Source organism: Luteimonas panaciterrae, from assembly GCF_020511115.1.
In the GTDB taxonomy this organism is placed as follows: Bacteria; Pseudomonadota; Gammaproteobacteria; order Xanthomonadales; family Xanthomonadaceae; genus Luteimonas; species Luteimonas panaciterrae.
This window is the reverse complement of record NZ_JAJAVH010000021.1, coordinates 1-44,888: the sequence shown is the minus strand read 5'-3', so window position 1 is coordinate 44,888 and position 44,888 is coordinate 1. Positions and strand designations below refer to the sequence as shown.

Below are 44,888 nucleotides of genomic sequence, written 5' to 3'. Positions count from 1 at the left end.
CGGCTTCGAGACGTTCGGCTTCGAGACGTTCGGCTTCGAGACGTTCGGCTTCGAGACGCTCGGCTTCGAGACGGCTTTCCTCTTGCCTCCGCACCTCGTCCAGCAGAATCGCTTCCGCCGCCGCGGTCGCCACCGCGGTTTCGTCCACGGTGACCGCTGATGCGGGACCGCCGTTCAGCAGGCTCTCGCTGTCGTCGAGTTGGACGATTTCGACTTCGTCCTCGAAACTCGCGAACGTGCCGATGGTCGACGTGGTCACTTCCGGCAGGCTGTCGCGCAAGGCCGCGAGGCGTGTCGCCACGGCATCGCAGGTCGGGACGTGCGGCGAGGAAGCATGCAGGCCGGTGACGGTCGCGCGGATCAGCGCGGCCAGTTCGGTCATGGCCTCGACGCCTTCGCCGCTCGCGTCCTGCTTGGCCGCGAGCATGCGCCGTACCCAGGCTTCGGCCGGACCGAGCGCTTCGTTGATCACCGGTACTTCGGCCATCGCGAAAGCGCCGTTCATCGTGTGCACGGCACGCAGCAGCGCATCGCTGGCGGGCGTGGGCGCGCTGCGCGCTTGCGCCAGCCAGGCGTCGACGGTCACCAGATGGCCGGCCACTTCGGCGTCGAGGATTTCGAGCAGCAGGGCATCCACCGATGCGGGGACGCGTTTTTGCTCCACGACCGGAGGCGGGGCCGGAATCGGCGGCGCCGGTTCGTCCGGGACCGGCGACTCCTCTTCGACGAGGCTCGCCGCGGCGGCCGCTGTTGCGACCTCGACTGTTGCCGGGGCGACAGCGGGAGCAACGACGGCGGGCGCGAGAACTTCCTCGCCTTCGGCGACGCGATCGGCGAGCGCTTGCAGACTGGCTAGATCGGCGGTGATGGGACCGTCGCCACGCAGTGCGGCGTGCAACTGCGGCAGCGTCTCGAACGCGCGATCGACGACGGCCACCACGGCCGGCGTCGGGCTGCGCGCGCCATCGAGCACGCGGTTGAGCAGGCTTTCGATCTTCCAGCTGAACTCGCCGAGCGTGCGCGCGCCGACGAGACGTCCGCTGCCCTTGAGCGTGTGGAAGACGCGCCGGATCGGGCGCAGGCGGTCGAGATCTTCCGGTTGCTCGCGCCAGGCGGGCAGCAGGGTTTCGAGATTGGTGGTTTCCTCCGCGAATTCCTCCAGGAAGACTTCGCGGATTTCGTCGTCGATGTCGTCGCCGGCATCCTCGAAACCGCTGGTCGTCGCGGAAACAGCAGGAATGGCAGCGGCGGGAATCTCGACGGGCACCAGCACCGGTGCTTCGGCGACGGCTTCGTGAATCGCGGCGACCGACGTCTTCTCGACTTCGGCGGGAGCTTCGACGAACGCTGCGGAAACGACTTCGCCTTCCGTCGCTTCCACTTCCACGACTTCGGCCACCGGTTCCTCGTCGACCTCGGGAACGGAGACCACGATCGGCTGGATTTCCGGAATCACATCGGGGATCGGCCAATAGCCCAGGGCTTCCAGGCTGTTCTGCGCGACGTCGAGGATCTCGTCGCGATTGGAGCGATTCTCGCGCAGCGCCTCGGCGTAGTACTCCAGGCTGGTCAGCGTATCGGCCACGGTGTCGAGCTGGCGGCCGTTGGGAATGCGCTTGCGTCCGAGCAGTTCGGTCTCGGTGTACACACGCATGCCGTCGAGGTAGGCGGCCGGCTGCGGCAGGTCGAGCATGGTCATCGCGCCGGCCACTTCGGTGAGCAGGCGCGGCACTTCGCTGAGCTGGTGATGATCCCAGCCGGTTTCGACGAAGGCGACGAAGGCCTGGCGCGCATCGGCGAAGTTGACGGCCGCCTCGCGCGAGACGGTTTCGACCACCTTGCGCGATTCGTTGCCGATCCTGCCTTGCTGGCTGATGTCGACATCGCTATCGGACAGCCGCGCGACCTGTTCGTCGAGCGTGGCGTCGACGTAGAGCAAGGCACCGGCGACGTCGAGCAAGGTGCCTTCGTCGGCGGGCTGTTGCCCGTTGGCGATCGCATGCACGGTGTCGCGCTGCTGCTGGACGATGCCGCGCGCGACGCCGAGGCCGAGCATCCCCAGGGTGTCGGCGACGCGATCGAGTGTTTCCGCCTGCGCCTTCAGACCGGAAACGTCGTCGCCGTGGCTGCGCACGTGCAGGTCGAGCACGTCCTTGACCCGCAGCAGTTCTTCCTTCACCGCCGCCGCGACGGTTTCCAGCAGCGTGCGGTTGCGGCCGCGCAGGCTGCCTTCCGCGTGTCCGATTTCGATCTCGCTCGGGACCTGCGTCGGCTCCGAGGCGAACAGGACGGTTTCGCTCAAGCCCGTCTCGCCGCGCGCGGCGCGCAGCTCGTTGAGCAGCGGCAGCAGCACGATCGGGATGTCGCGATGGCCGCTCTGCAGGCGTTCCAGATAGTCCGGCAACAGCAGCGCGCCGCGCATCAGCGCGGTGCTGCCGGCATCGCGATCGGTGACTTCACCGTTCTGCAGCGCCTGCGCCAGGCGCTCCATCTCCTCGGCCACCATCGCCGGCGCGTACAGTTCGAGCATGCGCAGCGTGCCTTGCACCTGATGCATGTGCTCGACGCATTGGCGCATGTGCTCGCTGTCGGCGGGATCTTCCGCGAAGCTCTCGATCTCCGCGCGCGCCTGACGCAGCGTCTCGTCGAGCTCGGGCTTCACCCAACCCAGCGTGGTGTAGTCGATCGCGGAGCGCAACGCGGCCGTCATCGCGTGCCCTCCAGACACGTCGGCGTGTTGCTGCGGCGGGCGGTGGTCCCGGTCATATCGATACGCGTCTCAAATCCACTCGGGTGGTCCGCTCAGGCCGGCAGCTTGAAGTCGGCGACCGAACGGCGCAGGTCGGCGGCGAGCTGCGCCAGGTTGCCGATCGACTCGGCGGTCTGGTTGGCACCCTGCGAGGTTTGCGCGGTGATCGACTGGATCGTGTTCATGGTGGCGGTGATGTTCGACGCTGCCGCGGATTGCTGCTGTGAAGCCGTCGAGATGCCCTCGATGAGCGTGGCCAGATTTGTGGAGACGTTCTCGATTTCGCCCAGCGCGGTACCGGCGTCCTCGGCCAGGCGCGCACCGGCGACCACTTCCGAGGTGGTCTGTTCCATCGAACTCACGGCTTCGTTGGTGTCGGACTGAATCGCCTGCACCAGCGTTTCGATTCGCTTGGTGGCGTTGGAGGCGCGTTCGGCGAGGCGCTGCACTTCGTCGGCCACGACCGCGAAGCCGCGTCCCGCTTCACCCGCCGAGGCGGCCTGGATGGCCGCGTTCAACGCCAGGATGTTGGTCTGTTCGGAGATGTCGTTGATCAGTTCCACGATCTGGCCGATTTCCTGCGACGACTCGCCCAGGCGTTTGATGCGCTTGGAGGTTTCCTGGATCTGGTCGCGGATCGAGTCCATGCCGGCGATGGTTTCGCGCACCACGCCCGCGCCCTTGGTGGCGATCTGCACCGAGCGCTGCGCCACGCTGGCCGACTCGGTGGAGTGCTTCGATACCTGGCTGATACTGGCCGCGATTTCGTTGATGCGGTCGGTGGCGGAGGAGATTTCCTGCGCCTGATGCTCGGCGGCCTCGGCCAGATGCATGGCGGTGGCCTGCGTTTCCTGCGCGCTGGAGGCCACCTGCACCGAGGTGTCGTTGATGGTGGTCACCAGGCCGCGCAGGTTCTCCACGGCGAAGTTGATCGAGTCGGCGATCGCGCCGGTCATGTCCTCGGTCACCGTCGCCTTGACCGTGAGATCGTTCTCGGCGAGCGCGCCGATCTCGTCCAGCAGGCGCATGATCGCCTCCTGGTTGCGGTTGTTGAGTTCCATCGTGGTTTCGTAGCGCTCGCGCTGGGCGGCGCCGAGGCTGATCACCAGCAGCACGATCGATGCCAGCACCACCAGGCCCGAGAGGATGCTGATCCAGATGTTGCCGAGGATGCTGGTGTCGCGCATCGAACCGAAGGCGGTGAAGGCGCGGAACAGGTCGACACTGTCGGAGAGCAGCTTGTCGGAACCACTGGTCAGTGTGGCGGCGGAGGATTGCGCGCTGAACAGGTTCTTGGAGCTGGACAGGATCGAGTCCAGGTCGCGCTTCATCTGCGTCCACTGCGTCGTCGCCTGATCGAGCGCGGCGATGGCGGCGCGGTTGCTGAGCGGCTGCACGTTCATCGCCTGGTCGCCGGACTTCAGGCCGGTGAGCACCTGCTGGAACACGTTCACTTCGTTCGCCAGCGCCTGTCCGGCCACGGCCGCGCCGGGACCGCCGGCACGCACTTCGGTCACGCGCCGCGAGAGGTTGCCCGCCAGCACGTTCTGGCGCAGGGCGATGTAGATCTGCGAGGCCGGCGAGCCGCTGGAGGACATCGCGCGCACCACTTCGTCGAGCTGAGCTTGCAACTGCGGCACCGCCTTGGTGAAGCGGTCGGCATTGCCGGCCAGGGCGAGCACGGCCGATTCGCTGGCGATCACCTGCTGCGCGCTCTTGTCCAGCGGCGCCCAAGTGTCGGTGACGGCGCGGATCGGGCCGCTCAGCCCGGTGGTTTCGCCGTAGCTGCTGTTCAGCTGCTGGATGTCGGTGTCGATCTGCGCCTTGGTGGCCTTGAACGCCTTGAAGGCCTCGGCGTTGCCCTCGACCGCCTCGCGGCCCTGGTTGGCCAGCTTCTGCGAATTCACCTGCAGGTTCGAGGCCGCCGTGCTGGCGCCGCCGAGCCGGGCCGCCTTCCAGAAGGCGTATCCGATGTTGACGCTGAAGATCACCAGCGCGACCACCAGCACGATCAGCCAGAAGTTGCTGTTCAGGAACCGGCGTTTGCCGGTGTCGCGACCCATCATTGTGCTCATGTTGCGATCCCCTAAACCTTCAATTACGTCGCGCCGCTCATACCGCGGCTTGTCTGAATTCCGGCGTGCGGGCCAGCTTTTCCAAGCTGAAAACCCCCCACGCGTGGTCGGCCAGCTGATAAGCCCGGCCAATGAAATTTGCATACCGGCCGACCGCCAGCGGGCTGTCGGACAGCACCTCCGCCGGCATCGTCTGCTCCTCGAGGAAGCTGCGCTGGCCGTATAGCTCGTCGATGGTAACCGCCACGTCGCCACCGGGCTGACGCACCAGCAGGATGCGCTGGTCCTCGTGCAGCACGGTGCGTTCGCCTTCCAGGAACTGTTTCAGGTCGACCACCGGCAGCAGATTGCCGCGCACGTTGGCCACGCCCAGCATCCATCCCTGCGCACCCGGCACGGGCGTGACCTGCGGCATCGGCAGGATCTCGATCACCTCGTCGAACTCCGATGCCAGCCGCCGCTTGCCGACGCGATAGCCGACACCGCGCCACAGGCCGGGCGCGTCGAGCTGTTCGGGAAGACCGACGACGTGCGCGAGGCTCTTGCGCTCGTACTCGGCCAGGATCTCGAACGGATCGCGCGCGTCGGTCATCTCAGGCCCCGAGCACAGCGTTGATGCGGCTGATCATGTCGCTTTCCACCGGCGGCTTGACGATGTAGTCCTTCGCGCCCTGGCGCAGGCCCCAGGCGCGATCGGTCTCCATGCCCTTGGTGCTGACGATCAGCACCGGGATCGCGCGGGTGGCGTCGTCGCGGGCCAGCGCACGGGTGGCCTGGAAGCCGTTCATGCCCGGCAGGACGACATCCATCAGCACCAGATCGGGCCGCTCGCGCCGGCACACCTCGATGCCGGCCTCGGCGGTGGCCGCGGCCAGCACTTGGTGGCCGTTGCGTTCGAGCAGCGACGTGAGCACTGCCGTGTCGGTCGGCGAGTCCTCGATCAACAGGATACGTGCCATTGGGATGCCTGCCCCCCGGTCAGGCGTTGACATGCTTGTGGATCGCGTCGAGGAGCTCCTCGCGCGTGAACGGCTTGGTGACGTACTGCTCGGAGCCGACGATGCGGCCGCGCGCCTTGTCGAACAGCCCGTCCTTGGAGGAGAGCATGATCACGGGCGTCTGCTTGAACAGCTGGTTGTTCTTGATCAGCGCGCAGGTCTGGTAACCGTCCAGCCGCGGCATCATGATGCCGACGAAGATGATCTGGGGGCGTTGGTCGACGATCTTGGCGAGCGCTTCGAAGCCGTCGGTGGCGGTGACCACGTCCGCGCCTTCCCGTCTGAGCAGTGTCTCGGCGGTGCGGCGGATGGTTTTCGAATCGTCGATCACCATCACGCGCAGCCCGTCAAGGCTGCCAGCGCGTGTTTCTTCATGCATCATCGTCATTCCCCTAGCGCGACGCTTCATGCCTGCCGGCGTCGCTGCAAATCGCCTTATATCCCAGTGAAATGGCGCACTGTCAAGCACTCGATCGCAGCCCGGGCTGTGATTGGAACGCAGTCCGCACTTAACGCCGTCAAGCACGCCACCGCATGCCGAGACGCCTGATAACATTTGTCACAATCTGCCGTGGAAGGTATGCATGTCTCTCGACGTCATCGTCGTGATGGACCCGATCGGATCCATCAAAATCGCCAAGGATTCGACCTTCGCCATGCTGCTGGAAGCGCAGCGCCGCGGCCACCGCCTGCACTACGTGCTGCCCGGCGGGCTGTCGATGCGCGGCGGCGAGGCCGTGGCGATGCTGGCGCCGCTCAGCGTGCGTGACGACCCCGCCGGCTGGTACGAACTCGGCGGCGCGGCCGCGCGCGCGTTCGGGCCGGGCGACGTGGTGCTGATGCGCAAGGACCCGCCGGTCGACGCCGACTACATCCACGACACCCAGGTGCTCGGCTTCGCCCAGCGCGCCGGCGCCCAGGTCGTCAACGATCCGCAGGGCCTGCGCGACATCAACGAGAAGCTGGGCGCGCTGGAATTCCCGCAGTGCTGTCCGCCGACCCTGGTCAGCCGCGACAAAGCGGCGCTGAAGGCCTTCGTCGCCGAGCATGGCGATGCCGTGCTGAAGCCGCTCGACGGCATGGGCGGACGCTCGATCTTCCGCGCCCGGGCCGGCGAGTCCAATCTCAACGTCATCCTGGAAACACTCACCGAAGGCGGTCGCCATCTGGCGATGGCGCAGCGCTACCTGCCGGAGATCAAGGACGGCGACAAGCGCATCCTGCTGGTCGACGGCGTGCCGGTCGACTACTGCCTGGCGCGCATCCCGCAGGGCGACGAATTCCGCGGCAACCTCGCCGCCGGCGGGCGCGGCGAAGGCCGGCCGCTGTCCGAGCGCGATCGCTGGATCGCCGCCCAGGTCGGCCCCGAGATGAAACGGCGCGGCATGCGCTTCGTCGGTCTCGACGTGATCGGCGACTACCTCACCGAGGTCAACGTCACCAGCCCGACCTGCATCCGCGAACTGGATGCGCAGTTCGGCATCAACATCGCCGGATTGCTGTTCGACGCGATCGAAGGCTGAGGCGCCTTGCTTTGGACGCCCGGCCAGACCCGGGCGGCATCGCTGCGACACGCCGCGCATGGTCGACGCGACTTGTTGGCGCTCGCCAACGTGCTTGTTAACGCGCTCGTTAAAACGAGACCGCCTGCCAAGGACGACAACATGACACTCACGCATCGGATCACCGGCGCGCGAGGAATGACAGAATGGACGACTCATGGCCACCCCCGCCCCACTCCCCGGCAACATCGGCGACAACCAGCGCCTCAGCGCGACCCTGGTGCTGTCGGTGGCGCTGCATGCATTGCTGATCCTGGGCGTGGGCTTCTCGCTGGAGAAGGCCGCGCCGGTGATGCCGACGCTGGATGTGATCCTCACCCAGACGCAAAGCCCGCTGACCAAGAAGCAGGCCGACTTCCTCGCCCAGGCCAACAACCAGGGCGGCGGCGAGCACGACAAGACCTCGCGCCCGCGCGACGACCAGACCGGCGTGGTGCCGCAGGTCGAGGATGGCGTCGCGCCGAAACCGCTGGAAGCGCAATCGCCCTCGCCGCGGCCGCCGCCCGAAGCGCGCGTGATCAGCAGTATGAGTTCGCAGCAGCGCATGCCGGCACCCGATGCGCGCCAGCAAGCCGACGAATCGGCGTTGCCGCCGGGTCCGGAGAAGATCGAACGCGACCTGGCGATGGCACGGCTCGCCGCGGAGATCCATTTGCGCTCGGAGCGTTACGCCAAGCGTCCGAAGCGCAAGTTCGTCTCCGCCAGCACGCAGGAGTACGCCTGGGCCGCCTACCTGCGGGCCTGGGTGGATCGCGTGGAACGCGTCGGCAATCTCAACTATCCCGACGAGGCGCGGCGACGCAAGTTGTCCGGCACGCTGGTCATCAGCGTGGCGATTCGTCAGGACGGTTCGATCGAACGCGCCGACGTCATCCAGAGCAGCGGCATCAAGCTGCTCGACGCCGCGGCGCTGCGCATCGCCAGGCTGGCCGAGCCCTACCCGCCATTGCCCAAGACCGAGGAAAACGTCGACGTGCTGCACGTCACCCGCACCTGGAACTTCCTGCCGGGCGGGACGTTGCTCGACGACTAGGGCGGCTAGCACGATCGGTCGTCCAGGCCACCTCGCCTGTCCAGGCGAGAAGCCAATGCCGGAAAGCCTAGTACTTGTGGATGATGATCAGCGACACGCGCAAGTTGTACACATCCAGAAGTTTCCGCAGGCGCATCTCGACTTGCGTCAGGTCCCTCAGATGCTGAGCCGCGTACAGCGAATACGTGGGTTTGTCGGTCGGATGCGCGCCTTGCGAGCGCCCGACGCTCACCTCCGACGACTGGCAGGCCTGGGCCCATAACGCCCTGAGCGGTATCGGCCCGATGCTTTGCCCCTGTCCCAGCGTGAACTTGAACATGGGAATCTGATGTTTCATGGCGCCCCCGCCTTGCGGTGCGGGTTGATGGTCGATCGCATCGGCGCCGCGGCGGGATCATCACTGGGTTCCAGCTTCTTCAATACCTGGGTGACGCCAAGTACCTCGATGCGACCGCCCGCATTGCGGAAAGTCTCGAGGTCGCGCTCGATCCGCTCGCTGGTCAGTTGCTTGGGATCGGTTTCCTTGCGCTGGAATGTCTTGGCTGAGGAGCCCTTGCGGATCATGGAGCCTCCGGTTCTATGAAATGGAACATCACGCATGCGGCGGATCGGCGATTGTTTCGTCGGTTCATTGCACGGTATCCGGCGACTGTGTCGCGCCGCGCTCGTATCGCAACAATCGGCCGCGGTATGGCGGCGAATCCTCGTCATCCATCGGGCATTGCTGTTCCTGAAGCGAAAACCCCTGTGCCTGCAACAAACGGGAAAGGCTTCCACTGTTGCCACGCCCGGGATCGGTGAGCATCACGCAGGCATGCTCGTGCGCGTGGCGATCGATGACGCCACTCAGAAGTTCGGCATGACCACGCTCGTAAAGAATGTCGCTGCCGATGATGAGATCGAACTTGCCCAGCGTCGGCAGCGGGACGTTCCAGCGCAGTTGCCGGTAATGCACGGCCGGCAACGCGTTCAACGCGGCGTTGTAGGCGAGGAAGGATTCCGCCAGGGGATGGATGTCGGTCGCGACGACGTTCGCGCCGCGTCCCTGCAACACCAGGCTGGCCAGGCCGATGCCGCAGCCGATTTCGAGAATGCGCTCGTTCGTGATGTCCAGGCGATGCATCGCTTGGGCCAGCAGGCGTCCGGAAGGCCATATCTGCCCGAACAGACTCCATTGCGCATCCGAAATGCCCAGCCGCTCGCCGTGGCCGTCGGGATCCGAGAACTGTTGAAGGTCGCTGAGCACCCTCAGCTGCCAGACATCACCGCCGATCGTCAGTGAGAGCTTGCGGGTCGAGTAGCCTGGCAACGAGTGCTCCCATACAGAGTCCACCCCGATGTGGGGAGGTGACGCGTAAAAGGGAGCGAAGCGGACGACGGGGAAGTCGGGCGGGACGCGCGAATGAAGCTATGGCAGCCATCCTACACCACGCCCGTGATGGCGGCTGAATGGCCTTTTGAAAGCGTCAAACCGCTACAACCGCTTCCAAACCAGCCCTTCGCCACGCCGGTAGTACACGCCGACCGCCCTGGCATACAAAGCATGGCTGGGCACCAGGCCGAAGAAACGGCCATCCGCGCTGTTGCCGCGATGATCGCCGAGCACCAGCACCTGACCTTGCGGAATGCGCAGGGACGCGATGTCGGGCCCGCCGCCGGCATCCAGATTCAATGCGGCCACATGTTCGGGAAAGCGCTCGATGTCCTCGGCCCCCGGTTCGGCCAAGGCCTTGCCGTTGATCCGCAGATGGCCGTCACGCAGCATCACCTCATCGCCGCCCACCGCCACCACGCGCTTGATCAGACGCGTGCCATCCCGAGGCGATTTGAAGATCACTACCTCGCCGCGTCGCGGCTCGGCGCGCGGCACGACCACCACATCGGTGAAAGGCACCCGCACTCCATAGGCGGTCATGTCGACCACGACACGATCGCCGGGCATCAGCGTGTCTTCCATCGATCCGCTCGGCGCCTGGTAGTGGTTCGCGAACGAGGTGCGCGCCACCGTCAGCAGCACCAGCATCACCACCCACGAACGCGCTTCGGTCCTGAGCCAACGGCGCAGCCGCTGACCCTTGCCGGGTTTCTCCATCTGCGTCATGCGAATTCCCCGATCCGTTTGGTCAAGCCTGAGACTGCGGCGACCCGGATTGGTTCCGCTCAGCGCGAGGCGCGCAAGGCCTGCTGCTGTTCCAGCGTGAGCGCGACCTGGTTGCGCAGATAGGCGGGCTCCAGGCGCTCGGGCGGCAGCGCCTCGCCGCGGGCGAAGGCGATCGCACCCAACCGTGCGACATCCGCCGCATGCGGCAGCGCGGCAGCGTCCACGCTCGCGAGTCTGGCGTGCAGGCGTGTTTCCAGCGCACGTTCGGCCGCGGCGAAACCCGTGCCCACGCCCCGCCATTGCATGCCCTGCAATTGCATGCCGTCATCCGGCAGTTCCACAACGCCCGGCGCAGAAACGGTCTCCGCCGACAGGGCCCGCAAGTCCTCGCCCTCGCGCGCGAAAGCGGCCGAATACACCTCGCCCATGCGGGCATCGATCGCGGCGAGGATGTGTGGCGCATCTTCGCCGGCACGCATCGCCAGCGCCGCCAGCGTCGACACGGGCACGACCGGACGATCGAGCGCCAACGCGATCCCCTGCGCCAACGCCACGGCCAGACGCACACCGGTGAACGCCCCCGGCCCGCGACCGACGGCGATGGCATCGAGTTGCGATTTCGCGATGCCGGCCTCGTCGAGCAAGGCTTCCGCCCAGGGCAGCGACAACTCCGCATGCCGGCGTGGCGCGATCTCGAAACGCTCACGCACCGCGCCGTCGATCCAGAGCGCGACGGAGCAGGCTTCGGTGGCGGTTTCGAACGCGAGGAGGTGCATGGAGGGTCGAGAGCAAGGAATCGGAGGAAGATTAACCGCTTTTTCTCGTCATTCCCGCGCGGAGAGAATGACGATGTCCATTGGCGACACGCAACCGGGCGGATTCCCCGCATCACTCATTGACGGGCTCGGCGAAGAACGCTTCGACATCCCGCACGTCCCGCGTCCTCGGAAACGGCGGCAACGAATCCAGGAACAGCTTCCCGTAACTCTTGCCGAGCAGACGCGGATCGCACAACACCAGCACGCCGCGATCGGTTTCGGTGCGGATCAGGCGGCCGACGCCCTGCTTCAGCGCGATCACCGCCTGCGGCAATTGCTCGTCGCGGAACGGATTGCCGCCGCGATTGCGGATCGCGTCCAGGCGCGCCTCGAACACTGGATCGTCCGGCGCGGCGAAGGGCAGTTTGTCGATCACCACCACGCTGAGGGCGGCGCCGGCGACATCCACGCCCTCGCGGAAACTGGCCGCGCCCAGCAGCACGCCATTGCCCGATTCGCGGAAGCGCTGCAGCAGCACGTGACGCGGCGCCTCGCCTTGCACGAACAACGGCCATGGCCCGTCGCGCAGATGTTCGGCGGCCTCGCGCAAGGCGCGATGCGAGGCGAACAGCACGAAGGCGCGGCCTTGCGAGGCGCGCAGCACCGGCAGCAAGGCATCGGCGATCGCGGCGGTGTAGTCGCGGGAATTCGGTTCCGGCAGGCGCGGCGGGAGGTAACACAAGGCTTGGCGCTGCCAATCGAACGGGCTCGGCGCGAGCAATGTCTGCGGTTCGAGCAAACCCAGGCGCGTGGCGACGTGATCGAAATGGCCGTCGACCGCGAGCGTCGCCGAGGTGAACACCCAGGCCGCGCGCGAGCTTTCGCGATGCGCGCGCAACGGCGCGGAGACATCGAGCGGTGTGCGTTGCAGACGGAAACCACGCGGCGACAATTCGTACCAGCGCACGTCGTCGTCGGCGACTTCGAGGTCTTCCTCGAATTCGCGCCGGATGCGCCAGCGCGTCAGGCGTCCGAGCTGGTCCTGCGCTCGCACGTGGCAGGCCTCGAATCCGGGCGCGGCATCGCGCAATGGAGCAATCGCTTCGGCGAAACGGGTCAGCGCCTGCGCCAGTTCGTTCAATCCCTCTTCCACGCCGGGCGCTTCCAGCGCGCGCCATTGCGTGCCGCGCGTCGGCAGCGTGTCCATGGCCGCGCGCAAGGCGCGTGCGGCGTTTTCGAGATCGCGCGCGGGCTGCTGCACGATGGCGAGCGCGCCTTCGACCTCCTTGCATTCGCCCAGAGCATCGCGACCGAGTTCGACCAGCGGCCGCGCCGACAACCCTTCGCCGAAGAATTGCGCGGCCAGATCCGGCAGCTGATGCGCCTCATCGACGACAAAAGCTTCCGCGCCCGGCAGGATTTCGCCGAAGCCTTCCTGCTTGAGCGCCAGATCGGCCAGCAGCAGGTGATGATTGACCACCACCACGTCGGCGCTCTGCGCGCGTGCCCGCGCCTGCACGACGAAGCATTCGCCGTAGAACGGGCATTCGCTGCCGAGGCAGTTCTCGACCGTGGAGGTCACCATCGATTGCAGCGGCGAATCCTCAGGCAGCGCATCGATCTCGGCCAGATCGCCGAGGCGCGTGCGGCCGCTCCAAGCGACGATGCGCTGGAACTGCGCGATTTGTTCGCGTGACGAAAAACGCGGCTCGCCCTTGGCGCGTTCGAGCCGGTATTTGCACAGATAGTTCGCGCGCCCTTTCAGCAGCGCGGTTTTCAATCCGACGCCGAGCGCATCGCGCACGCGCGGCAGATCGCGGTGGTAGAGCTGATCCTGCAGTGCGCGCGTGCCGGTGGAAATGATCGTCTTCGCCCCCGACAGCAAAGCGGGAACGAGATAGGCGAAGGTCTTGCCGGTGCCGGTACCCGCTTCGGCCAGCAGCACGTCGCGCTGCGTGAACGCATCGGCGACGGCCGCGGAGAGCTGCTGCTGCGCCGCGCGCGGCGCGAAGCCCGGAATCTGCACTGCGAGCACGCCACCCTCGGCCAACGCGGCGCGGCTGCGTTCGGAGAGCGATCCGGGGGAATCTTCAGAACCTGTCGACACCGGGAACCTTGCAGGCAGCCAACTGCTTGTTGGCCTCGGCCGCGCCGGCGCCATCACGGGCAATGTAACGCATGGCGCGGATGGTGGCCCAATGGCGGCGGCACAACGGGCCGACCTTGGAACCGAGTTCGAATGCACGCCGCGCCAGCGCTTCGGCGTTGCCGTAATCCTTGAGCAACACCGCCGCTTCGGCGCGTTCCTGCAGCAGCGCGGGATCGTCCGCGACGATCGCCAGCGCCTGGTCGAGCGCCTTGGCCTCGTCCGCGTACTGCTTCTGCGCTTCCAGGCGCTGCGCCGTCTCGCGCAGGTCCTCCACCTGCGAATCACGCAAGGGCTGCACGGCGAGTTCACTGTCGCCGCTGCCGGCGGTATTGCGGATGGTCGCGACCATGCGTTCGGGCGAAGCTTCAGCCGAAGCCGACTGCGGTGGCGACGGAGGTGTCGTCGTGCAGGCGGCGAGGCAGAACGGAACCAACAACAACGCGCGGGGGATACGGGGGAATGGAATCGACATCAAATACCTCAACACAGACTTCGAGTGGTTCAGCGGTTGCGCTCCGATCCTGCGATCCGGAACGCGGCATTCCCCCTGCCCCTTTTCTTACCTTCAACGATGGAAACAACCCGCGAAGAGCACACTCAACTTGGAGCATGCTTAACCAGGAGCAAGCTCAACGCGGTTCCTGCTGCGCCGGCTGCGGCGCCTGCGGTGGCGGCTGTTCCTGCGGCTGCGCCGGCTTGTTGCCCTTGAACAATCGGCTCCACCAACCGCCGCCGCTCTCGGCCTGCGCCGCCTGCTCCGGCTCGCCAAACGGCGCGGCCGGCTCCGCATAAGGACAAGGCTCGTACGGCGGCGCGTAACCGGCGGCGAACGGAAAGCGGCGTGCGCCCGGACAGCCGGCATCGGTGCTGTTCGACTGCGCCACCCACTGCCAGTCCAATCCCTTGGCGCCGAACTGCAGTGGCGCACTCGGCAGGCGCGTGAACAATCCCGACCACACCCGCATCGCGCCGGTGGCGCCATACAGGCCGGTCATTTCGTTCTGGTCGTTGCCGACCCACACCACCGCCAGATGATCGCCGGTCCAGCCGGCATACCAGCTGTCGCGGCCGTCGTTGCTGGTACCGGTCTTGCCGGCGGAATTGAGGCGGCCGAGACCGTCGTTGAGCAACTGCCGCGCCGTGCCGGAGGTGACGGTGTGCTGCAGGGCCGTGGTGATCAGGCGCACCGCGATCGAGTCGCCCGCCTGCGCCGGCTTCGGCGGCTTGTCGTAGCGCTTGACCGTCTTGCCCTGCGAGTCGAGCACGCCGCGCACCAGATGCAGCGGCTGGATCTCGCCACCCGAGGCGAGGAACTGGTACAGCTGCGCCATCGCATACGGGCTCTGGTCGACCGCGCCGAGAATCAGCGAAGGATTGCTCGGCGCATCGATCCCGGCCAGCGTGTGGATCAAGTCGGCGACCACCGCCGGCTTCACCTGCATGCCCACGCGCACCGTGGCCTGGTTGTAGGACTGCGCCAGCGCATCGATCAAACGCACGGTGCCGTGGCTGCGGCCGTCGGAGTTGCCGGGCGTCCAGCGCTTGCCGTTGTCGAGCGTCACCGTAACCGGCGAATCGTCCACCCACGTCGCCAGCGACCAGCGATCCGGCAGCGCCAGCGCCCGCAGGTACACGAACGGCTTGAGCAGCGAACCGACCGGACGCTGCGCCTCGATCGCGCGATTGAATCCGGGTTGCGCGAAGTCGCGGCTGCCGACCACCGCGACGACGTCGCCGTTGTGCACGTCGGTGACCACCACGCCGGCCTGCAGCGGCGGGCGGCGCTTGTTCTCCAGCGATTTCAGCGTGCGCGCCACCGCGCCTTCGGCATAGGCCTGCGCCGAAGGCGACATCGCCGTCATCACCGACAAACCCGCGCCCTGCAAGGCATCGGCGGGGTAATCGCGGATCAGCTGGCGCCGCACCAGATCCACATAGGCCGGGAAGCGATTGGCCGCCAGACTGCCCGGCGCGTGGCTGATGTTGAGCGGCATCTTCAGCGCGCGATCGTATTCCGGCTGCTGGATGAGGTTGGTTTCCAGCATCTCGCCGAGCACGAAGTTGCGGCGCTGCAGCGCGTTGTCCGGATTGCGGCGCGGGTCGTAGGCGGACGGCCCTTTCACCATCGCGATCAGCAGCGCGATCTGCTCGGTGCTCAGGTCCTGCAGATCACGGCCGAACCAGAATTCGGAACCCGCTGCGACACCGCGGATCGCCTGCTTGCCGCGCTGGCCGAGATACACCTGGTTGAGATAGGCCTCCAGGATGGTGCGCTTGTCGTAGCGCATCTCGATCAGCAGCGCGTAGAGGATTTCGTTGAACTTGCGGGCAGCCGTCTGTTCGCGGCCGATGCCGAGCAGGCCGCTGCGCGCGAGCTGCTGGGTCAGCGTGCTGGCGCCCTGCTTGTTCTTGCCGCCCGAGCGCACGGTGACGAACACCGCGCGCATCATGCCGCTGAGATCGATGCCGTGGTGATGGGCGAAATCGCGATCCTCCACCGCCTGCAATCCGGTCACCAGCAATTCCGGCACGTCCTCGATGCGCACGAGGCGGCGCTCTTCCTGGCTCTGGCCGTAGAGCGTGGCGATGCGGGCGGGATCCAGCCGCACCGCTTTCAGCGCACGCCGGCTACGGGCATCGCGCAGACCCGCGACGCTGCCGCCGGAGAGCGTCAGCTCGATGCGGCTCGGCCCCACTTCACGATCGACATCGCGGAAGCCACGGCTGGTGATCGTCCAGCGCGCGCCCTCCTGCGTGTAGGTGCCGGCTCCCGTGCCACCGTCGCTGCGATAGGACGCCGCGTCGAGTTCGGTCTTCAACGTGCGCGCGTCCAGGGCCACGCCCGGCGCGAGCAGCAACGGGCGACCGTACACGCGCGTCGGAATCTGCCACTGCAACTGGCCGAAGCGCTTGGTGACCTGATGGTTGAGATAGATCGTGTACGGAATGAGGAAGCCGAGGCCCAGACCGATCGCGGCCAACCCCCAGGTCAGTACGCGGCGCCGCCAGTCCGGGGCCTGATCGCGATCCTCGTCGTATTCGTCTTCGTCGTAGTCGATGCGGGCCACGGTTGGCGGTATGGGTAGGGAACTGGAGCGGATGATGCCTGCACGCGGTATGCGCGCGGCGGCTGAGTCTAGCGCAGACGGCACCACGCACCGGCGCGCCTCGCGGCCGAGGCCCGGATTTCAGGCTTCTGGCGCCACTTTCCATAACCGGGCGTTCAGGGATGAGGCCGGTGTAACGGGCGTATCCGTTAAGCTCATGCGGTCCCCCCGAGTCGTTGGAGTCGCGCTGGAATGTCGTTTTCACTGGTCGATGTGCGCTTCCTGTTCGATCGCGCCACCGGCCTCTTCCATCGCGGCTGGCTCAGCCTGCGCACACGCGGCTGGCGCGGCACCTGGGAACGCCTGCACGCGCAGTTCCAGCGCGTGCCGGCGGCGCGGCGACCATCGCTCTACTTCCCCGCGACCGATCCCGCCTCCGGCGGCCTGCCAGCGCCGACCGCGCTCGCCACCAGCACCGAACCTCGCGTCAGCATCGTCATCCCCGTCTACGGGCAACTCGCGCACACGCTGACCTGCCTGCGCGCGCTGGCCGAACATCCGCCGCGGATGCCGTTCGAGGTGATCGTGGTCGACGACGCCTCGCCCGACCAGAGCGCGGAAGTGTTGCCGCGCATCGCCGGACTGCACTACCACCGCCGCGCCGAGAACGGCGGCTTCGTGGCGGCCTGCAACGATGGTGCCAGCCTCGCACTGGGCGAATACCTGGTCTTCCTCAACAACGACACCGTGCCGCAGCCCGGTTGGCTGGAAGCGCTGCTGCGTACCTTCGACGAGATTCCAGGCGTCGGACTGGTCGGCGCGCAATTGCTGTATCCGGATGGCCGTCTGCAGGAAGCCGGCGGCGTGGTGTTCTCCGACGGCAGCGGCTGGAACTACGGGCGCTTCGGCGCGCCGGGTGATTCGCGCTATGGCTATCTGCGCGATGCCGACTACGTCAGCGGCGCGGCGATCGCGATCCCGCGCGCGCTGTTCGCGCAGCTCGGCGGTTTCGACACGCGTTACGCGCCGGCCTACTACGAGGACACCGATCTCGCCTTCGCCGTGCGCGCGGCTGGCCTGCGCGTGCTGTACCAGCCGGCCGCGCGCGTGGTTCACGCCGAAGGCGCCACCGCCGGCACCGATACCGGCAGCGGGATCAAGGCCTATCAGGTGCGCAATCGCGAGCAGTTCGTCGCGCGCCGCCACGACATGCTGTCCGCGCAGTTGCCCGCGGGCACCATACCGGCGCCGGCGCTGCTGCATCGCAAGCAGAAGCAGATACTCATCATCGATGCGCTGACGCCAACGCCGGATCGCGATTCCGGATCGCTGCGCCTGCTCAACCTGATGCGGCTGCTGATCGAGGAAGGCGCGCACGTCGTCTTCCTGCCCGCCAACCGCAGCTACGCCGGCAGCTATACCGAAGCCCTGCAGCATCTGGGCGTGGAAACCTGGTACGCGCCCTATGCCAAGCGCGCGCCGGCCTGGCTGCGCGAGCATGGATCGCGGTTCGACAGCGTCATCGTCTGCCGCCACTACGTGGCGCGCGAATTCCTACCGCTGCTGCGCGAGCATGCGCCGCAGGCGCGAGTCGTGTTCGACACCGTCGATCTGCACTATCTGCGCGAACGGCGTGCCGCCGAGATCGCCGGCGACAAGAAGCTGCTGTATGCCGCCGAACGCACGCGGAATCTCGAACTGGACGTAATCGCGCGCAGCGACATCACCCTGGTCGTCAGCGCGGCCGAACGCGAACTGCTCGCCCGCGACGCACCGCAGGCCCGCGTGGAGCTGCTGTCGAACCTGCACCGCATCGCCGGCGCCGGGCTGCCGTTCTCGCAGCGGCAGGATCTGGTCTTCGTCGGCGGTTTCCGCCATCCGCCCAATGTCGATGCGGTGCGCTGGTTCGTCGAAGCGGTGTTCCCGCATGTCCGCCAGTCGCTGCCGCAAGTACGGCTGCATTGCATTGGCGATGACGTTCCGCCGGAAATACAGGCGCTCAGCGCGCACGAGGGTGTCCTCGTGCATGGACATGTCGCCAACATCACGCCGTACATGGACGGCGCCCGCATCGCGATCGCGCCGCTGCGTTTCGGCGCCGGCGTCAAGGGCAAGATCAATCTCAGCATGGCGCATGGTCAGCCGGTGGTGGCGACGTCGTGCGCGGTGGAAGGCATGCATCTGCAGGATGGCCTCGACGTATTGGTCGCCGATGCGCCGGAAGCATTCGCCCGGGCGGTGGTGCAGCTCTACAGCGACGAAACCCTGTGGATGGAGTTGAGCATCCATGGACTGGAGAACGTCGCGCGCCACTTCTCGCTGGATGCGGCGCGGGAGACGGTGCGGCGGGTGTTTTTCAACACATCGCCTTGAGCCCCTCGCTCGTCATTCCCGCGCAGGCGGGAATCCATGGACTTTGCTCTCGGCTCTATCGCTACGGCACGAACGTCCTTGGATTCCCGCCTGCGCGGGAATGACGAGCAAGAGCGACGGACACCTATCGCCTAGTCCGCGCTCATTTCCCCGCCGACGCGGCCTTCACCCGCCCCTCGAACTCCGCGATCCCCGGCGTCGCCGGATCCAGCCTGCGCGCCGACGCCAGCGCCGCGGATGCCGCCTGCACCTCACCCGCGCCCAGGCGCTCGTCGCCCACCGCCAGCCAACGCTGCGCCAGACGGCGCCGCGCCTGCGCCAGCGACGCGGTCTCGCCCTCGGCGATCGCGCGCGCGTCCAGGCAGCCACCCGCGCGTGCGAGGTTGTTGCCGCGCAATTCCTCTTCGAAACAGCGCTTCGCGGTTGGCAGCAGCCGCGCCGAGGCGCGCTTCACGGCCGGATCGTCCGGCGCCAGCGCACGCGCCGCGCGCAGCTTGTCGAAGGCGCTGTCGCCGGGCGGCGTGAGCAGGTCCCCGCGCGATTCGGCAGCGGCGGCGGCTTCAAGCAGCGTCTTCACGCGCGCCGCCCGCTCGCGCGGCGAGAGATCGCTGCCCAGGCGCGCATGCGACTGTCGCGCGCGGTCGATGTGGCGCTCGACCTCCGCCAACTCTCCCAGGCGCGGCGACAGGGTGCGCGCCTCGTCCAGCAGACGATTGGCATCCGCGAAACGGAAATCGCTGGCGGCCGCTTCCGCGCGCTGCGCCAGGGCTTTCGCCACCTGCGCCAGCCCCGCCTCGGCTTCCGTCTTCAATCCGGCATCGGCGAGCATGCGGTAGGCATCCGCGGCGCGCTCCAGGCGGCCACCGCGCAGGTCATTGCCGGCGCGGCGTCGCACGTTGTCCAGTTCCTCGTTCAGTCGCGCCTCGGTGTCGGGCAGATCGACGTGGCCCGGATCGTATTCGCGTGCGAGCGCGATCGCGGCCACCGCCTCGGCGAGATTGCCCTCGCGCAGCTGCGCCCGTGTCTGCTGCAATAGCGTGCCGAGCGCGTCCTCGCGTCCTTCCAGCGCGGTCTTGTTCTCCGGCTGCAATGCCAGCACGCGCTTGTAGAGCGGCAGCGCCGCGTCGTCGCCCTCGATCAAGCGGCCAGCGGCGGCCGCGGCGTTCGCGCGCGCCAGCAGCGACGGCAGGCCGGCATGCGCGGCCTCGCGCTCGCGCAACGCGCGCTCGACCGGGAGGATGTCCGCTCGCGGCGCCGACAACTCACGCGCCAGCTTCAGCGTCGCATGCGCTTCGGCGAAGCGGTTCTTCGCGCCCAGCGCGCGCGCCTGCGCCACCGCGGCGACGGCCACCCGCGACAATCCCAGCCTGGCCTCGTTGCGATCCGGATCGATCGCCAGCGCGGCCTCGTAGAGTTCGCGCGCGCCGCTGCCGTCCTCGGCGGTCAGTTTCCCCTCGCGCAAGGCCTGCGCCGCCTGCGCGCGCAAGGCCTGCGCCCGCGGCTCCGGCCACAGCCGGTCGGCCAACGGCTGACGGAACACCAGCGCCAGCCCCAGCAGGAGGACTACAGCGGTCCCGCCCCACCACAACCAGCGCACCGGCTTCTCCGCCTCGGCGATGCGGCGCGGCAGTGCGCGGAAATCGAGATCGCCGAGTCGTCCCATCCTGGGCTCGGAACGGCCGTCCCCCCTGCTCCCGTCACCGGCCGCGTGCGGGATGTCCTGCGTTGGCGTCTTGCTGTCGCGGCTCACCCGCGCAGCATAAGAGAAGGGGCGTTGGAATCCAGTGCAGCGCGGGACGTGGGTTCAGGCGGGCCCGTTCGTCTCCTCCCATTCGTGAGGATTCAGATGCCCGACGTCGCCTGCCCGCGGCGTCGATCACTCCGGCGCCGGTTTCGCGATCGACGTTTCGCTCAACCCCAGCAGTTCGGCGGCATTGCGATCCAGGATCGCCACGATTTCCTTCTCCATCAATCCCGCGCGCGGCACGTAATCGACCGCCGCGCGGAACAACTCACCCGCCTGGTACGGAAAATCGGTGCCGAGCAGCAACCGGTCGGCGCCCAGCGTGTCCACCGCGGCGCACAGGGCCGGCACATGGTTGTGCCCCACCGTGTCGTACCACATGCGCCGCGCGGCCAGGCTCGGCAGCTCCGGCGTCTCGGGCGCCTCCCAGACGATCTGGTGATCGACCCGCTGCAGCACCATCGGCAGCGCGCCACCAAGATGGGACAGGATGATCTTCATCCCCGGATAGCGCTTGGGAATGCCGGCGAGGATGAGATGCATCGCCGCGACCGTGTCCTCGATCGGCGCGCCGATCGACCAGGTCAGATGATGATCGGCGATCAGCGGCGAACAGGCGCCGCAGCCGGCCGGATGGACATAGAGCACGCCGCCGAGCCGGTCGAGTTCGGCATAGAGCGGATCGAAGAGGGGATCGGCGATGGAACGCCCCAGCACCGAGGTCGTGATGCAGGCGCCGAGCATGCCGAGTTCCTCCACGGCGCGCTTCAGCTCGACGAGTGCCGCGTCGATGTGCGGCAAGGGCAGCGAAGCGAATGCCCGGAATCGCGATGGATGGCGGCGAACGAGCGCCGCATACTCGTCGTTGACGAAACGCGCGGCCTCCACCGCCGCCGTCTCATCGGCGAAATGCGGCGAGGCCGGCGTCGCCGACAACACCTGCAGCCTGATGCCCACCGAGTCCATCAGGGCGAAGCGGGCCGTGAGTTCCGCTTCCGTCATGCCGGCGCCCAGCCCGCGATGCACGGCGGTACGGTCGTTGCCCAACCGCGCCAGCAGATCCAGATAGGCCTCGCTCCAGGCATGGGCATGGACATCGATGCGCATGGACTTGCTCTCTACGTCTTCGGCGGATGCGGCAGCTTATCGGTGCCGAGAGGAAACGGTGCGATCTTGCGAGAAATACACATCGTTGCAAGAAGTCCGGCGCGCATTATCGATCCGCTTCGCAACATGCTCCATGCTGCATACGAACATTTATTTGCGGAAATACACGCCGATCGCATCGATCTGCCGGAGCTTCGGCTCGATGCCGCGCTGCGCGAAGAAATCATGCACCGCCAGCCTGCAGGCCTCGACCGCCCAGTAATCGTCGACGATCACCCAGCCGCCCGGCGAGAGCCGGTCGTAGAGGTGCGTCAGCGGATCGATCGTCGATTCGTACATGTCGCCGTCGAGCCGGATCACCGCCAGCTGCTCGCTGGGCACCGTCGGCATGGTGTCGCGGAACCAGCCCTTCAGGAACACCACCTGCTCGTCGAGCAGTCCGAACTTGCGGAAATTCGCCTGCACCTGCTCGAGCGGCACGGCCAGATCGCTGTATTCATGCAGGCGGCTGCCATGATCCGCCGGCCAGGCCGTCGCGTTCGGCGGCGGCAGGCCTTCGAACGAGTCGGCGACGATCACCTTGCGATCGCGCACGCCATGCGCGGCCAGCACGGCACGCGCCAGGATCGAGGCGCCGCCGCGCCAGACACCGGTTTCGATGATGTCGCCGGGAATCCCGCCCGTGACCGCGTATTCGATGACGCGCCGAAAATTGCGCAGGCGCCGGCTGCCGACCATCGTCAGCGCCGTCGTCGGCCAGTCGAGCCCGGACTCGCGCGCCTTCGCGTCGAAGCCCCGCACCGACATCGGCGTGCTCGGCAGCGCGGGGTCCTGGATGTCGGTGCCTGTGAGCGTGGCTTCCAGATCGAGGAGATACTTGCGGCGCTCGGCTTCGTTCTCGATGGGAAATCTCTGCTGCTGGATACTCATCGATTGCGGCGAAGCTCCGGATTCATGTCGCGCACATGACATGCGCGACGCTGCTGTTCCGTCAAAATTATCAAAATTCCGGCACGGCTGGCGTGTCTCGCCGGAACATCTCTTTTCGGACGTTCAGTTGCGCCGCGCCTGCTGCACGCCCGGCAGGCTGTCGAGCTTGCCGAGCAGGCGTGAAAGCTGGCCGTAATCCTGGACGCGCAATTGCAGTTTCAGGCGCAACTGGCCGTTGGTGCCGCGGCCCTGGGCGGTGCGGCCCTGAGCGGCATGATCGCTCTGGATCGACAGCACGTGCACGTCCTCCTGCGCGATCAGGTTGGTGATGTCCTTGAGCAGGTATTTCCGGTCGATCGCATCGATGCCGATGCCGGCCTCGTAACCGCCGCCCGTGCGTCCCCACTCCACCGGCAACACGCGCTGCGGCTGATTGGCCGACAGACGCAGGAACGCCGCGCAATCGGCACGATGCACACTCACGCCGCGATTGCGGGTGAGATACCCCACCACCGCCTCGCCCGGCACCGGCTGGCAGCAGCGCGCCACCTGCACCAGCAGGTTGTCAACGCCGACCACGGTGAACGCGGAGTCGGAGACCTTCGGCGCCCTGCGCGGCTGCCGCAGCGCGATCTCCGGCGTCGACTGCGAAGCCTCCTGCTCCAAGGCGCGCTCGTGCTCATGCAGCGCGCGCGCCACCTGATGCGGGCCGACGTCGCCGAGCGCCACCAACACGTACAGATCGTCGAGCGTGGCGGCATTGAACCGCGTCAGCGCCGGCGCGAGATCCGCGTTCTGCAGGCCGAGGCGCTTGAGTTCCTTCTCGAGCAGTTCGCGCCCGGCCTGCACGTTGCCGGCGCGGTCGAGCTTGTGGAACCACACTCGCACCTTCTCGCGCGAGCGCGCGCTGGCGAGGAATCCGTTCGAGACCAATAGCCAGTCGCGGCGTGGCGCGGCGGTCTTGCCGGTGAGGATTTCCACGCGCTCGCCGCTGCGTAGCTTGTAATCGAGCGGCACGATGCGGCCGTCGACCTTCGCGCCGCGGCAGCGATGTCCGACCATCGTGTGCACGTGGTAGGCGAAGTCGAGCGGTGTGGAGCCGTTGGGCAGATCGATCACCTCGCCCATCGGTGTGAGCGCGTACACCCGGTCTTCGACGAGTTCCGTGTCGAGCCCGCCGGCGAGCGCGGTTTCGTCGCCGTCACGGCCTTCCGCATGCGCTTCGAGCAGCCGCCGCATCCATTCGATCTTGCGATCGTTGGCGGCGTTGCTGGCGGCCGAGCGCTGCGAGCCGCCGGTCTCTTTATAGCGCCAATGCGCGGCGACACCGAGTTCGGCCTGCGCGTGCATCTCGAAGGTGCGAATCTGCACTTCCAGTGTCTTGCCTTCCGGTCCGATCACGGCGGTGTGCAGCGAGCGGTAGTCGTTTTTCTTCGGGCGCGCGATGTAGTCGTCAAACTCGCTCGGAATCGGCGCCCACAGCGCATGCGCCACGCCAAGCGCGGCGTAGCAGGCCGGGATGTCGTCGACCAGCACGCGCACCGCGCGCAGGTCATAGAGTTCGCCGATCGGCACATTCTTCTTCTGCATCTTCTTCCAGATGCTGTAAATGTGCTTCGGCCGGCCGGCGACCTCGCCATGCACGCCCTGCGCCTGCAAGGCATCGCCGAGCAGCTTCTTGACCTGCACGATGTAGCGCTCGCGGCCGACGCGCTTGTCGTCGAGCAGGCGCGCGATCTTCTGATAGGTCTCCGGTTCCAGGATGCGGAAGGCCAGATCCTCCAGCTCCCACTTCAACTGCCAGATGCCGAGTCGGTTGGCCAGCGGCGCGTGGATGTCGCGCGTGAGCTGCGCCAGGGCGCGGCGTTCGGCTTCCGGCAACTGCGCGGCGTGACGCATGCGCGCCAGTTGCCGCGCCAGCAGGATCGGTACCACGCGCAGATCGCGCACGATCGCCAGCAGCAGGCGCCGCAAGCCTTCGGCGCCACCACGGCGGCTGCGCTCGGCATGCAATGTCCACACCTGCTGTGCCGCGCGCTGGCCTTCGAGCAGCGCGAGCACGCCGGCCGGTTCGCGCGCGAGCTTCGGCTCCAGGCGTTCCGCCCACGGCTTGACCGCGTGCAGCACGGTCGCCAGCACGGACTCGCCGTCGGCACCGAGCAAGGTCAAGGACTGCAGCGTATCGGCGAGCACCGGCAGCGGTTCCGACAGGATGGTGCCGGCATCGCCATTCCCTTCCGCCGCCTCGCGCAACAACGCGCGCAGGCGCTCGGGCAAGGCGGCGACGGCCGGCAAGGCCAGCAGTTGTTCGGACACGTTGTGCGCGGGGGACGACACGACTGAATCGAATCTCGGCAGAAGTGTCTACACTAGTCTTCTCCCGCCTTCAGGAACAGACCATGCGACGGTTGTCCGTTCTCCTCGCCCTTCTGCTCTGTGCCGCCCTGCCCGCCTTCGCGCAGCAGGCCACCGGACAGCAGGCGATCGAAAAGCAGATGACGCCCGAACAGTTCAAGGCCGCTGGTCTGGAAAAGCTGAGCCCGGAGGAACTCGCCAATCTCAACGCCTGGCTGAACCGCACCCTCGACACCGAGACCACCAAGGCCGCGGTGCAAGCGGAAAAGAAGGTGAAGGACGAGAACCGCGGCTTCTTCAATTTCGGCTCGTCCGAGCCGATCGTGTCGAAGATGACCGGCGAATTCCGCGGCTACGCCCAGGGACGGCAGTACACGCTCGAAAACGGCCAGGTCTGGCGCCAGACCGACAGCGCCACGCTCGCGAGCGTGCGCGTGAACAATCCTGACGTGAAGATCACGCCCAGCGTGATCGGCAATGCCTGGTATCTGCAGATCCAGGGCTACAACACGCGGGCGAAGGTGGAGCGTTTGAAGTAACGCCCCCGCGCGAGCAAGATCCGCGCGGCACGCAAGGCGCTACGACAACTGCGCCAGCCGCGCGGACAGTTTCTTGGGCGAGACACCGCCCTTCGCGCCCAGTTCCTGCGCGAACAGGGAGACGCGCAATTCCTCGATGTCCCAGCGCAAGGCCTGCCAGCCGGGTTCGTCGCCGTCTCCCTGCAACGCCGCCTCGGACAGTGCGTCCGTGAACGGCTTGATGTCGAGCATGCGCTGCTGATCGCGCACCGGATCGTTGAGCGCGCGATCGGCACGGATCGTCAACGCCTTCAGATAGCGCGGATATTCCGCCAGCGCCGTCGCCGGCACGTCGCGCAGGAATCCAGGCGGCACCAGCCCGGCGAGTTGCGCCTGCATGTCGTCGAGATTGGCGCGCGCCCAGCCGATGAGCTTGGAATCGAGCCTGGCGCGCACGTCGGCGACCAGCCCCAGGATCGTCTCGGCCTGCTGCAGGCGGCGCATCGCTTCGCCGAACAGTGCTTTGCCGATCGCATCGCTGCGCGCCTCGAACGCAGCGGCGTCGCGAATCCTGTCCAGGTCTTCCGCCGCGAGCGCCGCGAAAGCGCCGTCCACCAGATCCTCGCGCAGATGATCCGCGGGGCGCCCTTCCGTCGCCGCGCGCGGCGCCTGCGATTCGATCGCCGCGTACAGCAGCGCGGTCTTCGGCGAGACCGGGAGTTGCTTGCGCGCCTGACGCATCTTGTCGGCCAGCGCGATGGCAAGCAGGCGCCGGACACCACGCGGATGATGACGCTCGGCCTCGGACCGATCGGCGTGCACGGCCAGCGACACGCTGCCGCCGTCGTCATGCAGGGCCGGATAGGCGGGAACGCCGCCCACGCCTGGAACGGAAACCGGAATCGCCGTCGCCGGAAACGCCGTCAAACCGCGTTGCGCTAAGCCCTCGGCGGCACGTGCCGAGAACGCCTGCGCCGCACGCGCGCCGAAACGCGCGCGCAGATCGGCGAGATCGCGCGACTCGGCCAGCACATTGCGGCCATCGCCATCGAGCAATCGAAGATTGGCGCGCAGATACGGCTCCAGCGCGGCCTCGTCGAACTCCGTGGCCATCACGTCCACGCCCGTCAGCCGTTTGAGGAACCGCGCCAGGGCGCCTGCGAACGCATCCCCTTCCGGTGCCTCGTGCGCCTGTGCGAACGCGCGCGCGAAGTCCGGGGCCGGCACGAAGTTGCGGCGCAGCGCCTTCGGCAAGGTCTTGATCATCGCCGCTGCCTTGTCCGCCACGAATCCCGGCGCGAGCCACGACAGGCGCGGCTCGTCGAGCGCGTTGAGCAGGTGCAGCGGCACCACGACGGTCATGCCATCGTCGGGCGCACCGGGTTCGAAGCGATAGCGCACCGCGAGTTTCGCTTCGCCGAGCGTGAGATACGCAGGGAAGCGTTCGGCATCGGCGCCGTCGACGACCAGCAGATCGTCGCGCGACCATTCCAGCGCCTTCTTCTTGTCGGCCGGCAGCTTGACGTACCAGGCATCCAGTGCCTGCGCGCTGACGATCTCCGCGGGAATCCGCTGCGCGTACCACTGCGCCATCCACTCCTCGTCGACGACGAGACCGGCGCGGCGCTGTTTGGCTTCTTCTTCCTCGGCAAGTGCCAGCGTCTTGAGATTGCGCGCGAGGAATGCGCTGCGCGTGTTGATCTCGCCAGTCACCAAACCGTCGCGCAGGAAGATGCCGCGCGATTCCTCCGGATAGAGCCCGCCGTAATGAATCGGCTTCTTCGGCGCCAATACCAACCCGAACAGGCTGATCTGCTCGCTGCCCAGCACGCGCCCCTGGCTCCGCGACCAGCGCGGATCGTAATGGCGGCGCGCCAGCAGCGCGGGAAGTTCGGCGATCGCCCATTCCGGTTCGATCGCCGCATTGGTCAGCGCCCAGACGCGCTCGGTATCCAGCAGCGCGGCCGAGAGCACCCACGGCGGTGGCTTGGAGGCCAGCGAGGAACCCGGGAACAGCTGGAATTTGCGCCCGCGCGGGCCGTCGTACTGTCCGCGCTCGCTGCGATTGCCGATCTGTGTCGGCAGGCCCGCGATCAGGGCGCGATGCAGGGCAGCGTATTCCGCCGATTCGGCATTCTGCTGCCAGCCGAGCTCGTCGCATTGCAACTTCAACTGCCGATGCAGCTCGCGCCACTCGCGCATGCGCAGGAAGCCGAGGAAATGTTTCTCGCACCACTTGCGCAGTTGCGACTGCGTCGAATCCTCGTGCGCGGCCCGATAGGCGTCCCAGAGCTTGAGGATGCCGACGAACTCCGATTTCGTATCACGGAATTCGGCATGCGCATTGTCAGCGGCGGCGCGCTGATCGGCCGGACGCTCGCGCGGATCCTGGATGCCGAGGAACGAGGCGATCACCAGCATTTCCTGCAGGCAGCCATGCGCCTGCGCCGCGACCAGCATGCGCGCGAGCTTCACGTCCACCGGCCACTTCGCCATCGTGCGGCCGATCGGGGTGAGTTTGCGCTGTGCGTCGACCGCGCCGAGTTCGGCCAGCTGCTGCCAGCCATCGGCGATCGCGCGCGGATCGGGCGGTTCCACGAACGGGAAGTCCTCGATGTCACCCAGGCCGATCGACAGCATTCGCAGAATCACGCCCGCCAGTGCCGCGCGGCGGATTTCCGGGTCGGTGTACTGCGGCCGCGACTCGAATTCCGCTTGCGAATACAACCGATAGCACACGCCGGGCGCGACGCGTCCGCAGCGGCCCTTGCGCTGGTCGGCGCTGGCCTGGCTGATCGATTCGATGTGCAGGCGATCGAGCTTCTGCCGCGGGCTGTAGCGTTTCACGCGCGCCAGCCCCGGATCGATCACGTAATGGATGCGCGGCACCGTGAGCGAGGTTTCCGCCACGTTGGTGGCAAGGACGATGCGGCGCTGCGGGCCGGGATTGAAGACGCGGTCCTGATCGCGCGCCGACAGCCGCGCGTACAGCGGCAGTACTTCGGTGTGGCGGTACTTTCGCCGTTCCAGCGCCTGGTGCGCGTCGCGAATCTCACGCTCGCCCGGCAGGAAGATCAGCGTGTCTCCCATCGGCCGCTCGCGCGCGATCTCATCGCAGGCGGCGACGATGCCGTCGAGAACCGTCCGTTCGCCCTCGTCTTCTCCTTCGCCCTCCAGCGGCCGATATCGCGTCTCGACCGGATAGCCGCGCCCTTCCACGTTCACCACGGGCGCGTCGTCGAAATGCTGGGAGAAGCGCTCGGTGTCGATGGTGGCCGAGGTGACGATCACCTTCAGGTCGCGGCGCCTGCGCAGCAATTGCTTCAGATAGCCGAGCAGGAAATCGATGTTGAGACTGCGTTCGTGCGCCTCGTCGATGATCAGCGTGTCGTAGGCCGACAACCAGCGATCGGAGGCGATCTCCGCCAGCAGGATGCCGTCGGTCATGAACTTCACCGCCGTTTCCGCGCTCACGTTGTCGTTGAAACGCACCTGATAGCCGACCGTGCCGCCGAGCGGCACCTGCAACTCCTCCGCCACGCGCCGCGCCACCGCGCGCGCGGCGATGCGGCGCGGCTGGGTGCAACCGATCATGCCCGCGGCGCCGCGCCCGGCCTGGATGCACAGCTTGGGCAGCTGCGTGGTCTTGCCCGAACCGGTTTCGCCGGCGATCACCACCACCTGGTGCTTGCGGATCAGCGCGACGATCCGTTCCGCCTCCGTGGCGATCGGCAGCACCGGATCGACCGTCGCCCGTGGCAGCCGCGAGGCCCGCGCCTCGCGCCGGGCCAGCGATTCGGCCAGCGCCGCCGCGAATGCGTCCCGAGCCGCGGCATCGTCCCCGTGCGAGCGCCAGCGACGCCACAGGCCATGCAGGCGCGCGGAATCGCGGCTGCAGGCGCCGTCGATGGCACGCCGTGCCTGCTCGAGCGGCTCGGACGCCGGCGCCGGCTTTAACGTCGCGCTTGCATTGGATTCGATAGGCTTCATGGATTGCTTCGATTGCAAAGGCATTGGGAAGAGAATTACCGGGATCTCTTGCATTCCTTTTCCCAGCCACTACTTATATTTTGACGGCAATCCCTTCTCCTGGAGACACCCGATGGCCAAGTCCAAACCCAAAACCCCGAAAACGTCGAAGCTCGAGCCGGCGGCGTCGCCGGGTCCGAACAATGGCGCGCCCGGCATCGATATCGGGATCAAACCGGCCGATCGCAAGAAGATCGCCGAGGGCCTGTCGGCCTTCCTGGCCGACAGCTACACGCTGTATCTGAAAACCCACAACTTCCACTGGAACATCACCGGGCCGATGTTCAACAGCCTGCACCTGATGTTCGAGACCCAGTACACCGAACAGTGGGGCGCGCTCGACGAAGTGGCCGAACGCATCCGCGCACTCGGCTTCAACGCACCAGGCTCCTACGCCGAGTTCACGAAATTGTCTTCGATCGCGGAAGAACCGGGCCTGAGCGACAGCGCCGACTGGCGCGAGATGGTGCGCCAGCTTACCGTGGGCAACGAGGCGGTCTGCCGCACCGCGCGCAAGGTACTGAAGACGGCGGACGACGCCGGCGACGATCCCTCGGTCGACCTGTTGACCCAGCGCCTGCAGACGCACGAGAAATACGCCTGGATGCTGCGCTCGCTGCTCCAGTGAATTCGGACACGCCCTCGCCCGCCACACGGGCGAGCGCGCGCTTCGAAAGAACAGACCCCAGAAGAACAGACGCGAACAATCCCCGGCACTCGCCGGGGATTTTTCTGACAGCCATGCGCATCGCAACCGGTATCCTTGCAGCCAGCCATGGCGCGACTTGACCCCACCGACGCATCTCCGGACCCCGCTTTCCACGAACGGGCCTTCAGCGCGTCCGATGTCGAGGCGATGCCGGCCGCGCACGCCCCGCCGCTCTCGGCGGCACAGGAAGTCCTGCAGCGCGTCTTCGGCCATGCCGGTTTCCGCGGCGAACAGGCGGCCGTCGTCGAGCACGTGAGCGGCGGTTCCGACGCGCTCGTGCTGATGCCTACCGGCGGCGGCAAGTCGCTCTGCTACCAGATTCCCGCGCTGCTGCGCGAGGGCTGCGGCATCGTCATCTCGCCGCTGATCGCGCTGATGCAGGACCAGGTCGACGCCCTGCGCCAGCTCGGCGTGCGCGCGGCCTATCTCAATTCCACGCTCGATGCGTTCGATGCCGAACGCGTGGAGCGGCAACTGCTCGCCAATGAGCTCGATCTGCTCTACGTCGCGCCGGAGCGCCTGCTCACCCCGCGCTTCCTTTCGCTGCTGGATCGCAGCAAGCTGGCCCTGTTCGCCATCGACGAGGCGCATTGCGTCTCGCAATGGGGCCACGATTTCCGCCGCGAGTACCGCGAGCTCACCTTGCTGCACGAGCGCTGGCCGCAGATCCCGCGCATCGCCCTCACCGCCACCGCGGACCCGCCGACCCAGCGCGAGATCGCCGAACGCCTGCAGCTGGAACAGGCGCGGCGCTTCGTCAGCTCGTTCGATCGCCCCAACATCCGCTACACGGTCGTGCAGAAGGAACAGGCCAAGCGACAGCTGCGCGACTTCCTCGATGCGCACCGCGGCGAGGCCGGGATCGTCTACTGCCTCTCGCGCAAGAAAGTGGAGAGCACCGCGGAGATGCTGGTCGAACTCGGCTTCGACGCCCTGCCCTACCACGCCGGTCTCGATGCTGAAAAGCGCACCGCGCATCAGCGTCGCTTCGTGCGCGAGGAAGGCGTGGTGATCGTCGCCACCATCGCCTTCGGCATGGGCATCGACAAGCCCGACGTGCGCTTCGTCGCGCACATCGACCTGCCGAAGTCGATCGAAGGCTACTACCAGGAAACCGGACGCGCGGGCCGCGATGGCGAACCCGCCGAAGCCTGGCTCTGCCACGGCCTCGCGGACGTGGTGCTGCTCAAGCAGATGATCGAACAATCCGAGGCTGGCGAGGAACGCAAACGCCTGGAACGGCGCAAGCTCGACGCTCTCGTCGGCTACTGCGAAACCACGCGCTGTCGCCGCCAGGTGCTGCTGGCGAATTTCGGCGAGGAATACGTGCCGCATGGACGCGAGGCGGGTGGCAACGGACAACCCTGCGGCAACTGCGACAACTGCCTGCAACCGGCCGAAACCTGGGACGCCACGGTCGCGGCGCAGAAAGCATTGAGTTGCGTCTACCGCACCGGCCAGCGCTTCGGCGCCTCGCACCTGATCGATGTGCTGCGTGGCGGCGATACCGCGCGCATCTCGCAGTTCGGCCACGACCGCCTGCCGACCTACGGCGTCGGCGCCGACATCGACGCCCGCACCTGGCGCGGCATCTTTCGCCAGTTGGTCGCCGCCGGACTGCTCGATATCGACGCGGATGGCTATGGCGGTCTGCGTCTCACCGCGGACAGCCGTGCGGCTCTGCGCGGCGAACGCAGCGTGCTGCTGCGCAAGGAAACGCCGCGCAAGCAGGAACGGGAACGCACGGCGCGTGTCGCGGGTTCGAACACACTCGATGCGATCGCGCTCGCACCCGCCGACCGGCCGCTGTTCGAAGCCTTGCGCGAAATGCGCGCGCAACTCGCGCGCGAGCAGAACGTGCCCGCCTACGTAATCTTCCACGACAGCACGTTGCGCGGCATCGCCACCGGCAGACCGGCTTCGCTCGATGCGCTGGCGCAGATCGGCGGCATCGGCACGACCAAGCTGGAGCGCTACGGCGAGCGCGTGCTGGCCACGATCCGCGAAGCGGAAGCCGCGGCCTAGCGCGACGAACCGCTCAGTTCACCGTGCAGGTCAGGGTGAACGTCAGCGACGAATTCGCCGGAAGGGGCGCGATCGTCACGCCCGCCGCCGACTGCAGCGCGGCCACGGTCACCGCCAGGCACACCGCGCCGCCGGTCGGATTGCCGCACGTGACCGCCGTGCAGGCCAGACCCGCCGGCGCGGGATCGTGCAGCACCGAGCCATTCGCTGCGCTCGGACCGGTATTGCTCACGACGATGCTGTAGTTGGTGGTCATGTTCGGCCAGACGAAATCGTCGCTGTCGGTATTCGCACCGGCACTGGCGAGCGGACCGGTGAGTGAATTAGCGACAGTCGCGTTCTCGACGGTGACGTTGGCGCCGATGCTGAGGTCGCCGACGGTGTGATTGGCGGCCGGTGTCGGTGTGTCGAACGTGGCGGGCGCGCGCCGAAGTCTTCCGGCGTGGTCACATTCAGCGTGTAGCCGTCGAATTCGCTGGTGGTGTAGGGCCGGCCTGTTTGATCGAATCACAATTGATCGCTAAGACCTTGGCTTACCAAGTCCGTCGCAACGCCCCCCATATCGAATCGCGAGGCAGGCGTCATGAGCCTTGCCAATTGCCATTCATTTCGACATTTCTCTTCTTGTTCTTGGCACGCAAAAAATTTTAGCTACATGGTGTGACGCGATGAAATTGCCTAAAAATTAGGCTTATCGATGATGCTCTTTTTATATTCAACGAAGTCCTCAGATTGAGATGAAATGTGCGAGCACGTCGTTAAAGGGTCCTTACGCGACATCTTTCGCCCCGCAAAACGCCAAACCGACCAATCGGCCGCCTCCAGGACGTATTCAACTTTCCGGAGCCGGAACGGCTGCCTGATGCGAAGGAAATCGATGCGCCTCGAGCGGTAGCTTGCAACCACCGGACGTCGACCTAACCAAGTTCGGAATCAACATCGCACAACCCCGCTCACAACACCGTGCAGCTGATCCTGATCGTGACGCTGCTATTGGCGGCCATCGACGGAATCGACACTCCCGATGTGCCCTGGAGATTGGCGATCGACAGATCTCCCGGGTTCGCGCCCACATTCGGACACATGGCGGTACCGCTTGCCGTGCAGGGCGGCGCTCCCGCAAGCACGCAATTGTTCATGCCGCTGGGCACGGGATCACGCAGCACCGCATTGCTGGCGGTCGAGGGGCCGGCATTGCTGACGACGATGTCGTATGTGGTCTGCGCGCCGCTGACGAGCGTGTCACCCGTCTGATCAACCGGCCCCGATGTCGGCGTGTTGGTCTTGGTCACGTTGAGATTCACGGTGGTGCCGAACGTGTTCGTGAACGTGCAGGTGATCTGCTGCGCGCCACCATTGCCTCCCGCCGAGGACGGCGGAATGTTAAAGGTGCCCGTGGTGTTTCCAGGACCCGGCGTCACGGTGACCGTTGCGCCGTTGCCGTCCACGCAGCTCAACGTCGTCGTGTAGTTCCCCAGATTGGTGGCGCCGGCCCCCGTCTCGCTGATGGTGATCGGCACCGGCGTCGTGCTGACGTCGCTGGTGGTGCCGACGTCGGCCCCGCTGCCCGTCTGCCCGATCGAACGGAAACCGGTGGTGCCCGCATTGCCGACCGCGGCCTGCGTATAGCTGGGAGTCCCATTGGAAGCGATGGTGAGGTTGAACGTGCCGGAGTCCGTGGTCGGGGAAAGGACTTTGTTGATGCGCACGCTCGGCAATACGGTGAAGCTGTAATCCTCCACCTCGCCCGAATCCAATGCGCCAACGGGTAGCAACTGGGTGGCGCTGCTCGGATCGTCGACGTAGGCGATACGGAAGCGCGCCTGGATCGGACCGGCGCTGACGAACGGAAATGCCCAGACCAGCGGCACGCTGCCGAGACCGGGCACGAACGGCGTGCATGCTTGTTCGATCGCGATGTCGAAGACGCCGTTGCGGTTGAAGTCGAGCCAGCCACAGACCAGTCCGCCGGGCGCGGACGGAGGAATGCTGATCGGCGCGGTGATCGGGACATTGAGCGTGTAGATCAGCCCGAAGAACGCCGCCGACAACGTTGGAGGCGTGGGGAATGCGTCCTCGTCGTCGATTCCCGAACTGTCGTCGCCGCTGGCGCCGGCTCCGGGGAACGGACTGGTGGTGTTGTCGGCGTCCGCCATGGTCGAGGCGCGGTCGGCATCGATGCTCGCGCCCAGCCTGAGGTCGCCGATCACATGGCGCGGCGCGCCGCCGAACTGTCCCGTTCCCGGGTTGTAGCTGGCGGGCGCGTCGGAAAAATCCTCGTCGATGCTGATCGTCAACGTGTAGTCGTCGTCGAGCGCGGTCAATCCCACGCCGGCCGTCTTGCGGATGGCCACATCGAACGTCACTGACAGGACAGTCCCGTTGATGCGGAAGGAACCGCATCCAGCATTCGAACCCGCCGGTGTACAGGCTTCCTGGGGCGAGTTCGTCACAAGCTGCACGCGGCTGCGCCCGTTGGGCCCGGCGACGACCTGCAATCCCGGCGTCAGCGCGGTGAGTGTCACGCCCGATGGCGTCAGCGTCGAATTCAGCGTGAACGCCACGGAGTCGCCGATCAGCAAAGGGGAGAGAACGTTCTCGCCCCAACCCGCGATGTGGATCACCGGATTGGTCACACTCTTGGTGAAGGTGATGGTCATCGTGCCGCGCGACAGTTCTCCGGTCGGAGTCACCAGCAAGCCACCGGGAGTGACCAGACTGAAGGTCGGCGTGTTGACGGGGATTTGCGGGCTGAACTGGCTCGACGTCGCAAGGCGACTGGCCGGTGTGGCGTCCCCGTTGAAATAGGTGAAGGTATTGGGTGTAGGCGGAATATTCGCCGTGGTGATGTTCACGCCCATCCCGGAGAAGCCGGGAACGCCGGACGAGAACGTCGCGGCGTTGGTGGGGGTGAAGGGCGGAAGCGGCGTGGGCGCGTCGGGCGCGATTGGATTCTGGTTGGGCTGGTAGGCCGCCGCCGGCGAGACGAGACCCAGCATCAGCGTCAGGCCGGCCGCGGCAGGACGGAGTCCCGTCCCCCTTGCACCGCGGCACACGGCCGTCAGTAAATCCGCGCCGGCAAGGCAAGCATCGATGAAATTCATCGCCCCTTCCCCGATTGTCCGACTCGCCTTGCGGCGACTCCCCGCTAACTGTCTAGCACTCCCCTGAGGTCGAATGTGTGCAATTGCTCATAAAATTAGCAATGAAAATCCCACTCCATGCGCGTACCGCGTCGCACAAGGAGATTGGTTCACGATTGTCGTTTCCGCATGAAAATCATGCCCGGCCGATTTTTTGTGACGCACCGCCATCCACCTCGCGGATAACGGTGCGGTTGTCCGCTCAGGGATTCATGACCGAGATCAGCGTGCGCGTCCAGGTGTAATCCGTTGGCACGATGGCGTTCTGGCCTTCAGGCACGCCGTCGCGATCGAGGGCGTAGCTGAAGATGCCGCCCTTCTTCGTGCCCGTCGGCTGCCACTGCGCGTACTTGTAGGCGCGACTGGTATTCATCGGCGCGACCGCGTCGTGCCAGGCCGTTCCGTTTTCCTCGTAGAACGAGAAACCGATGAAGTACTTGCTGGCCGGGATGTACGCCTTGTAGGTATCAAACGTGCTCTGCAATCCGCTGACCGAACGTCCGTACGACTGCACCAGGACGTAATCGACCTGCGTCGCCACGGCACGGAACAGGGCATTGGTGCCGTCCTTGTTTGTATCGTAGATCAGCAGCTTGCCGGTGCCGGATTTCGGCCCGAGATACTTGGACAGCGCCGCGAACACGCCCTTCGCCTTGGTCAGCTGGCTGGAGGTGAGTGTCTTCTCCATGTCGACATCGAGACCGTCGACGCCGTACTTGTTGACGGTGTCGGCGATGATCTTCTGTGCCAGCGCGTCGTAGCCGGCGGTGGTGCTCGGATACGCGGGATCGAGCAGCTTGTCGATGAACACCGACCAGACCACCTTGGTGCCCTGCGCACGCAGCAAGGGCACGTAATCGTTCTTGATGGTGTCCCACACCGGGTTGTCATCCGGCACGTTGTACGGGAACACGAACACCAGATCGAGGCACGCCGGCAGATCGGCCATCGAGGTCATGTTGACGGCCGGGTCGGCCACCTCGTCACGCCAGATGCGGAAGTAGCCGAACATCTTCTGATGCTGGCTCTGTTTGTAGGCGAGGATGCCGGGCAGATTTTCCGACGTCGCCTGCGTGTTCGGATCGGGGCAAGTGACGGCGAGAGACAGCGGGGAGACGCTCGCGAGCAGCAGCGCCGCCGCAATTTTCGAAATGGACATCGGAATTCCTTGGTTCAGATCAACGATTCAGATCAATGATTCAGATCAGTTGGCGGCACACGTCAGACTGAAAGTCAGCGAACTGTTGGCCGGCATGCTTGGAATCGCCACGCCACCGGAGGACTGCAGATTCGCCACCGTCAGCGAAGCGGGCGCCGGGCAAGTGGCGCCGCCGCTGGTCACGCTGCAAGCCACCGTCGTGCAGCTCACACCCGTGGGCGTTGGATCGCGCAACACCGCGCCGTCGGAGGACTGCGGGCCGCCGTTGCTCACGACGATGCTGTAGGTCACGGTCGCGCCGCGCGTCACGGTGTCGGCGGGCTGATCGTTCGGTCCGGAAGCAGGCGTGTTCGTCTTGCTGATCGCCAGATTGCTCAGGCGCGCGGTATTGCTGAAGGTGCAGGTGATGTCATCGGCGGCCGCCGGTACCAGATTGAAACTGGTACCAGTGCCGCTGGGCATCACCGTCGACGAGCCCGAGGTGGCGTTGGTGCAGGCGTAGGACGTGGCATAACCCGTCAGCACGGTGGTGCCGGACGCCGTTTCGGACAGCGTGTAGCTGCCACTGGCATCGGCGGGATTGAAGTCGGCCACGCCGGTGGCCGTGCTTCCGCTCCCGGTCGTGGTGACCGACGCCGTGGTCGCGGTGCCGCCGCGTGGGCCGGCGATGTTGAGCGTGAACTGATCGCCGGCCAGTGCGCGTCCGCCCGGCAGCGTCTTTTGCAGACGGATCCTCGGCCGGGTGTTCGTGACGGTGCAGGTCACCATGAGACCCGTTTCGCTGCTGGCGTTGAACGAGGACAAAGTGATCTGGTTGCCACTGATGCTACCGCTCACGCCGTTGTCGCAACTGACCGAACTCAACCCGAATCCGGTGGCCGGCGCTTCGGTCAGCGTCACCTGGTTGGCCATCACCAACGCCGGTTGGGTACCGGCCGTGCTCGTATCTCCATCGAAGGCCACCGTGGGATTGGCGGAACTGGTGGTGATGATCGCGGAATTCTGATTGCTGGCGGCGACCTGGTCCGTATCCAGATTGGTGGTCGTGAACGTGAACGCGCCTCCGTTGCTGCTCGCCGACGTCGCCTTGGCCAGGCACAGAGTGCGGTCGTTGAGGATGACGTCCTTGACGTAGAAGTCGTCCGACCGATTCGTATCGGAGAACGTGCTCTGCATGCGCGTCGCGAGGAACTGGATAGCACCCGTCTGCGGAATGTTGTCGGGCAGCCGGATACTGACCTTGGTCCACACGACGACCGGCGTGGTGAACTGCGCCGATCCCCTGCCGCCGACGTAGGAAGGCGGCGGACTGGCCGGAGGCGCGTTCACGAACTGTGCGCCATTGTTGGCGACAAGGCTCGAGTTGGTCGGCCCCCAGTCGTTGTAGTTGTTGGCGGAGGTCGCATTGTTGCTGCGTCCGTCGACGGGTGCCGTCAGCACCGTGGTATAGACGACGCCTGCGTAAAGGACCTGCAGGCGGTACTGGTTGCCGTCATAGACCAGATGGGCATCCGAATTGGCGCCTGCCGGAAAGTTACCGTACTGAGCGTTGTTCCAGGCCACCGAGAACGTCAGCACCGCGCCCCCTGACACCTTGGTCGGGCTGTTCGCGGCCGTAGTGGTCAGGGCGAACTGGTTGCCGTTCGCAGTGCCGTCACTCCACAGCTGGCCGCCATGGTTCGTCGCGCTAGGCGTGGTCAGCGAATAGGATTGCCAAGCACCGCTTGTTCCCGTCGGTGACGAAGCAGTCCACCCATTCAACTGGGTGGTCGTGGTGCTGAGGTTGCCCGTTGTCGACATGCGCTGCGGCAGCTGCGTGCAGGTCTGCGCATGCGCGGGCGATGCGAGCACGGGCGCAATCAGCGCGAACAGCACCGGTGCCAGGGCGCGACGAAACGTGAAGAACGGATGTCTTGCACTGCGACGAGCATCGCAATTTTTCATGATTTTCCCCAAATTTCGCCCGCAAACTGCCGTGCCTTCTCGCCGGCAGCGGCTCAAGGCCGCTGCCGGGGAAAGCTTTTTTGATGGTTAGTAGCGACCGACCACGTTGAGGAAGAAGCCCTTGTGGTCGTAATCGAAGTCGGTGAGGTCGTCGCTGAACTTGGTGAAGTTGTAGCCGATGCCGACCCGGAAGTTGCTGCCGAGATCGCGATCGATGCCAGCCAGGAAGCCCTGACGGGTACCGCCGTCGGTGACGTCGAGCCAGCGGTATTCGAACAGCGTGTGCCACTGGTCCGCGAACTCGTAACGTACCTGCGCGGCGGCGAAGGTGGCCGTGGAATCGGCCCATTCGCCGGTCATGCGACCCAGTCGCACTTCGCCGCGACGGCGCATCAGCTTGGCCGCGTACTCCCAACGATTGTCCGGGTTGTACACGCCTTCCAGCGACAGGATCTGGCTGCGCTGATCGTAGAAGGCGGTGTTGTCGCCCACCTGTTCCAGCGTCGAGACGTCGTACAGGTAGGTGTACTTGCCGAACAGCGCGTAGCGGGTCGAATTCCACGGACGCCATGCGAAGCCGAAGTTGCCTTCGATGAACTTCGAACCGGCGGTGGGATCGATCTCGTCGTCCACGTCCTCGTAGTTGAAGCGGGCCGCCAGACGCAGGCTTTCGGTGACCTTGTGCGTCAGGTAGTTGGTGGTCGCCCACTTCGTGCGACGCTCGGCGCCGCTGTCGCGACCCCACTCCAGCTTGCTCGACCACTGCGTCTGATTCGAGGTGCGGCCGGCGGAGATGCTCACGGTGTCGCGATCGACGGTGCCGATTTCCTTGTCGATATCGGCCGTGGTCAGCACGAAGCCGAGATTCCAGCCCACGCCCGGATAGAAATCCATGCCGTAGGTGTGCTGGAGACCGCTCTCGTTGGGCTCCTTCAGGAACTGGCTTTCGTTGTACAGATTGACCTGGTTCGACAGGCGCCAGCGCTGACCCAGCGTCCAGCCCGGCACGATGCGGTTGTTGAACAGCGGATCGTACTTGCTGGTGTCGGTCGAATAGGTGTAACCGGCATAGACCGTGTGATCCGGCGTCAGGCGATACTCGGCGTTGATCTGCGCCGCGTCGCCGCGATCGCCCGTGGTGGCTTCGGCACCGATGCTCGACAGGTTGCCGAACAGGTACTTGCCGCCCAGGGTGAAGGCGTCGTTGTCGGCGTAGCGGCCGTTGTCGTCATCGAGCGTGAGCTGCGCGGTACCGTAGGCTTCCCACGAAGTGCCGAAGCGCTGCTTGTACTGCAACGCGCCGAGCGTGCCGATGGCGTCGCCGGTGATGCGCTCTTCCTGCACGCGGCGTATTTCGCCGGCCAGGGTCACGTCCTCGGTCACGCGCCATTCGGCCGTCAGCTGATCCTGCTCGAGCGATTCCTGCCCGCGTTCGGCACGGCTGTAGCGGCCATAGATGTTGAAGTTGGGCGCGAACTGCCCGAGCACCTCGACGCCCTTCTCCTCGATCTCCTGACCGAAGTCGTTGCGGGCAATCGAGAAGCCTTCATCGACGTGGCGCCACCAGGCACCGGCGGACCAGTCGAGCTTGGTCCAGCCGAGTTCCTTCAGGTTGATGCGCGCTTCCACCGCCGTCGCCTCGCCCTTGCGCGGGCCGGTGATCGGATTGGTTTCCAGGAAGCTCATGCCGCCGTTGTCGGAGTAGAACACCGGGACGCTGGTCGCCTCGGTCTTGTTGTGCTCCACCTTCAGATAGGTGCCGCGACCGGCCTGCAGCGTGATGTCCGCGCCCTTCAGCGTGTAGTCCTCGCCGGCGCGATTCTCGTCGACGTAGGTGGCACCGACGGCGACGTGATCGCCGAACCAGTGCTTGCCGCGGAAGCCCGCGGTGACCTTGTCGGCGTCGAAGCCGTTGGGCACGTATTCGTAATCGACCAGCAGCACCTGCACGTAGCCGTCCAGCGGACCGTCGATGGTCAGCCGTGGCTTGTACTCGGAACCCTTGGTCGTGCCCGTCAGCGGACGCGCGAGGATGATGCGGCCTTGATAGGCATCGATCTCGTAGTCCGGGCCGTTCTGCAACGGCACGCGTGCCTCGACGCGACCGGTGGTCGGATCGCGCACTTCAATGATCACGCGCTCCGAACCCGGCAGCAGATCGGTGTGCTTGAGGTGATAGGTGCTGCCGCCGGTGCCCAGGAATTCGGTATGGCCCGGAACCGTCTGCGCCTCCGAACCGAACGCGCGCACCTCGGTGCCCGCCTCGCCCAGCGACGTGGTGCGCCGGCTGCGCCAGTTGAACGCGCCGCCGTACAGGTCGCGCGAATACTGGCCGTACTCGGTACCGGTGAAGCCGGTTTCGAAGTTACCCCACAGCGCCTGGTTCTTGTCCCAGTCCACGCGCACGTACAGGCGGCCCATCGTGTCGACGTCGCGATACGTGGTCGAATCGTCGCCGTAGACCGGGTAGTACTGATCCGGATCGAGACGGCGGAACACATCCTGCGGATCGGCGTCCCAGAAGCCGTTGAACAGCTCCTTGACCTCGCGCTCCTGCGTGTCGGCCTGCGCGGTGATCAGGTATTTGCCCTTGATCTTGCCCTTCAAGTAGAACGCCAGGCGGCCTTCGAGCAGGAAGTCCTTGTCGTAGTGATCGTCGCCGGCCAGCGGCTCGATCGATCCGGAAACACTGCCCTTCGATGCGGTCAGGTCCGCCAATGCGACGGCGAACATGTAGCGGCCGCTCACGTCGATATCGAGCGTGTGGTGGATTTCCTGCTTGTTCCTGCCGATCAGGCCGACGTCGAACTTGTGCTGGCCGATCGGCACGAGATATTCGGCGACCAGCTTGCGCTCCAGGTCGACCGGATACGTCTCGCCGTTGATCTCGACGTTGTATTCCTCGGGAATGTTGCGTCCCTGGATACGGATGCGCGAACCGTAGATCTGGATGTTCTGCTGCCGCAAGCCGTTGCTGCTGCCGAACACGCTGTCGATCAGGCTCTTTTCCTGCGCGCTGTCGTCGGTGTAGTTGGTGCCGTACTGCTTCTCGATGGAATTGCGCAGCAGATCCGCACCGCGCTGCACGTCTTCCGGCCGCGCCAGCTGCATGCGGCTGGCGTAGGTTTCGTCGTAAGCGCCGTCCGCACCGTAGGCGCGCACGATGTAGATCAGTTCGTCGCCGACGCGTGCTTCAAGTCCTGCGGGCAGCGTGCCGTCCCACTTCACGTCGCTCACCGCCGCGATCGGCAGCGAGACCGTGGCCAGCGGATCGACCAGATCCTGGTCGGAAGCCCGATAGATCAGGACTTCGGCGCGCTGGATGAAGGCCGAATAGTTGTTGCGGGCATAGAACTGCACCGGCTTGGTGATGCGGCCGTTCTCGAAGGGCACCAGCGACGGCGCGGACACCGTGAGTTCGGGCTGGCCGAGATTGGGATCCTCGGTCGCCCAGATCACGCCGCCGTTGGGCAGCTGCGCGGTCCACTTGCCGATCGCCACGGCCTTGCCCGGACCACCCGCGACCGGTTGGCCCGCGGTCGGTTGTTCCGTCTGCACGCTGACGCGACGATCGGGCTGCAATGCTTTCGACGTCGAGGCATCGGCGTCGGTGACCGGCTGACGTGCGCCACGCGTGCGCACGCGCATCACCACGCCCTTTTCGTCCGAGCAGGTGTCGCCGCTGCAATCGACGGCCGAGGGTGTCTGCTGCTCCCCGCTGCCGGCGACGGTCGCCGTCGACGTCTCCTGCGCCACCGCCAGAGGGGCGACGCCGGAGAGCAGGCAGATCAGGGTGTAGTCGAGCAGTTTCATTTTCATGTCGGCGTCCCCCCGGTTATTTGCTTGAACCGACAGGGGCTGTCGGGTTGTCGCTGATTTCCACACGCAGCTTGCTGCGCACCTCCGGGCTCAATTTCGCTGCGATGGCCTCGTACACCGCCTTGGCACGACGTAGTGCGAGCGCGTCGTTGTAAGCAGGCGCCCCGCGTTTGTCGGCATGTCCGACCACGCCAACGGTTCCTGTTCCGAGCTTGTCGATGTCGGCCGCGATCTTCTCGATCACCGGCGCGAACTCCGGCTTGATCTCGGACTTGTCGGTGTCGAACAGCACATCGCCGAGCAGTCGCGATTGACCGTCCAGCTTCAACAGCGTGCTGCCGGCATCGGCGACGTCGGTGCGCAGGCTGACCTGCAGCGACTTCGCCTGTTCGGGCGAGAGCTGCGCCAGCAGCGCCGACTGCACCGCCTTGGCGCGGTCGTAGGCCAAGGCCTGCGACTCGCCATTCGCGGCGATCACGACTTCACCGCCGCTGTGCTGCTTCACCTGCTCGGCCATCTTGTCGATGACCGGCAGGTACTGCTCGCGCAGCTTGGCGCTGGCGTCGTCGAACATCACCTCGCCCAACTCCATTTCGACCTGCTCGTCGCCCTTGCCTTCGATCAGGCCGGACGGCAGCTTGATGCCGAAGTCAAAGCGCACCGGCAGTCCGGGCGTGATGCGGCGGACCTGCGGGTTGTCGGTGGTGAAGACGCTGCCTGGCGGCAAGGTCGCCGGATCCACTTTCAGGATGAAGTTGCGTCCGCGGTTGGCCGGGCCACCGTTGATGCCGATCAGGTTGTAGCGACCGAACTGATCCGTCTCGACGATCAGGCCTTCCACCGAAGCGATACGCACGCCGGGGATGCCACGCTCGTCGATACCGGCGTTGCCGATCACGTAATCGACACGATAGCCACCGTCGGCCTGACTGACACGACGCTCCACGGTCGGCTCCGCACCGGTGAGGCCCTTCGCCGCATCGCCACTGCCACGCTCGATGCGGGTCTTGCCGGAAGCATCCATGCGCACGCTCACACCTTGCTTCGTGGTGAGCACGAAGTCGTCGGTGAAGTCGAGCGAGCTGAGCTTCTGGCTCACCACGACCTTGTGCGCATCGACCGTGTCGGCCTCGGACTGACGTCCGGAGACTTCGCCGATCGCGATGCCGTGCAGCATCGGCGAGCTGGCGTCGGGCTCCGGCGCCGGACCCTTGCCGCGATCGACCGTGGTCGAGTTCGGCACGTACGCACCCGGAGCGAAGCCGCCCTGGACATGCACGCCGGTCATCGTCGCGGAATCCTGCCAGCCGTCACCGTCGCGGTCGTCGTAGGCGGTACCGATGATCAGCGATTCATCAAGCAGCGGATCGGCCACCAACTGCACGTTGGCCGTCGCGTCGTTCGAGATCGTCGTTCCGCGTTCCTGCACGATGGCGTGGTTGGTGTGGATGCCCGCACCGACGCCCGCGCCGACACGCAGCAGGTACACCACCGTCGCACGCTCGCCGGACTTGATGTCGATCTGGTCGACGCTGATCGGGTACGTACCCGTCAGGCGACCGGCGCCATCACGGTCCGCCACGGTCAACGAGTTGTTGACGTAGGTGAAGCCCGCGGGCGGCGTATCGATCAACACGCCGTTGACGAGATCCGATTCGCCCGTGTTTTCCATCGTCACGGTGTAGCGAACCAGATCGCCGATTTTCACGTCGCGCGGCGAGGCCGTCTTGATCACGTGCACGCGAGCCGCGCTCTTGATCTCGACGCTGACCTGCGCCGGGTTGGACTTCAGCCCGGTCGTATCCGACACCGTGTATTCGATCGGTGTGGTCGTGCCGACGAAGTCCTCTTCCGGCGTGAAGGTGATCGTGCCGTCCGGATTCACCTGCCAGGTGCCTTCACCCGGCACGACCAGCGTCTTGCCGTCGCCAGGGGCGCCGACGATGACGACCGTGCCCGGATCAATGTTGTTGTCCGGATCGGTGTCGTTGCCGAGCACCGGGATCGTCACCGGTTGGCCAGGCGCGCCCGTGCCCGCATCCGGATCCGGATTCGCGACCGGCGGCTGGCCCTTCACGTTCACCGTCACCGTCGCGGTGTCGCACACCGGCGTCGGGGTCGAGGTATCGCACACCTGATAGGTGAAGGTATCCGTGCCAATGAAGTTCGGGTTCGGCGTGTAGACGATCGTGCCGTCGTCGTTCACCGTCACCGTCGCGGTATCGCATACCGGCGTCGGGGTCGAGGTATCGCACACCTGATAGGTGAAGGTATCCGTGCCAATGAAGTTCGGGTTCGGCGTGTAGACGATCGTGCCGTCGTCGTTCACCGTCACCGTGCCATTGCTCGGCGGCACCGTGATCGTCACCGAGCCCGGATTCAGCGGCGAACCCGTCACCGTGTCGTTGTCGAGCACGGGGATCGTCACCGGCTGGTTGGCCGGGGTTTCGGCGGTGTCGTCGACCGCGGTCACCACGTTCGGCTGCACCGTCACCGTCACCGTCGCGGTATCGCATACCGGCGTCGGGGTCGAGGTATCGCACACCTGATAGGTGTACGTA

Annotated in this window: 30 protein-coding genes; 6 read left to right on the top strand and 24 right to left on the bottom strand. The window is 66.2% G+C overall.

The window, feature by feature from the left end; all coding sequences use genetic code 11:
* The 5 genes from LG367_RS17585 to pilG all read right to left on the bottom strand — a co-directional run.
* Nucleotides 1-2,710 (bottom strand): Hpt domain-containing protein (locus LG367_RS17585; RefSeq protein WP_226470574.1); only part of this gene is annotated, 2,710 nt, incomplete at its 3' end.
* Nucleotides 2,711-2,802: 92 nt separating this feature from the next.
* Complete coding sequence (locus tag LG367_RS17580; RefSeq protein WP_226470573.1) at nt 2,803-4,824, bottom strand: methyl-accepting chemotaxis protein; 2,022 nt, start codon at nt 4,822-4,824, stop codon at nt 2,803-2,805.
* Between the two features lie 37 nt (nt 4,825-4,861).
* Nucleotides 4,862-5,416: a chemotaxis protein CheW gene (locus LG367_RS17575; RefSeq protein ID WP_226470572.1), complete on the bottom strand. Its 555-nt coding sequence runs from the start codon at nt 5,414-5,416 to the stop codon at nt 4,862-4,864.
* 1 nt (nt 5,417) lies between these two features.
* Nucleotides 5,418-5,783, bottom strand: a complete 366-nt coding sequence (locus LG367_RS17570; protein ID WP_226470571.1) for a response regulator — start codon at nt 5,781-5,783, stop codon at nt 5,418-5,420.
* A 19-nt stretch (nt 5,784-5,802) separates the two neighbouring features.
* Nucleotides 5,803-6,201 (bottom strand): twitching motility response regulator PilG, encoded by a 399-nt coding sequence (gene pilG, locus LG367_RS17565; protein WP_226470570.1) that lies wholly within the window; start codon nt 6,199-6,201, stop codon nt 5,803-5,805.
* Between the two features lie 205 nt (nt 6,202-6,406).
* On the opposite strand from pilG, the gene gshB reads away from it, so the two are divergent.
* Both gshB and LG367_RS17555 read left to right on the top strand, forming a co-directional pair.
* Nucleotides 6,407-7,345: a glutathione synthase gene (gene gshB, locus LG367_RS17560; protein ID WP_226470569.1), complete on the top strand. Its 939-nt coding sequence runs from the start codon at nt 6,407-6,409 to the stop codon at nt 7,343-7,345.
* Between the two features lie 196 nt (nt 7,346-7,541).
* The gene (locus tag LG367_RS17555; protein WP_226470568.1) at nt 7,542-8,417 is read left to right on the top strand and encodes a TonB family protein; all 876 of its coding nucleotides are present in this window, start codon (nt 7,542-7,544) and stop codon (nt 8,415-8,417) included.
* 67 nt (nt 8,418-8,484) lie between these two features.
* On the opposite strand, the gene LG367_RS17550 is transcribed toward LG367_RS17555, so the two are convergent.
* The 8 genes from LG367_RS17550 to mrcB all read right to left on the bottom strand — a co-directional run bounded on the left by LG367_RS17550 (nt 8,485) and on the right by mrcB (nt 16,493).
* Nucleotides 8,485-8,754 carry a hypothetical protein gene (locus LG367_RS17550; RefSeq protein WP_226470567.1) on the bottom strand — a complete coding sequence of 90 codons (270 nt, stop codon included), beginning with the start codon at nt 8,752-8,754 and terminating at the stop codon, nt 8,485-8,487.
* Nucleotides 8,751-8,981, bottom strand: a complete 231-nt coding sequence (locus LG367_RS17545; RefSeq protein ID WP_226470566.1) for a hypothetical protein — start codon at nt 8,979-8,981, stop codon at nt 8,751-8,753. The genes LG367_RS17550 and LG367_RS17545 overlap by 4 nt, the downstream gene beginning before the upstream one ends.
* A 64-nt stretch (nt 8,982-9,045) precedes the next feature.
* A complete protein-coding gene (locus tag LG367_RS17540) occupies nt 9,046-9,726 on the bottom strand; it encodes a class I SAM-dependent methyltransferase (protein ID WP_226470565.1) in 681 nt (226 codons plus the stop codon).
* A gap of 165 nt (nt 9,727-9,891) precedes the next feature.
* Complete coding sequence (gene lepB, locus LG367_RS17535) at nt 9,892-10,518, bottom strand: signal peptidase I (protein WP_226470564.1); 627 nt, start codon at nt 10,516-10,518, stop codon at nt 9,892-9,894.
* 59 nt (nt 10,519-10,577) lie between these two features.
* Nucleotides 10,578-11,294, bottom strand: coding sequence for a tRNA (adenosine(37)-N6)-threonylcarbamoyltransferase complex dimerization subunit type 1 TsaB (gene tsaB / locus LG367_RS17530; RefSeq protein ID WP_226470563.1), 717 nt, complete (start codon nt 11,292-11,294; stop codon nt 10,578-10,580).
* A gap of 112 nt (nt 11,295-11,406) precedes the next feature.
* Nucleotides 11,407-13,383, bottom strand: a complete 1,977-nt coding sequence (gene yoaA / locus LG367_RS17525) for a DNA repair helicase YoaA (RefSeq protein ID WP_226470562.1) — start codon at nt 13,381-13,383, stop codon at nt 11,407-11,409.
* Nucleotides 13,367-13,897 carry a hypothetical protein gene (locus tag LG367_RS17520; RefSeq protein WP_226470561.1) on the bottom strand — a complete coding sequence of 177 codons (531 nt, stop codon included), beginning with the start codon at nt 13,895-13,897 and terminating at the stop codon, nt 13,367-13,369. The genes yoaA and LG367_RS17520 overlap by 17 nt, the downstream gene beginning before the upstream one ends.
* Before the next feature lie 157 nt (nt 13,898-14,054).
* On the bottom strand, nt 14,055-16,493 hold the full coding sequence (mrcB, locus tag LG367_RS17515; protein ID WP_226470560.1) for a penicillin-binding protein 1B: 2,439 nt from the start codon (nt 16,491-16,493) through the stop codon (nt 14,055-14,057).
* Between the two features lie 231 nt (nt 16,494-16,724).
* Between mrcB and LG367_RS17510 the strand changes: the two genes are divergently transcribed.
* Entirely contained in the window at nt 16,725-18,845 is a 2,121-nt protein-coding gene (locus LG367_RS17510; RefSeq protein ID WP_226470559.1) for a glycosyltransferase, read from the top strand.
* 142 nt (nt 18,846-18,987) lie between these two features.
* Here the strand turns inward: LG367_RS17510 and LG367_RS17505 are convergent, their stop codons facing one another.
* The 4 genes from LG367_RS17505 to LG367_RS17490 all read right to left on the bottom strand — a co-directional run bounded on the left by LG367_RS17505 (nt 18,988) and on the right by LG367_RS17490 (nt 24,963).
* The gene (locus LG367_RS17505; RefSeq protein WP_226470558.1) at nt 18,988-20,508 is read right to left on the bottom strand and encodes a hypothetical protein; all 1,521 of its coding nucleotides are present in this window, start codon (nt 20,506-20,508) and stop codon (nt 18,988-18,990) included.
* A gap of 213 nt (nt 20,509-20,721) precedes the next feature.
* A complete protein-coding gene (locus LG367_RS17500) occupies nt 20,722-21,696 on the bottom strand; it encodes an amidohydrolase family protein (RefSeq protein WP_226470557.1) in 975 nt (324 codons plus the stop codon).
* Nucleotides 21,697-21,846: 150 nt separating this feature from the next.
* Entirely contained in the window at nt 21,847-22,626 is a 780-nt protein-coding gene (locus LG367_RS17495) for a TylF/MycF/NovP-related O-methyltransferase (RefSeq protein WP_226470556.1), read from the bottom strand.
* A gap of 123 nt (nt 22,627-22,749) precedes the next feature.
* Nucleotides 22,750-24,963, bottom strand: coding sequence for a RelA/SpoT family protein (locus tag LG367_RS17490; RefSeq protein WP_319004034.1), 2,214 nt, complete (start codon nt 24,961-24,963; stop codon nt 22,750-22,752).
* Nucleotides 24,964-25,025: 62 nt separating this feature from the next.
* Here LG367_RS17490 and LG367_RS17485 point away from each other — a divergent pair, with 62 nt between their 5' ends.
* Nucleotides 25,026-25,520 (top strand): hypothetical protein, encoded by a 495-nt coding sequence (locus LG367_RS17485; RefSeq protein WP_226470555.1) that lies wholly within the window; start codon nt 25,026-25,028, stop codon nt 25,518-25,520.
* A 39-nt stretch (nt 25,521-25,559) separates the two neighbouring features.
* Here LG367_RS17485 and hrpA read toward each other — a convergent pair whose 3' ends face one another.
* Nucleotides 25,560-29,489 carry an ATP-dependent RNA helicase HrpA gene (gene hrpA, locus LG367_RS17480; protein ID WP_226470554.1) on the bottom strand — a complete coding sequence of 1,310 codons (3,930 nt, stop codon included), beginning with the start codon at nt 29,487-29,489 and terminating at the stop codon, nt 25,560-25,562.
* A 112-nt stretch (nt 29,490-29,601) separates the two neighbouring features.
* Between hrpA and LG367_RS17475 the strand changes: the two genes are divergently transcribed.
* Together LG367_RS17475 and recQ are read left to right on the top strand one after the other, a co-directional pair.
* Entirely contained in the window at nt 29,602-30,156 is a 555-nt protein-coding gene (locus tag LG367_RS17475; RefSeq protein ID WP_226470553.1) for a Dps family protein, read from the top strand.
* A gap of 228 nt (nt 30,157-30,384) precedes the next feature.
* Nucleotides 30,385-32,262 (top strand): DNA helicase RecQ, encoded by a 1,878-nt coding sequence (gene recQ / locus LG367_RS17470; protein WP_226470575.1) that lies wholly within the window; start codon nt 30,385-30,387, stop codon nt 32,260-32,262.
* Between the two features lie 13 nt (nt 32,263-32,275).
* Here the strand turns inward: recQ and LG367_RS18675 are convergent, their stop codons facing one another.
* The 6 genes from LG367_RS18675 to LG367_RS17440 form a co-directional block, all read right to left on the bottom strand.
* Nucleotides 32,276-32,773 (bottom strand): DUF11 domain-containing protein, encoded by a 498-nt coding sequence (locus tag LG367_RS18675; protein WP_226470552.1) that lies wholly within the window; start codon nt 32,771-32,773, stop codon nt 32,276-32,278.
* 442 nt (nt 32,774-33,215) lie between these two features.
* The gene (locus tag LG367_RS17460) at nt 33,216-35,366 is read right to left on the bottom strand and encodes a GEVED domain-containing protein (RefSeq protein ID WP_226470551.1); all 2,151 of its coding nucleotides are present in this window, start codon (nt 35,364-35,366) and stop codon (nt 33,216-33,218) included.
* A gap of 241 nt (nt 35,367-35,607) precedes the next feature.
* Nucleotides 35,608-36,564 carry an endo-beta-N-acetylglucosaminidase family protein gene (locus LG367_RS17455; RefSeq protein ID WP_226470550.1) on the bottom strand — a complete coding sequence of 319 codons (957 nt, stop codon included), beginning with the start codon at nt 36,562-36,564 and terminating at the stop codon, nt 35,608-35,610.
* A 45-nt stretch (nt 36,565-36,609) separates the two neighbouring features.
* Complete coding sequence (locus LG367_RS17450) at nt 36,610-38,508, bottom strand: prealbumin-like fold domain-containing protein (protein ID WP_226470549.1); 1,899 nt, start codon at nt 38,506-38,508, stop codon at nt 36,610-36,612.
* A gap of 87 nt (nt 38,509-38,595) precedes the next feature.
* Nucleotides 38,596-42,327, bottom strand: coding sequence for a hypothetical protein (locus LG367_RS17445; RefSeq protein ID WP_226470548.1), 3,732 nt, complete (start codon nt 42,325-42,327; stop codon nt 38,596-38,598).
* Nucleotides 42,328-42,343: 16 nt separating this feature from the next.
* Nucleotides 42,344-44,888, bottom strand: a 2,545-nt coding sequence (locus LG367_RS17440; protein WP_226470547.1) for an Ig-like domain-containing protein, incomplete at its 5' end; no start/stop codon positions are given.

What these genes read in the sequence shown, in the direction of transcription:
- LG367_RS17510 (WP_226470559.1), top strand. Translation starts at nt 16,725, where the DNA reads ATGTCGTTTTCACTGGTCGATGTGCGCTTCCTGTTCGATCGCGCCACC.
- LG367_RS17495 (WP_226470556.1), bottom strand. Translation starts at nt 22,626, where the DNA reads ATGAGTATCCAGCAGCAGAGATTTCCCATCGAGAACGAAGCCGAGCGC.
- LG367_RS17505 (WP_226470558.1), bottom strand. Translation starts at nt 20,508, where the DNA reads ATGGGACGACTCGGCGATCTCGATTTCCGCGCACTGCCGCGCCGCATC.
- LG367_RS17485 (WP_226470555.1), top strand. Translation starts at nt 25,026, where the DNA reads ATGCGACGGTTGTCCGTTCTCCTCGCCCTTCTGCTCTGTGCCGCCCTG.
- recQ (WP_226470575.1), top strand. Translation starts at nt 30,385, where the DNA reads ATGCCGGCCGCGCACGCCCCGCCGCTCTCGGCGGCACAGGAAGTCCTG.
- LG367_RS17545 (WP_226470566.1), bottom strand. Translation starts at nt 8,981, where the DNA reads ATGATCCGCAAGGGCTCCTCAGCCAAGACATTCCAGCGCAAGGAAACC.
- pilG (WP_226470570.1), bottom strand. Translation starts at nt 6,201, where the DNA reads ATGCATGAAGAAACACGCGCTGGCAGCCTTGACGGGCTGCGCGTGATG.
- lepB (WP_226470564.1), bottom strand. Translation starts at nt 10,518, where the DNA reads ATGACGCAGATGGAGAAACCCGGCAAGGGTCAGCGGCTGCGCCGTTGG.
- LG367_RS17500 (WP_226470557.1), bottom strand. Translation starts at nt 21,696, where the DNA reads ATGCGCATCGATGTCCATGCCCATGCCTGGAGCGAGGCCTATCTGGAT.
- LG367_RS17445 (WP_226470548.1), bottom strand. Translation starts at nt 42,327, where the DNA reads ATGAAAATGAAACTGCTCGACTACACCCTGATCTGCCTGCTCTCCGGC.
- LG367_RS17570 (WP_226470571.1), bottom strand. Translation starts at nt 5,783, where the DNA reads ATGGCACGTATCCTGTTGATCGAGGACTCGCCGACCGACACGGCAGTG.
- LG367_RS17460 (WP_226470551.1), bottom strand. Translation starts at nt 35,366, where the DNA reads ATGAATTTCATCGATGCTTGCCTTGCCGGCGCGGATTTACTGACGGCC.
- LG367_RS17455 (WP_226470550.1), bottom strand. Translation starts at nt 36,564, where the DNA reads ATGTCCATTTCGAAAATTGCGGCGGCGCTGCTGCTCGCGAGCGTCTCC.
- hrpA (WP_226470554.1), bottom strand. Translation starts at nt 29,489, where the DNA reads ATGAAGCCTATCGAATCCAATGCAAGCGCGACGTTAAAGCCGGCGCCG.
- LG367_RS17450 (WP_226470549.1), bottom strand. Translation starts at nt 38,508, where the DNA reads ATGAAAAATTGCGATGCTCGTCGCAGTGCAAGACATCCGTTCTTCACG.
- LG367_RS17575 (WP_226470572.1), bottom strand. Translation starts at nt 5,416, where the DNA reads ATGACCGACGCGCGCGATCCGTTCGAGATCCTGGCCGAGTACGAGCGC.
- LG367_RS17550 (WP_226470567.1), bottom strand. Translation starts at nt 8,754, where the DNA reads ATGAAACATCAGATTCCCATGTTCAAGTTCACGCTGGGACAGGGGCAA.
- LG367_RS17475 (WP_226470553.1), top strand. Translation starts at nt 29,602, where the DNA reads ATGGCCAAGTCCAAACCCAAAACCCCGAAAACGTCGAAGCTCGAGCCG.
- LG367_RS17555 (WP_226470568.1), top strand. Translation starts at nt 7,542, where the DNA reads ATGGCCACCCCCGCCCCACTCCCCGGCAACATCGGCGACAACCAGCGC.
- tsaB (WP_226470563.1), bottom strand. Translation starts at nt 11,294, where the DNA reads ATGCACCTCCTCGCGTTCGAAACCGCCACCGAAGCCTGCTCCGTCGCG.
- LG367_RS17580 (WP_226470573.1), bottom strand. Translation starts at nt 4,824, where the DNA reads ATGAGCACAATGATGGGTCGCGACACCGGCAAACGCCGGTTCCTGAAC.
- gshB (WP_226470569.1), top strand. Translation starts at nt 6,407, where the DNA reads ATGTCTCTCGACGTCATCGTCGTGATGGACCCGATCGGATCCATCAAA.
- LG367_RS17520 (WP_226470561.1), bottom strand. Translation starts at nt 13,897, where the DNA reads ATGTCGATTCCATTCCCCCGTATCCCCCGCGCGTTGTTGTTGGTTCCG.